Origin of the sequence: Mesoflavibacter sp. CH_XMU1404-2 (assembly GCF_037029465.1) — a bacterium.
In the GTDB taxonomy this organism is placed as follows: Bacteria; Bacteroidota; Bacteroidia; order Flavobacteriales; family Flavobacteriaceae; genus Mesoflavibacter.
Map to the genome: position 1 here is coordinate 1 of NZ_JAYMEM010000018.1, position 57671 is coordinate 57671.

Genomic DNA, 57671 nt, shown 5'->3' on the forward strand with positions numbered 1-57671 from the left:
AATTATTAATTAGCCTTGTGTTGGTACACTCATTCCTTTTTTGTCTGTCATTGAGATTAAATCTACTTGTACTTTCTTTACTTCTTTGTTTGATTCTGATTCTGAAGATTTAGTAGCGGTAGATATTAATCCAGTTAGTAAAACGATTGAAAAAATAGCTAGGAAGGTAATTTTTAGGGATTTCATATTAATTATTATTTTAAAGTTATTATTCTTAAATATTAAACATTAGTGTTCTATTCAACTTTTTAAGTTGAAGTATTAAGAAATTACGTACAACGAGGGAAAGTGTACTTTTTAAAATGGAATAATTAATACTTTAAGTGTAGAATATTGATTTAGGGACACTTATAAGCAAATACGAATGTAAAGTTAGAACATTAAATTAAATAAATAAATCGATAAAGTGTTAAAAATCAAAGACAAAAGGACTCAAAATAAAAAAGCATCCCTAATTTCTGAAACAAAACAGAAAAAAGGAAAGCTTTCCATTGGTTTAACTACTTAAACCATTGACAGACTTTAACATCTGTCAAACAACACAACTAAATTTTATTGCCAAAAAAACTCCAAACTAGTTGGAGTTTTGACATTTAAGTTATCAAAGACCTACGTCTTTGTATATATTTTTTTACTCAAAAAAGAGTAATGTAATTTTAAAACCGCCTGCAAATGTATAAACACTTTTACAATTTAACAAACTTAGACTAAGTTTTATTATAAAAGCTAATTTTAAGACTTTATATCTATCACAAAACGATATCTTACATCACCTTTTTCTAACCTATTAAAAGCAGTATTTATTTGATCTGTTTTGATTAATTCTATATCTGCTGTAATGTTATGTTCTTTACAAAATTCTAACATCTCTTGTGTTTCTGAAATTCCGCCAATATTTGATCCAGAAAAACTTTTACGACCATTAACCACATTAAAAGCACCAACTTCTAAAGGTTGATTTGGCAGACCAACTAACACTAAACTACCATCAACACCTAAAACATTTAAATATGCATTAACATCATGCTTTGCAGAAACAGTATCTAAAACCATATGAAATCCTGACTGCGATTTCATTTGTTCTTCATCCTTAGATAATACTGCATGATCAGCACCTAATCGTTTTGCATCTTCTACTTTAGATGGTGATGTTGTAAAAACAGTCACTTCTGCTCCCATAGCTTTTGCAATTTTTATTGCCATGTGACCTAAACCTCCAATTCCTACAATTCCTACTTTTTTACCTGGTCCAACTTTCCAATGCTTTAAAGGAGAATAAGTTGTTATTCCTGCACATAATAATGGTGCTGCTGCAGCCAAATCGTCAAACTCTGGCATTTTCAATACATAATCTGCATCACAAACAATTTGCTGAGAAAATCCTCCGTAGGTTACTCCGCCAATATGTTTATCTGGCGCATTAAAAACCAAAGTCCATCCTTCTTCACAAAACTGCTCTTCGCCATGATTGCATTGACTACAATGACCACAACTATCAACAATACAGCCAATAGCTGCTAAATCTCCAACTTTAAATTTTGAAACTTTATCGCCAACTTTAGTAACCTTACCTACAATTTCATGACCTGGAACAATGGGAAACGTTGTTGCGCCCCAATCGTTATGTACAGCATGTAAATCTGAATGACAAATTCCGCAATACAAAATATCTATTTCAACATCATTATCTAACAAAACACGACGTTTTATATCCATGTTTTTAATTGGTGCATCTGCAGATTCGGTTCCGTAAGCTTTTGTAATTGTTGTTTCCATGATTTAAATTTTATTTTTATTGAATTTTATTTTTTTGCTCAAAAAAGGAATTCGGTTTGAGCTAACAATATATACTCCTAAAATTACAAAAATTATTGCTAATGGTTTATCCCATGTTAAGATGTCTTGTCCAACAATTAAAGCAACTATAGAAGCTACTACAGGTTGTAAATTCATAAAAACACTAACAGCACTAGCTTCTAGCCTTTTAAGTGCATAAGGCATTAAAAAAAATGCTATTGTCGTTGAAAATATTAATGCAAAAATTAAAAAAGAATATGCAGATATATTTGCACTATCTGAATAAATTTTTTGATTCTGCAACGCTGAAAAACTAAAAGGAACTGCTACCAAAGCCGACACCAAAAACATCCATTTAGCAATTGTAACTGGTTTGTATTTAATCGAAATTTTCTTGTTAACACTAAATAACCAGCATAACTTACAGCACATAATACAGCAAATAAAACACCAAGAGTATTGTTGCTTGCTTGTTCTCCGTTAAAACCACTTAACAAAATAATTAATGAAGCTCCTAAAACACTAATTACAATACCAAAGATTTTTGTTGTGGTTAATGCCTCTTTTAGAAAAAAAGCTGAAAGCAACAATACCAAAACTGGTGTAAGCGCCATTATAAGCGAAAATATTACTGGTGTAGTATACTGTAAGGCTTGAGAGAATAAAAATTGAGTTCCTATAAAACCCATTAAACCTCCTAAAATTATAATGACAAAATCCTTTTTAGCTACCTTAATATCTTTAACAAAATTACCTATAAGCCAAAATATTGCTGCTCCAAAAAACATTCTTGTAACAGTGTAACCCATTGGCGTCATCCACTGTTCCATAAGCGCTTTTGTTACCGGAATATTTAAACCAAAAATTGTATTAGCACCTAAAATTGCTAATAGACCTTGTCGTCTTTCTTCCATCTAAAAAACTTTCACTGTTGCTGCTTTTGCCCTATCGCTTATCATAGATTGTAAATACGGACTACTATTGTATTTCTCTCTGTAAGCTTCGTCAATCCTATCATTTATTTCACCTGAAATAGGTTGAAACTGAACCTTAAACTCAATACCATTAGATTTAATCTTACCTGATTTTTGAGATAAAGCCGACTTGTACCATCTTGAATTTACTCCATTGTAAGCCCTAACGTAAAGACTACTTTCTACCTCAACAACCCAAATCCAAGTTAGCGTTCCAAAAGTTTCGCCATCTTCTCTATAAGGCGCAATATGAAAATCATTCCTTTCGGAAATCATTTCTATTGCTTGACTATCTAATTCTTTCATCATTTATATAATTAATATTTATATCCAGGTTTTTTATACAACTTTTTTTCTTCGGCTAAAATTTGGTTTGGATACACATCATCTTTCCATTCTTCTTTGGTATAGTCTTGTATGGCTACCGAAAAAGCATCGTCACCATAATCCAATACCTTTTTTGCTACTTTGATAATTTCATCTGTTAGTTCTTGTTTTTGAGCTTCTGTTTTTCCTTCTAACAAATTAATTTTTATATGTGGCATGGTTTATTTTTTATATTGATCATCTGTAACATGCTCTAACCAGGTTACTACTTCGCCATTTACTTCTTCTTGAACAGCAATATGACTCATTGCTTTTTCTGCTGATGCACCGTGCCAGTGTTTCTCATTAGGTTCAAAATAAATGATATCTCCTGGTTTGATTTCTTCAATTGGTCCGCCATCTTTTTGCACCCATCCTAAACCTGATTGTACGATTAAAGTTTGTCCTGCTAGATGTGTATGCCATGCGGTTCTTGCTCCTGGTGAAAACGTTACCAAAGATGCTGCGCCTTTTGTTACGTTTTCTACGTTTTGATATAATGGATCTACGATTACATCTCCTGTAAACCAATCTTCTGGTCCTTTCATTGATGGCAATTCGCCGTTTCTTGTAATTTTCATAATGTTTTCTTTTTAACTTTTTTAATACTAAAAAATGCATCTTTAAAAGATGCATTTCAATTTATTTTGCGAATACTGGGAAGTTACTTGCTTCTCCGTAATCTTTGATTTCTTCTAGATTATTTAGTTTTTCCATGTCTTCTGCAGAAATTTCAAAATCTACTTCTGTATTAGATTTCATATGGTCTGGCGTTTGTGTTTTAGGTAATGGTAGTAAGCCTAATTGTAAATCGTATCGAATTGCTAATTGCGGCACAGAAACTCCGTATTTTTCTGCTACTACTTTAACTTCTTCATTTTTGAATAATTCGCCATGTCCTAATGGTGAAAATGCCTCAATTAAAATGTCTTTAGATTTAGCATACTCAATCATATCTGTTGGCACGTTTGTGATGTGAGCCAAAATTTGATTGACTTGGGGCTTTACTTTTGCATTTTCTAAAATGTTATCTAAATCTTCTTTTTTGAAGTTTGAAACTCCAATAGCTTTTAGTTTTCCTGCTTCGTAAGCTTCTTCTAAAGCTTTCCATGCTTCTAAGTTTCCTTCAAAATATCTGTCTTCGTTTTGAAATTCTTGCCAAGGTTTTGGACTATGAATAATCATCATATCTATATAGTCTAAGCCCATGGTTTTTAAGGATTCGTCTATTGATTTTACAGCTTCGTCATAAGATTTTACTTCTGCCGCTAATTTTGTTGTTACAAACAAATCTTCTCTTGCTACATCACTTTCTTTAATAGCTTTACCAACACCTTCTTCGTTTTGATAAGCTTGTGCTGTATCGATATGCGTGTAACCAACGTTAATTGCAGTTTTTACAGCATCAACTACAGCATCATTGTCAATCATCCAAGTTCCGTAACCTATTTTAGGAATTTCTACTCCGTTATTTAATTTATATGTTTCTTTCGTAATCATTTCTTTTTCTTTTTTTAAATTATTTTAATTCTTTTTTAAAATGTTGAAGCGTCAATAACGTATCTGTATCTTGCTTCTTTGTTAACCACTTTATCCCAAGCATTGTTAATCTGGTTGGCATCAATAATTTCGATACTTGGCTTGATACCATTATCGGCACAATAGTGAACGACTTCCTGAGTTTCTGGAATACCACCAATTAATGATGCATTGAAATTAACTCGTGCAAACGCTAACATTAAGTTGTTAATCGTAATTTCTGATCCTTCTGGCATACCAACAAAAGTGAACGTTCCGCCAGGTTTTAAACACATGATATAAGGCGTTACATTAAATTGATATGGAATGGTACAAATCATATAATCTAGAGTTTTAGCATAAGCCTGCATGTTTTTAAATTGCTCATCAACCACAATAACTTCTTTTACGCCCCAAGATTTAATATCTTCTACTTTATCTGCCGTTGTTGTAAATGCATAAACTTCTGCACCTTTAGACACTGCTAATTTCACAGCCATATGTCCTAAACCTCCAATACCAGCAACCCCAACTTTTTCACCAACTTTTAATTGCGCATCCATTAATGGGGAATATGTTGTAATACCAGCACATAAAAGTGGTGCAGCTTCTTGAAAACTAATATGCTCTGGAATATGAACTGCAAAATGATCTCTTACCACTATTTTGTCTGAATAGCCACCTTGCGAAATTCCTGTCGGTTCTGCCTCAGTTTTATTTCCGTAGGTGAATAATGTCTGACCTCTTTCACAAAAATGTTCTTCACCGTGTGTACAGCTATCACACTCCATACAGCTGTCAACCATACAGCCAACACCTGCTCTATCTCCTACTTTAAATTTTGTAACGTTCTTTCCTACTGCAGCAACTACACCAACAATTTCGTGTCCTGGAACTTGCGGATATTGTTGTTTTCCCCAGTGTCCTTTTTCTTGGTGAATATCAGAATGACAAATACTTGCAAATTTGATATCAATTAAAATATCATCATCTCCAACTGGTCTTCTTTCAAATTCCCAAGGACTTAATTTACCTGATTCGTCTTTAGCTGCGTAGCCTTTTGTTTTTATATTTTTACTCATGTCTATAATTTCTTTTTCTTCTGAATTTTTTGAATTTGCAAATAGTGGAACTGATCCCATTAACATCATTCCTGCGCCAACAGTACCTGATTGTTTTATAAAATTTCTTCTAGATTGCCCTTTGTTTTCTTGGTTGTCTTGAGTTTTCATATCTAAACGTTTATAGGTTATTGTATTGCTCATCTGTTACTGGTTCCATCCAATTGACTATACCTTTCTCAATATTTGGCACAATGTACATTTGCTGAAGAGCTTTATCCTTACTTGCTCCATGCCAATGTCTTGTATTTGGTGGACAAGTAACAGCATCTCCTTTTTTAATGACTTGAATTGGTTCTCCTTCGATTTGATGATACCCAACTCCGTCAGTAATTACTAAAATTTGACCAGCTGGATGTGTATGCCAATTACTTCTTGCCCCAGGTTCAAAATACACATTCCCAACAATGGTGGTTAATGTTGAATCCATAACAATTCCGTAATTATACGCATTGCCTGTAAAGTTCTTATCTGGTCCTTTTTGACCTTTTGGGAAAATGAAGTCTAAATCTTCTGAAGAATTTTCGTTTTCAGTTTTTGCTGTGGTTACTTCTTTGGTTTCTTCTGTATTAGAATTGCTTTCTACTTTTTTACAACTTTGAAAGCAAAAAAATACTGAAGCAATTAATACAAGTGTAGTGTTTTTCATAATTTTTAATTTTTAAATCGATTTAATAATTTTTGCAGGAACACCAGCAACTACGGTTCTATCCGGAACATCTTTAGATACTACAGCACCTGCTGCTACAATAGCATGCTCACCAACAGTTACACCTGGCAAAATTGTTGATCCTGCGCCAATCCAAGCTCCTGTTTTGATATGAATTGGTTTTCCTATCAAAGCTTTTCTAGATTCTAGTTCTACAGGATGTGTTTCGGATAAAAGATTAACACGTGGACCTACCATTACATCATCATCAATGGTAACGCCACCTAAATCTAAGATTTGACAGTTTTGGTTTATAAATATGTTTTTTCCGAGTTTTAGATTTTTACCATAGTTGATACTAAAAGGCGTATAAATAGTTGTACTAGAGTCAACTTCATTTTGGATAAGTTTACCTAAATGCTGTCTAATTTCAACAATTGTTTTAGATGCATTTAAATCTGCTAAAATTGCTATAGCACGCTCTGATTGTTCTGGTAACTTATAATATTCTGGATCACCAAAAGGCACGACTTCACCAGATAGTATTCTTTCAAAAATGTTATTGTTGTTTTTTGTACTCATATCTTCAACTTCAAATCTATGGTACAAAGATACTTTCGCTAACCTATTACAGGATAACGAAAATCAAATCAAAAATTATAAAATTCAAACCAAATTAAACTCTAACCGTTTTTGGTGTTAAGCCTGTTTGTTTTTTAAAGAAGTTATTGAAGTACGTAGGATATTCAAACCCTAAAGCATAACCAACCTCACTAACATTCCAATTAGTGTGTTGCAACAACGCTTTAGCTTCGTTAACTATTCGTTCTGTAATATGCGTAGATGTTGATTTACCTGTAACTGATTTTACAGCACGATTTAAATAGTTAACATGAACCGATAATTGATCAGCATAATGTTGCGCTGTTGTAAGTTTTAATGGTGAATCTGAAGTTTCAATAGGAAACTGACGTTCTAAAAGCTCTAAAAATACTGATGTTAAACGCGACGCAGCATTAGCATGTTTTTCAGCTTGTTCTGAAGGCTGCATTTTCATGGCTTCATGTAGAATTAACTGAATATAATTTCTGATTAAATCGTCTTTAAAGGAATAATCTGTCTGTTGTTCTTGCATCATTTTCTCGAAGATACCATTCAGAAACAAACGCTGCTCTTCAGTTATTTTTAAAACAGGTGTACCGCCTAATTTAAACAAAGGTGATTGCAACAAACTATCAGTACGTTCAGACAATTGTAAAAATTCTTCAGAAAACAGACACGTATAACCTACATAAGTTGTAGAAAGTGTTTCCCAAGAATATGGGACATGCAGATTTCCAAAAAAGAGAATAGTTCCTTCTTGCTCGTAACTTCTGTCTGCATAATGGATTATACTCTTACCAGTAGTCAGACAAATTTTATAAAAATCTTTACGACTGTAAATTTTAGTTGCACTACTATCTTCTTCAATTCTAAAGACATTAAAGCCTTTTAACTTTAACTCACTATTAAAAGACGATACCGAACGTTCTGTTTTTGCTTCCATAAAGCAAAATTAAGAAATTCAAACCTAAAATTCAGCATTCCTTTAACGGTCTTTTAACAATACTAGGCTGTAAACTTATTTTAAATCTTTCCACCAAGCTTCAAAAACTTGCGTGCTATCTTTTAATTTTACTACTTCACCAATTTTTGGCGTTACTAAAGAAACGTTTTCCGTTTTATTAGCTAGCGCTTCATCTAATGGCTCATACCAAGGATGATCTGAAAGCGTAAACTTTGAGTTATGAACTGGAAACAGTTTTTGTGTATTCAACTCTTCTGCAACTTGATATAATTGTTTAGGTAATAAGTGTATCTGATTCCAGTTCTCACTATACTGACCTTGCTCAATAATTGACAAATCAAAAGGACCATATTTAGCCGCAATATCTTTGTAGAATGTATCGTAACCGCTATCACCACCAATGTAGATATTATTACTTTTTGTATTTAGCACATAAGACGCCCATAAACTTTTATTTCTTTTGATACCTCTTCCTGAAAAATGACGTGCTGGTGTTGCTGTCAATTTTACGCCTTCAAATTCAATAGCTTCGTACCAATCTAGCTCGTTAATTTTAGATGCTTCATAACCCCAATATTCAAAATGCTGACCTACACCTAATCCACAAACTACTTTATCAACTTTAGACTTTAACTTTAAAATTGTTTCATAATCCAAATGATCCCAATGATCGTGAGAAATAATTAAATAATCAATATCAGGTAAATCTTCTACAACATAATTATTAGTTCCTTTAAATGCATTAGTCATAAAAGAAAATGGTGCTGCATAACCACAAAACACAGGATCTACTAAAAACGTTTTTCCATCTAATCTCATAAAATAAGATGAATGTCCAAACCATATTAACACATCTTCTTTCTCATCTAAAACTTTAATATCTGTTGAAACAGATGGTAAACTATCTTCTGGTTTTACTTTGTACTTTTTAGCAAATATGAAATCCCACATAGCGCCTATTGTGCTTTTATCTGAAGTCATAACAGCAGTCTCACTTAAATTTTTAAATGATCCGTCTTTATAATTTGGGGATTTTTTAATACGTTCTAAACGTTCGCCTTTAGGATGTTGTCCAAATTTTGACTGATTGAGTATCATAACAGTTATTAAAGATATAAGTAATACAATACCCAATAAGATTTTTAAAAAGCGTTTCATATCGTTTGGGTTAATTTATTAGAAATGCAAAGTTAAAGAGACCTAAGAAAATCCAACTATCTTCATTACTGAAAATATTACCTGAATTACTGAAACTGAAACATACGTTTTATAAAAAAGATCAAAATAAAAAAATCGCTTAGAATCTTACGATTACTAAGCGATTTTGCGGTCTGGACGGGATTCGAACCCGCGACCCCCTGCGTGACAGGCAGATATTCTAACCAGCTGAACTACCAGACCGTTGCTTTATTGCGAGGGCAAATATACACTGCAAATTTAATTTCTCAAATATTTTTAGTGTTTTTTTTAAATAAATTTTTGTCGCTCTATCATATACGTTGTCAAAATTTTATTAAAACCTTGATTTATATCGGATTGCACATATTTTATTTGATACTGCAAACATTTTAATTTTAGATTTTTAAAGTATACTTCCACTGCATAACTATAATTTTCCTTTACACTTTGTGCGTATAAGTTGACATGCTCTCCTGTTTCTACGTCAATAAATCGTTTTGGCTTGTTCTCAAAATCAAAAGTTAATTCTTTTTCTTTATCATATACATGAAAAAGAACTACTTCATGTTTATTATGCTTTAAATGTCTTAATGCTTCAAATAATTTATCTTCATTAGTTTCAGTTTGAAACATATCCGTAAAAAGAAATATCAAAGATCTACGATGAATTTTTTCTGCTATTTGATGTAAATAAGTATAAGTTTCGGTTTGTTTACTTTCTTCTTTAGTATGTAGAGTATTTTCAAGTTGATGAATTAACATCTGGTGATGCCTATCACTTCCTTTTTCTGGCGCATAAAAATCATAATTATCACTATAAATACTTAACCCGACCGCATCTCTTTGCTTTTTTAATATATGCATTAAGGATGCACTAGCTAAAGCAGAAAAAGCAATTTTATTTAAATTATCAATAGAAAAATTAGAAACTTTTGGATAATGCATAGAACTGCTATTATCCAATATGATATGGCATCTAAGATTGGTTTCGTCATCATATCGTTTGGTATATAGCTTATCTGTTTTTGCAAATAACTTCCAATCTATATGACGCGTACTTTCTCCTTGATTATAAATTTTGTGTTCTGCAAATTCTGCTGAAAACCCATGAAACGGACTTTTATGCATTCCTGAGATAAAACCTTCTACGACTTGTTTTGCTAAGTGCTCTAGGTTTTTAAATCCGCCTGCTTTATTTAGTTCGTTTTGTAAATTCATGAATTTTAAATTTCATCTAAAATAAAAAAAGGTTTACCATTACAGCAAACCTTTTAGTTTATATTTATTTTTTTCTAATGGATTATAATAAAGAATCTAATGCTTCTGCGTAAGCATTTTTAGGCGCTACACCAACTTGGCGACCTACTACTTCTCCGTTTTGAAATACTAATACTGTTGGGATATTACGCACACCATATTTAGCAGCAAACTCTTGATTTGCATCTACATCTACTTTACCAATCACAGCTTTACCTTCGTACTCTGTGCTTAACTCATCAATAATTGGTCCTACCATACGACATGGTCCACACCAAGCAGCCCAAAAGTCTACCATTACAGGCTTATCACTGTTTAATACTTGCTCTTCAAAAGTTGCATCTGTAATTTCTAATGCCATAATAATATAATTTAATTGTGTTCTTAATTCGTGTTAATATGCAATATTAGTCAAAAATTTTACCAAAACTTACAACCTATCAATTTGTTTTAATTATTGCTGTATTGGTTTGGGTTATGTTATTGATTTAATTCAACTTAAAATAAACCTGCTCGTTTTCTAACTCGTCCAAAAGCTCTTGACTTACCTTTACTTTTTGTTTACGACTAGGCATAGTTAATTTAACCTGATCTCTATTATCATAAACTACAAAATTTAACGCTTGATTACCTGGATGAAGATTCACCAAATCCTTTAAACGTTGAATTTTTTCTACATCTAAATCTTTAATATTTAATTGAATTGAAAGCTTTTTAGCGTAGCTTTCTAAAACATCTTGTAAAAGTTGAAAGTTATTAAATTGAAGTCTTGGGTCACTTTTCTTACCTGTATCTCTATTTACCCAACCTTCTCGTACAAAGACCTTAACGTAAACAAAATTATTTTGCAGTAAAAAATGTCTGAACTTTAAATATTCTTCGCCAAAGATTCTAAACTCATAAGTATCTGTATAATCCTCTACAGTAAATAATGCCCAACCTTTACCTTGTTTACTTACACGGTGTTGCACATCTGTAACAACTCCGCCAAAAGTCATTTCTCTATTGACATATTTTTCAAGATCGTTAAATACCGATAAATTAGCATTGCAGAAGGTTTTCAATTCTATTTTGAAATCATCTAACGGATGCCCAGAAATATATACACCTACAACTTCACGTTCTTTTGCTAGCTTTTCCATGGTTCCCCAAGTTTCACATTCTGGTATTGCAGGTTCTTCAATTTGAACTTCACTTTCACCACCAAAAAGACTTACTTGCGCAGAATTTTCGTTTTCTTGATGTCTTGCTCCGTATTTAATAGCTTTTTCTAAAAAGGTCAAATCACCGCCATCTTTATAAAAATATTGAGCTCTGTGCGTATCTCCTAACTCATCAAAACCACCAGCTAACGCTAAGTTTTCAAATGCTTTTTTATTAGCAGCACGCAAATCTATACGTTTTGCTAAGTCAAATATTGAAGTATATGGTCCGTTTTCCTTTCTGTTTTCTACAATCGTTTTTACTGCTCCGTGACCAACACCTTTAATTGCTCCCATACCAAAGCGTACCGCATTATCTTTGTTTACCGAGAATTTATAAAACGATTCGTTTACATCTGGTCCTAAAACTTGCAATTTCATTCGTTTACATTCTTCCATAAAGAAAGTGACTTGCTTGATATCGCTCATATTATTAGACAGTACCGCCGCCATGTATTCTGCTGGATAATGCGCTTTTAAATAAGCCGTTTGATAAGCAATCCAAGCATAACATGTAGAGTGAGATTTATTGAAGGCATAACTAGCAAATGCTTCCCAGTCTTTCCAGATTTTTTCAAGTTTTTTAGCATCGTGACCGTTAGCACTTGCTTGCTCGATAAATTTAGGTTTCATCTTATCAAGTACCGCAATTTGCTTTTTACCCATTGCCTTACGCAATACATCGGCTTCACCTTTTGTGAAATCGGCTAGCTTTTGTGATAATAACATTACTTGCTCTTGATAAACTGTAATTCCGTAAGTTTCTTTTAAGTATTCTTCCATTGCTGGTAAGTCATACTCGATATCTTCGTCACCGTGTTTTCTTCTTACGAAACTTGGAATATATTCCATTGGTCCTGGACGATATAATGCATTCATCGCAATTAAATCGTCAAAAACTGTTGGTTTAAGATCTTTTAAGTGTTTTTGCATTCCAGGAGATTCATATTGAAATACTCCAACTGTTTCTCCTCTTTGGAATAAAGCAAAGGTTTTTTCATCATCTAAAGGAAAACTTTCTGGATCTAACTGAATATCGTGTTTTGCCTTTACAATTTTTACAGTATCCTTAATTAAGGTTAAGGTTTTTAACCCTAAAAAATCCATTTTTAGAAGTCCTGCACTTTCAACAACCGAGTTATCAAATTGAGTGACGTATAAATCTGAATCTTTTGCGGTAGAAACCGGCACAAACTTAGTAATATCGTCTGGTGTAATAATCACACCACATGCGTGAATACCTGTGTTTCTTACAGAACCTTCTAACGCTCTTGCTGTATTTACCGTTTCGGCTTCAAGACCTACTCCATCAGAAATACTTAAAAGCTCTGTAATCTTTTCTAAATCTTCAGACCTGAATTTTTGACCAAGCTCTTTTTCATCTAAACCAAAAATCTTATTTAGCTTAGACATATTCGGGATTAACTTTGCAATTCTGTCTGCATCAAAAAGTGGCAAATCTAATACACGAGCAGTATCACGAATACTACTTTTTGCCGCCATAGTACCGTAAGTAATGATTTGCGCCACTTGGTTAGCACCATATTTTTCGATGACATAATCCATTACTCGGCTACGACCTTCGTCATCAAAATCGATATCAATATCTGGCATACTGATACGATCTGGATTAAGAAAACGCTCAAAAAGCAGATTGTACTGTATTGGGTCTATATTGGTAATCCACAAACAGTAAGCTACAACAGATCCTGCTGCACTACCACGACCAGGACCAACGGATACATCCATGTTTCTTGCTTCGCGAATAAAATCTTCTACAATTAGGAAATATCCTGGATAACCTGTGTTTTCTATAACTTCAAGCTCAAAATCTAAACGTTCTTTTATATCGTCTGTAATTTCGCCATAACGCTTTTTTGCTCCTTCGTAGGTTAAGTGTTTTAGATAGGCATTTTCTCCTCTTTTTCCACCATCAACCTCATCTTCTGGATGCTTAAATTCTTCTGGAATATTAAATGCTGGTAACAAGACATCTCTTGCTAAATCAAAAGGTTCGATTTTATCTACAACTTCTTGAATATTGCTAATCGCTTCAGGAATATCTTTAAATAACTCCTTCATTTCTTCAGAAGACTTAAAGTAATATTCTTGATTTGGCAACCCGTAACGGTAACCACGACCACGACCTATTGGCGTTGATTGCTTTTCGCCATCTTTTACACACAATAAAATATCATGCGCATTGGCATCGTCTTTTTTACCGTAGTAGGTATTGTTGGTCGCTAGTAATTTTATATTATGCTTTTTTGAAAACTCAACCAATGTTTGATTTACACGATTTTCGTCTTCTTGACCATGTCGCATTAACTCGATATACAAGTCGTCTTGAAAAGTTTCTTTCCACCAAAACAAAGCTTCTTCAGCTTGCGATTCACCTACATTTAAAACTTTACTAGGCACTTCACCGTAAAGGTTTCCTGTCAAACAAATAACGTCTTCTTTATATTGTTCTATTAGTTTTTTATCAATACGCGGCACATAATAAAAGCCATCTACGAACGCGTGAGATGATAATTTTGCAAGATTATGATACCCTTTTTTGCTTTTAGCAAGCAACACTATTTGGTAACCATTATCTTTTCTGGTTTTGTCTGTATGGTCTTCGCAAACAAAAAACTCGCAACCTACAATTGCTTTAATTTCGTTTGCAACTGGTGGATTACCTTGTTCTGCAGCAGCTTCATTTTTGGCTTTTACCGATTTGTTATGCCCATTTATTGCTCTAACAAAATGAAATGCGCCCATCATATTTGCATGATCGGTTAGCGCTACTGCTGGCATATTATGCTCTGCTGCAAGGTTAACCAAATCTGAAATACTTATAGTAGATTGAAGTACCGAAAACTGCGAGTGATTGTGCAAATGCGCAAAATCTACAGATTTAAGGTCTTCTATATTTTCTTTTATTTCTGCTGAAGAAATTCCGCCAGATTCCTGCTTTTTTAATTGCTCTCGGATTTTATCACTTTCTCTTTTTAGATTTAAGTGCTTTAATCCAATAAGCCGAATTGGTTGCGGATTTTCTTTATTAAAACGCTCAAAATAATCTGGTTGAACATCTAATTGTTCTTTGGTATATTCTTTACGTCTAACAAGTTCTAAAAAACAACGTGTTGTTGCCTCAACGTCTGCTGTTGCATTATGCGCTTCGGCAAAAGGTTGATTAAATAAAAATTGGTGTAACTCGGTTAAAGTTGGTAATTTAAACTTACCGCCACGTCCACCTGGTATTTTACAAAGTTCTGCAGTATGCTCTGTACAAGTATCTAAAACTGGTAATTCTTGCAAAGGGTTTTCTACACTTTGGCGAACAAACTCTGCACCCATAATATTTAAATCAAAACCTACATTTTGACCGACAACAAACTTTGTTTTACTTAAAGCTTCGTTGAATTTTTCTAAAACTTCAGCCAAAGGAATTCCCTGCTGTTGAGCCAATTCTGTTGAAATACCATGGATACGCTCTGCATCATAAGGAATATCAAAACCTTCTGGTTTTACTAAATAATCTTGATGATCAATACAGTCACCCATCTCGTCATGTAATTGCCATGCTATTTGGATACATCTAGGCCAATTATCTACATCCGTAATTGGTGCATCCCAACGTTTTGGTAATCCGGTAGTTTCTGTATCAAAAATTAAGTACATTAAGGTATTTTTAGATGTTTTCTAGAAAAAATTAGAGCTTATAAATGTACGTAGAAATTTCTCTTTTTTAAAGCGAAGTTATAAACAGTTATACACAAAAAAATCCAGTAAAGTTTTACTGGATTTTTTAATTATATATTTAGTAATTTAGAATTATGACACTAATTCTTCATGTACTTTTTCTGTGTTAATTGCTGCTTGAATAGCATTACGATGTCTAAAAATTAACTCGTCTATTGTTGGCGGTAAGTTATTTTCTTTCATCATTTGATCATATTCTTTCAAGCTTTTTTCTTCTCCTCTAATTGCTTCTTCAATAATTTTTTCTTCGTTATTAGAAGATAATGCAGATTTTAGACTCATCCAGTTTCTATGAACTGTTCCTTTAAAAGTGCCAGAATCTTCTGGAGTTTCACCATATCTTAAAATTTCTGTTCTCAACTCTTTAGCAAATTGACTGCGCTCTGATGCTCTTCTTTTGAAAAAGATTTTTAAATTTTTGTCGTCTACATTAGACATTGCATTTAAATACCCTTTTTCGGCATCATAATTTTTCACTAATAACTCGTTTAATTTGTTTGAAATTTCTTCACTATAACTCATAATATCTTTTCATTTTAAATTTCAATAAGTTCTTTATAGATGTGTATTGTTTCACATCTGCTTACTTAAAGGTAATATGAATTACGAAGGATCCCAAGCGTTTAACAAGGTTTGTGATTGTCTTAAGACTTATTAACAAAAGGATAAATTATTGATTGACAATATTTTTTCTAATAAAAAAGGAGCTTCAATTGAAGCTCCTTTTTTATTTATTGTTTATTTATGAAATTAGTTTGCATCTAAATAATCTGGCGCAGAATCTGCATCTGAGTTTTGCGCATCATCAGGATTTCCGTCTCCGTTTGGATCTGGATTTTCGTCTATTGTTAACACACCATCATTATCGTCATCATTATCTAAGTAATCATCAATTCCATCAGAATCAAAGTCTTGAGAGTCTATAGGGTTACCATCTCCGTCATCATCTACAAACTCGTAAATGGTTAAAATACTATCTCCATCATCATCAGCATCTAAATAATTAGGTATTCCATCTCCATCTGTATCAATCACACCTTCGTAGATTGTAAATATGCCATCACCGTCATCGTCTTCATCAAGATAGTTAGGGATACCATCGCCATCTGTATCATCATTTAATGGGTTACCATCACCATCAATATCTTCGTCCTCTGTTAAAACACCATCATTGTCTTCATCTAAATCTAAATAATCAGGTACACCATCTGCATCTGTATCTGCTGGATTACCATCTGCATCAAGGTTTAACTCGTCACTTGTTAAAATTCCATCATCATCATCGTCATCATCTAAATAATTTGGATTTAAATCGCTATCAGTATCATCGTCTGTTAAATCGCCATTATTATTTAAATCTTCAATAGAGTTTGGCACACCATCTCCATCATCATCACCACAATCTAAACTATCTATGATAGCTTGTAAGTCTCCGTTTGGATCACCACAAGTATCAATTTCTTCATTTAAATACTGGATGTATCTTGTACACATCTCCATAGTATTACCTAAAGTAGCATTATTGTAATCTGATTGCGCAGTCATTGTATTTGCACTAATCTGCTCACAAGTAACTTGGCAATTATTAACCATTACTTGATCAATAGTTTCTTGAATAGTACCGTTCACATCACCACAATATTCAATTTGCGTATATAATGCATTGACATAGGCATTACACAATTGTTCATATAAAGCGGTTTCCATTAAATCTGCATTATTATATGCCATCATTGCTTGTTGTACTTGCTCTTCTGCATCTACGCAAGTGAAGTAATTAGTTGTTGGTCCTGTAGTAAATGGAATATTATTAAAAACTCCTTCTGTAAATCCAACCGAGTTAAATCCTGTTGGATTAAAGGCGTTAAAGTAAAATCTTCCAGACAACGTACCTTCTTCTAAGCTACCTGCTGTAATACTAACCATTCCGTCTGGACGATATAATTGCACACTTTCATCAGGTATCTTGTTTGTTGACCATAATACATTGTTTTCGTCTACAAAATTTGCAAAAGATGCGTTGTACTGCATATCATAACAAGATCCTTGACCTATACTAATAGCTCCTGTACAATTTGTAGCGTCTTCTGGATAAGCTACTAAAGTAATTGTTTCTAAAGACGTTGAACCTTCTATTGTGATTACTCCATTTTCATCTACTTGAGCCGAGTATATATTTGCATTAAACAAAACACCATCTCCTTCTCTTTGAGCTTGAAACGTAGTTATGTTAAACTCATTTTCTTGACTACAACTAAACATTAATAACACCAAAAAGGCTAATGCAATTACTTTTCTCATTCTTAAACTTTTATAAATTATTGATAATGTATAAACCTAATAATAACTTAGGAATAATAGTCCCCAAAAATAGAATAATTTTTCATTATAAATAATTGAAATTAAAAAGTATCCGTTTAAAAAAATATAGTATCTTTGCGCACTTATTAATAACAGAGGTCGAGAACCTCACAAATTAATTTTTTATGCCAGTAAAAATTAGATTACAAAGACACGGTAAAAAAGGGAAACCTTACTACTGGATCGTAGCAGCAGATGCTAGAGCAAAAAGAGATGGTAAATACTTAGAAAAAATAGGTGCTTACAATCCAAACACTAACCCAGCAACTATCGATTTAGATGTTGATGGAGCAGTAAAATGGTTACAGAATGGTGCACAACCAACTGACACAGCAAGAGCAATTTTATCTTATAAAGGTGCTTTACTTAAAAACCATTTAGCGGGTGGAGTTAGAAAAGGCGCTTTAACTGAAGAGCAAGCAGAAGAGAAATTTAATGCTTGGTTAGAAGAAAAAGCAGGAAAAGTTGATGCTAAGAAAGAAAACTTAGCTAAAGCTGAAGCAGATGCTAAAGCAAAAGCTTTTGAAGCTGAAAAAGCAGCTAACGAAGCTCGTATTGCAGCAGCAGCTCCTGTTGTTGAAGAAGAAGCTGAAGCTTCAAACGAAGAAGAATAAAAAATATTTTTTTATACTTTTAAACTCCGATAGTCGCTATCGGAGTTTTTTATGTTTAAAACTTTCCTTATGGATATAAATGAATGCTTTTACGTTGGTAAAATTGTAAAAAAATACAGTTTTAAAGGAGAATTACTAATAAAATTAGATACTGACGAGCCTGAACAATTTGAAAACCTTGAGTCTATACTTATTAACTTAAGAGGTAATTTAGTACCTTTTTTTATAGAAAGTTCACAACTACACAAATCTGAATTACTACGTGTTAAATTTGAAGAAGTAGACACAGAAGATGATGCAGATAGTTTAATGAAAAGCGAGTTATACTTACCATTAAGCTTTTTACCAGAGTTAGAAGATGATAAGTTTTACTATCATGAAATTATAGGTTTTAAAGTTGAAGATAAAAACTTTGGAAACGTTGGGATAATTTCTGGTGTAAATGATAGCACAGCTCAAGCACTGTTTGAAATTGATAGAAATGGGACAGAGATTTTAATCCCGATGAATGACGAGTTTATCACCAAAGTAGACAAACCCAACAAAACTATTTTTGTAGAAACACCAGAAGGACTAATAGATCTTTACATTAATGAATAACCCTTTTCAATTCAAGCAGTTTACAGTTAAACAAGACCAATGCGCCATGAAAATTGGTACAGATAGCGTCTTACTTGGCGCTTGGACACCATTAAAAGACAATCCTTTTTCTATTTTAGATATTGGTGCTGGTACAGGAATTTTATCTTTAATGTTAGCCCAACGCAGTAACGCACAAGTTATCGACGGTTTAGAAATAGACGAAAAGGCTTATGAACAGTGTGTAGACAACTTTGAAAACTCTCCTTGGTCAGACCGATTATTTTGTTATCACGCAGATTTACAGGAATTTGCCGAAGAAATTGAAGACAAATATGATCTAATAATTAGCAATCCGCCGTTTTACGCAGACCATTTTAAAACCGATAACAAGCAACGTGACATGGCGCGCTTTCAAGATGCGATGCCTTTTGAACATCTTGTGGTTTGTGCTGCTCATCTTTTGGAAGACAACGGAAGATTTTCAGCAATTATACCTTTTAGTGAAGAAGACCGATTTATCAATCTTGCTCAAAAAGTAGGATTATTTCCTAACCAAATCCTTAACGTAAAAGGTAATCCAAACGCTGATATAAAAAGAAGTTTGATTAGCTTTAGTTTCCACGAAAGTGAAATACAAAAAGAAGAATTAACTATAGAAACCCAAAGACATCAATACACAGAAGACTACATAAATCTTACTAAAGATTTCTACTTAAAAATGTAGTTTTAATTGGGCAATGAAAACGATTTCGTTATTTTTGTTAACTATAAAATTGTAAACAATATACTGTTACAGATATCATTAAGCAACAGTTTAAAACTATACTTATCTAATGAAACCAGATTTATTTGAAGCTCCAGATTACTTAAATCTTGACGATTTATTAAACGACGAACATAAATTAGTACGCGATGCTGCTAGAGAATGGGTTAAACGTGATGTTTCTCCTATTATTGAAGAGTATGCACAAAAAGCAGAATTCCCAGAACAAATTATTGGTGGATTAGCCGAGATTGGTGCGTTTGGACCATATATACCTATGGAATATGGTGGCGCAGGATTAGACCAAATTTCTTATGGTTTAATCATGCAAGAGATTGAACGTGGCGATTCTGGTGTACGTAGCACTGCTTCTGTACAATCGTCTTTAGTAATGTATCCTATTTTTAAATATGGTAACGAAGAGCAACGTAAAAAATACTTACCAAAATTAGCTTCTGGAGAATGGATGGGTTGTTTTGGTTTAACCGAGCCTGATCACGGATCTAATCCTGGTGGAATGGTTACTAATTTTAAAGATATGGGTGACCATTATCTTTTAAATGGCGCTAAAATGTGGATTAGCAACGCACCTTTTGCACAAGTTGCTGTTGTTTGGGCAAAAAATGAAGAAGGTCGTATACACGGTTTAATTGTAGAGCGTGGTATGGAAGGATTTTCTACTCCAGAAACTCACAACAAATGGTCGTTACGTGCAAGCGCAACTGGCGAACTTATTTTTGATAACGTAAAAGTGCCAAAAGAAAACCTATTACCTAACAAATCTGGTCTTGGCGCACCATTAGGTTGTTTAGATTCTGCAAGATATGGTATCGCTTGGGGCGCAATTGGTGCTGCAATGGATTGTTACGATACGGCATTAAGATACAGTAAAGAGCGTATGCAGTTTGGTAAGCCAATTGGACAATTTCAATTACAACAAAAAAAGTTAGCCGAAATGATTACAGAAATCACCAAAGCACAATTATTAGCTTGGCGTGTTGGTGTTTTACGTAATGAAGGTAAAGCAACGTCTGCTCAAATCTCTATGGCTAAACGTAATAATGTAGATATGGCTATAAAAATTGCTCGTGAAGCTAGACAAATGTTAGGCGGAATGGGTATTACTGGAGAATACAGCATTATGCGTCATATGATGAATTTAGAAAGTGTAATTACTTACGAAGGTACACATGATATTCATTTATTAATCACAGGTTTAGACGTCACTGGATTAAATGCTTTTAAATAAGCTATAGATTTTACATTTCTATAAATAGTTAATTAATATAAAATGCACCTTAATTTTAGAGGTGCATTTTTTATTTTTGTTAAAAATGAAATGCTATGACTATTAACGATATTGAAAAATCAATTGATCCTCTTAAGAATCAATTGCTTAATCACAGTTTATACAACAAAATAAAATCTATAGAAGATTTAGAAATCTTTTTACAACATCATGTTTATGCTGTTTGGGATTTTATGTCGCTACTTAAAGCACTGCAAAATAAACTAACTTGTACTACAATACCTTGGTTGCCTACAAAACACCCAGAAACAAGATATTTAATTAACGAAATTGTTCTTGCCGAAGAAACCGATGTAGATATTAATGGTAACCATAAAAGCCACTACGAAATGTATCTAGACGCTATGCAAGCCTGTGGCGTTTCAACCAATCAAATAGAACTATTCTTAGAATCTTCTTTAAGCTTAGGAAACATATTTGTTGCTATAAGAAACAGCAAATTACCTCAATCACTACAAGACTTTTTAGAATTTACGTTTAACGTTGCAATAGAAGGTCAACCACATCAAATTGCTGCTGCATTTACCTTTGGTCGCGAAGATTTAATCCCGAATATGTTTACTGAAATCTTAAAGAATTTCCAGCAAAACTTCCCTGAAAAAGACCTTTCTAAGTTAGTGTATTACTTTGAAAGACATATCGAATTAGATGCTGACGAACATGGTCCTATGGCGCTTCAAATGATAGAAGAGCTTTGTGGAAATGATGAGAAAAAATGGAAAGAAGTTGAAGACATCTCAATAGAAGCTTTACAAAAACGAATTGCACTTTGGGACGGTATTGAAAACGCAATTTTAGAAAGCAAAGAAGTTGTATCTTTATAGATATGAAACAATTAACGCTTTTTATTTCTGCAATTTTTATATTGTTTTTGTGCTGCAACGCAACAGATAGCAACCAAACTAACAATATTAAAACGCCACAAACAACCAATTACAAACTATTGTCTTTGGGTGATAGTTACACAATTGGAGAAAGTGTTTGCAAAACGTGTCGCTTTCCAGAACAACTTAAAGACAGCTTAATTAATAATACAGAAAATACTGCTTTCAACTTAAAGGTTGTAGCAACAACAGGCTGGACTACGACCAATTTATTAAACGGAATTATCAACGAAAATCTACCAAATAACTACGATTTAGTCACCTTACTAATTGGTGTAAATAATCAATATCAAGGAAAAGATTTTTCAATTTATGAAACCGAATTTCCAGAACTAGTTGATATTGCAATTACTAAAGCAAAAGGCGATAAAAATAGAGTTATTGTCGTTTCCATTCCTGATTATGCGTTCACACCTTTTGGAAACGGAAACACAACTATTTCTTCAGAAATTGATACATATAACGCTTTCGCGGAAAATTATTGCAACGCTAATAACATTACTTTTGTAAACATTACAGACATAACCAGAAATGGATTAGAAGACACAGATTTAGTTGCTTCAGATGGTTTACATCCTTCCGAAAAAGCCTATAGTTTATTTGTAGAACGTTTATTACCTTACGCTTTAGAAAAACTTTAGCGTAAGATTATGTTTTCAGCAAAGAAAAGATTAGACAGAGCTTATCAAAATGCTCACGTTATTCCTTTTGATGACGACTCCAAATTTATATTATTTAGCGATTGTCATCGTGGTGATAATAGTTTTGCAGACGACTTTGCCAATAATCGAAACATCTATTACCACGCATTAAAGCACTACTACGTTGAAGGTTTTAATTATGCCGAACTTGGCGATGGTGATGAACTTTGGGAAAACATTTCTTTCTCCTCCATTTTAAACGCACATAAAAATGTTTATCATTTGATGCAACTGTTTCATAAAAAGAACCGTTTGCATATGATTTGGGGAAATCATGATATGGTATATCGTAATCCTGATACAGTTAAGAAAAATCTATCTACCTATTTTGACCCAAAAGTAGGCGAAGAAGTAGAACTTTTTGGCGATATCAAATATCATGAAGCTATTGTTTTAAAACACAAAGACACTAATCAAGAGATCTTTTTAACGCACGGTCATCAAGCAGATTGGTGGAATTATCTATTCTGGAAATGGAGTCGGTTTTTAGTTAGAATTTTATGGAAACCTTTAAACGTAATGGGAATTGCAGATCCAACAAGTCCTGCAAAAAACTACAAAGAATTAATTAAAGTAGAACGTCGTACCAAAAAATGGATTACCGACAACGACAACCTAATGACCATTGTTGGTCATACACACAGACCACGTTTTCCAGAACCTGGTGATATTGCTTTTTTTAACGACGGAAGTTGCGTACATCCAAGAAGCATCACAGGTATTGAAATAGAAAATGGTACAATATCTTTAATAAAATGGCAAATTGCTACTAAAGAAGATGGCACACTTCAAATTGTAAGAGTATTATTAGAAGGACCAAGAAGATTGGTAGATTATAGATAAAAAAATTCCTGCATAAAGCAGGAATCTATTTTATAATTTTGAACTTCTGTTGAAAATTTAAGATTCAGGAGCCAATTCTACTTCTAAGCCTTCTAATTCTGGCGTAATTTGTATTTGACAACCTAATCTTGAGTTATCTTTTACGTAAAAAGCTTCGCTTAGCATAGCTTCTTCATCATCTTGCATTTCTGGTAATTCGGTATCACTTAAAACATAGCATTGGCAGCTAGCACACATTGCCATACCGCCACAAATACCAATGGTTCCTTCTGGAGCAAGTTCGTAACTACGTACAACTTCCATTAAATTCATTGCCATATCTGTTGGTGCTACAACGTCATGTGTTACACCATCACGATCGGTAATTTTAATGTTGATATCTTGATTTTCCATTAAAAAAGTAATTAGTAATTAGTGGTAAGTAGTTAGTCCTTAATAGATTTAATCAAACCACGTAACATTTTTGAAATTTCATTAGTGTTTTCAATAAGGCTATTAGCCTTATTTTCATTTATATAATTTAGTCGAACAGAAAGATATAACATAGACCTAACTTCACTATTTGATGACAGTGAAAAATATAGAAATCTTTTAAAATCTGCATTTGAGTTTCTGTCAAAACCTTCAGCTATATTATTTGATATAGAAACAGCAGCTCGTTTAATTTGATCTCTAAACGAGAAGTCTTTATTTTCTTGAAAATGAGCATAAATTTCTACAGCTAAATCTTGAGACTTTTGCCAAACTAACAATTCTTCAAATTTTAAAACAGCCATAAAACTTTATACTTGTTCCTTGAAACTTACTACTCTTACTCTATTGCTTTAACAACTGCTTTTGGTGCTTCTTTACGTGTGCCATCAAAACCATCTACACCAGCAACGGTAGTATATTTTAATACATAACGTTTACCTGGATTAATAATTTGATAAGCAGATTGACACATTAAAGTTGCCTCATGAAATCCGCAAAGTATTAACTTTAACTTACCAGGATACGTATTTACATCTCCAATAGCATATATACCAGGAATATTAGTTTGATAGTCTAACGCATTGTTTACTTTAATGGCGTTTTTTTCTATTTCTAATCCCCAATCTGCAATTGGTCCTAGTTTTGGAGATAAACCAAATAATGGCACAAAATGATCACATTCCTTTTTGTAGGTTTTAGCATCTTGTTTAATGGTTACAGCTTCAATTTTTCCGTCACCTTCAACACCTATTACTTCTGCTGGTGTGATTAAATTAATTTTTCCTGCAGATTTTAATTCTTGTACTTTTTCTACTGAATCTAAATGACCTCTAAACTCATTACGTCTATGTATTAAAGTAACTTCTTCGGCTACATCACTTAAAAAGATACTCCAGTCTAAAGCAGAATCTCCTCCACCAGCAATAACAACCTTTTTACCACGGTACATTTCTGGTTCTTTAATCATGTACTCTACACCTTTATCTTCGTAATCTGCAAGATTATCAATTAAAGGTTTGCGTGGCTCAAAACTACCTAATCCACCAGCAATTGCAACTACTGGCGCATGGTGTTTTGTACCTTTATTTGTGGTAACAATAAATGTTCCGTCGTCTTGTTTTTCTATGGTATCTGCACGCTCTCCTAAAGTAAATCCAGGTTCAAATTGCTTGCATTGTTCCATTAATTTATGTGTTAAATCGCCAGCAAGAATTTCTGGATAGGCTGGGATATCATAAATTGGTTTTTTGGGATATATTTCTGAACATTGTCCACCTGGTTGTGGTAATGCGTCTATTAAGTGACATTTTAATTTTAATAATCCTGCTTCAAAGACTGCAAAAAGACCTGTTGGTCCTGCGCCTATGATTAGTATATCTGTTTTAATCATCTTTTAAAATTGTTTTGTGCAAATGTAAAAGGTTAATTTGTTGCGACTTATGACTTTTGTCAGCTTTACGCCTGCGTTAGCGATAGTAGTGGTTAGCTTTTGCCGAGGCTTGCATCGAGCCAAAACTAGTAACGAATAGCGCGACTCTTGTGGTAACGCCCTAAACACCAATATTTGTGACTTTTTCTATCTGCGGCGCGTACTTTTTTATAGTCATCTCTACACCAGATTTTAAAGTCATTTGGTTAACACTACACGAGGTACACGCGCCTTGAAGTTGCACGGTAACCTCGTTATTTTCTATGGAAATTAGCTCTATATCTCCGCCATCATTTTGTAAAAATGGACGAATTTCTTCTAAAGCTTTTTCTACGTTTATTTTTAGTTCTTGTGCTGTCATTTATTTTTTATTTACCGCAGAACAACCTGCCATAGTTGTAATTTTTATCGCTTCTGTTTCTGGTAGGTTTTCATTACGATTTACTACTTCTTGCACGACGCTTTGCGTTAATTTTTCAAAAGCTTTCTCTGTTGGTGTTGCTACTTGCATTGCTGCTGGACGACCAACATCTCCTGCTTCTCTAATGCTTTGTACCAAAGGAATTTCTCCTAAAAGTGGCACATCTAAATCTTCGGCAAGGTGTTTTGCGCCTTCTTTACCAAAAATATAATATTTATTGTTTGGTAATTCTTCTGGTGTAAAGTAAGCCATATTTTCTATGATTCCTAACACTGGTACGCTTATGCTGTCTTGCTGAAACATTGCAACTCCTTTTTTTGCATCTGCTAATGCTACATTTTGTGGTGTACTAACTACTACTGCTCCTGTAATTGGTAAGGATTGCATGATACTTAAATGGATATCTCCTGTTCCTGGTGGCAAGTCTAATAGTAAGAAGTCAAGCTCGCCCCAAGCGGCGTCAAATATCATTTGGTTTAAGGCTTTTGCAGCCATAGGTCCGCGCCAAATTACAGCTTGGTCTGGCTTTGTAAAGAATCCTATAGATAATATTTTTACACCGTAATTTTCTACAGGTTTCATTTTGGATTTACCGTCAACGGTTACAGATAATGGTTTTTCCATTTCTACATCAAACATGATTGGCATTGATGGCCCGTAAATATCTGCATCTAAAACACCTACTTTAAAGCCCATTTTTGCTAACATAATTGCTAGGTTAGCAGTTACTGTAGATTTTCCTACGCCACCTTTACCTGACGCTACTGCTACAATATTTTGAATACCTGGTATTGGCTTTCCTTTTATTGTATTTGCTTGTGGTTTTTCTGGTGCGTTAACTTTTATGTTGACTTTTATTTTTGCTTTTTCGTACACATTTTTGTGAATGGCTTGCAAAATTTCAACTTCTGTTTTTTTACGTGCTTGTAATGATGGATTTTTAATTGTAATATCAACAATAACTTCATCTCCAAAAGTAACAACGTTAGTTACTGCGCCACTTTCTACCATGTTTTGTCCTTCTCCTGGAACTGTTATCGTTTCTAATGCTTTAAGTATATCTTGTTTGCTTAACTTCATCTTTAAAATTTTATGCTAAACATCAATTTTTAGCGTGTTTTATCAAGAATGATTCTAAAATGCAAATATACTATATATTGAATGAAGTTAGCCTTTTGTAACTGGAAGTTTTTTATGGTGAAATAAGGGAAATTTATGGGAGAAAAAATATCAAATTCCAAAAGCTAAATTCCAAAAAAATGAAATTTGTAATTATTTGTAAATTTTTGAAATAATTACTTTAAGGAAACCCTTGAAATAAATACTACAAACTTTCAACAGGATCCCAAAACACCATTTCAAAATTTTGAATTTGGTTATCTTTCACCTTAATACCTTCGCTTTCTAACAGCTGTTGCATTAGGTTAGTGCCTTCAAAATGATGCTTTCCTGTTAGCAAACCTTTTCTGTTTACCACACGATGTGCTGGCACGTCTTTTCCTGTAGAACCATTCATAGCGTAACCGACTAATCTCGCACTTCTTTTTGCTCCTAAATAACTGGCAATTGCACCATAAGACGTTACTCTTCCGTAAGGAATTTGCCTAGCTACCTCATAAACCTTCTCATAAAAGCTTAAGGTTTCTGGTTTCATAAGTCTTTAATGATATTAATTAGCGTAACTATAGCTATAACAGCGGTGATGATACCGATGCTGTAATTCATATTTTTTTGAGACTTTATACGTTTGCTTTTTATTTTTTCAAATAAAAACACGTACACATAAAGCATCACAAATGTACCTGTTGCCGCACCTGCGACGTAAGATGTAATACCAATATTATCAAAAGTAAGCCAACCAAAACCTGCTAAAGTCAAACTCATATAGGCTTGATACGGAATTGGAAAAACATTTAAAGCAGACAATAACATACCATAAAAAAAGCGACTTTGTTTGCTACGTCTTGTCTGTTCTATTTTTGGTTGTGGTTTCTTTTTAGCTAAAACAAAAAAGTAAATGGCAATTAGTACAAAAAGCACAAAAGCAACACGCTGAAGTACTTTAATAACTTCTGGATGTTTACTTAAATATCTAGCAAAAATGACAGCTATTAACGTTTGAAAAATCACAACTAGACATACACCCATCGAAAAAACCAAACCACGGTTATAGCCTTCTTTTAAGCTAATTTTTGCTGCTGTCATATTAAGCAAACCTGGTGGTATAACACCTACTAATGCAATAATTAGACTTAAGAAAAATGTAATTGTAAGGCCCAAAGGTTATTTTATTTTAAATCTAATATACGTAATTGGTTTGTTTTGTTCTAAATATTGACCTTCGTAAAAGGTTTGTATACTTGTAACTTCTTCTGGACTTCCTTCTTGTCTATACACATCGTTGTTAGAGTACAACACTTCATGCCCTTCTCCATGTAACAGACCTAAGGTGTAACCGTGCATAAACTCTGAGTCGGTTTTAAGATTCATCACTCCTTCTGGTTTTAGTACTTTTTTGTACCGTTTTAAAAACTCAGAATTGGTCATACGGTGTTTTGTACGCTTGTATTTTATTTGAGGATCTGGAAAAGTAATCCAAATTTCGTCTACTTCATTTTCTGCAAAAACGTATTCTATTAATTCTATTTGCGTACGAATAAATGCTGCATTTGGTATATCTTCTTCTACTGCAGTTTTTGCGCCTCTCCAAAAACGCGCACCTTTAATATCTATACCAATAAAATTTTTATTAGGATATTGTTTTGCTAAAGCCACAGTATACTCGCCTTTACCACATCCTAACTCTAAAACAATTGGGTTGTCGTTTTTAAATACTTGATCATTCCATTGTCCTTTGTATTGGTAAACCTCATCTACCAATTGACTTCTTGTTGGTTGAAATACATTATGAAATGTTTCGTTTTCTTTAAATCGTTTTAGTTTGTTTTTACTTCCCACTTGTTTTAACAATTTGTTATTTATGGCGTAAAATTAAGGAAATATACCTTAGCAGTATTATACTTATCTTTGAAATTAGCTTTTTTGCGTTAAGGATGGAAGTGACATCCTTTTTTTGCTGCCATATATGGCAAAAAAAGATATAACGGACAGCCTGACCGCTTGCACTGAGCGGAGTCGAAGTGTGTGGTAACGCCCAAATTTTTATAATGAAAAAACGAATTCTTGTTGCACCACTTAATTGGGGAATTGGTCATGCTACACGCTGCATACCTATTATTAATGCACTTATTGAACAAAATTTTGAACCCATTATTGCTACAGATGGTGCTGCTTTAGCATTGCTAAAAAAAGAATTTAAACAACTAATTTTTATAGAGTTACCCGCGTACAACATTACTTATTCTAAGTCTAAATCTAGTTTTAAATGGCGATTGTTTAGGCAATTACCAAAAATTAAAAAAGCCATCTTAAAAGAACATTTGGCGATTAAAAAAATTGTGCACGAGTATGCTATTGAAGGTATTATCTCGGACAACAGAATGGGTGTGTATTGTTCTAAAATTCCGTCTGTTTTTATAACGCATCAACTTAATGTGTTAAGCGGAATGACTACAAAATTAAGTACATCTTTACATGATTATTATCTAAAAAAGTTTGATGAATGTTGGGTACCAGATTTTGAAAACTCGCCAAATTTAAGTGGAAAATTAGGTCATGATTTTAATACAAAATTGTTACCAATAAAATATATTGGTGCTTTAAGTAGACTGAAAAAAGAAGTTGTAAAATCTGAATTTGACATCATGGTTTTACTCTCTGGTCCTGAGCCACAACGTGGATTATTAGAGAAAAAACTATTTGTTGAATTAAATGATTTTAAAGGTAATATCTTGTTTGTAAAAGGTAAGATTGAAGGTGAACAGCGTATTGAAAAAAAGCAACAGTTTACTATTTACAATTTTATGACATCTGCAGATTTACAACAGGCATTAAATAGTAGTGATTTTGTTATTTCACGCTCTGGATACACCACTGTGATGGATTTAGCCAAATTAGGTAAAAAAGCATTTTTTATACCAACACCAGGACAATTTGAACAAGAATATTTAGCTGAAAATTTACAAACACAAGGTATAATACCTTCTTGTAACCAAAAAGAATTTTCTTTAAAAAAACTTGAGAAGCTTGATAATTTTACTGGGTTTGATGCTCTAGATTGCAATACAGATTTTGAAAGTTTGTTTAAGCTTTTTCAAGCGTAAAAGAAAACTCGCTACCTACGTTTACTTCACTTTCTACATAGATTTTTTCGTCGTGAGCTTCTATAATATGTTTTACTATAGATAGACCTAAACCAGATCCACCTTCTTTACGTGATCCGCTTTTGTCTACACGATAAAAACGCTCAAAAAGTCTTGGTAAATGTTCTTTACCAATACCTTCGCCATTATCGGTTACTCTAACAATAACCTTATTTTTTATTAGTTTTTCTATACTAATTTCTGTGGTTCCGTTTTGATGTCCGTATTTAATAGAGTTTACTACTAAGTTAGTTAATACTTGTTGGATTCTTTCTTCATCGCCTTTTACCATGATTGGCTCTTTGTAATCCATATCAAACATTAAACTAATTTTTTTCTTAGCCGCTTTCATTTCTAATAAATCAAAAACGCTTCTTACTAAATCTACAATATCAAAAGTGGTAATGTTTAGACGTAAATCTCCAACTTCAAGTTTGGTAATCATGTCTAAATCTTTGACAATATATATTAATCGTTCTACACCTTTGTTGGCTCTTTCTAGATATTTTTCGGCTACGTTTTTATCTTTCATTGCGCCATCAAGCAATGTTTCTATATAACCTTGTACTGTAAATAATGGTGTTTTAAGCTCGTGAGATACATTTCCCATAAACTCTTTACGGTATTCTTCTCTTACTTTTAAGGTTTCAATTTCTAACTTTTTGTCTTTGGCATATTTATCTATTTGCCTGGTTAGCGTAGCCATGTCTGTAGTTATGCTATCTTTTCTAAAACTTGCAGACTCTAATAAGGTTAGATCTTTGTAAATCTTATTTATTCTTTTATAAATGAATTTTTCTACTCTAAACTGAATAATTAAAAAGGAAAATGCATAGGTAAAGAAAGTGAAAAATAATACGTGTAGTATGTTTAGAGTATAGAACATATACAAAAAAACACTCATTAAGAGCGTTAAAAATACGGTGATTAAAAACGAAGTTTTTAATGCAAACTTGTATGTTTTTTTTAGTTTCAAATAAAGGTTATTCTACAAATTTATAGCCAACACCTTTTACAGTTTTAAAGCTATCGTCGCCAATTTTTTCTCTTAGTTTTCTTATGTGTACATCTATGGTACGTCCACCAACTACGACTTCGTTACCCCAAACGCGGTCTAAAATATCTTCTCTTTTAAAGACTTTTCCTGGTTTTGATGCCAACAAAGATAAGAGTTCAAATTCTTTTCTTGGTAAAATAATCTCTTCGTTTCCTAAAATAATCTTGTATTCGTCTCTATTAATGGTAAGTTTACCAATTTTTATAACCGATTGGTTAGTATCTTCAGATTTTAATCGTCTTAAAAGTGCTTTTACTTTACTAATTAATACTTTTGGTTTAATTGGTTTAGTAATATAATCGTCTGCACCAGCATCAAAACCTGCTACTTGAGAGTAGTCTTCGCCTCTTGCGGTTAAAAAAGTAATAATTGTGCTGCTTAATTCTGGTACTTTTCTAATAGCTTCGCAAGCTTCAATACCATCCATTTCTGGCATCATCACATCTAATATAATAAGGTGTGGTTTTTCTTTTTTTGCTTTTTTAACAGCTTTAATACCGTTATCTGCAGTAATGACTTGGTAACCTTCTGCACTTAAATTATAGCCTACTATTTCAAGAATATCTGGCTCGTCGTCTACTAAAAGAATTTTAATATCTTTCTTATTCATCAGAATGACTTTGTGTTAAAATAATAACGTAAAGATAAAATTATTAAAATTAAATTATCTATTTAATCCATTGATAACAATTAAATAACATTAATTACAACTTATAACCTAACCTAAGTTTTTAGGTTTATGTAATTTACAATCTTTTGCTTACCAAGTAGTTAAAATATCATGTTATATAATTGTAAAAAATAGTATTAGTGTTTTGTAACTTACTTGTAAGACAAAAATCTGTGTATATTTGTAACTCACAATTTATAACTATTAATTATGAAAAAATTTTACTTTTTACTTTTAACGGTTTTATCACTATCATTTGTTTCTGCACAAGGAACAATTGACTTTGATACCGACGGAAACTGGAGTCCAGCACCTTCTGGGTATGGAGACTACACTTACACTGATACAAACTTCACTGCAACTGGTGTAGATGTGTTAAGAAATACAACTTCTGCACAAGATGGCTTTTCTGGTGCTTTCGGAACATATTCTTTTAGATTAAGAAATAATTCAGGTACATCCCTAACAATGATTGTTGGATCTGGTGGAATTGGAACATTTTCTTTTCAAGCTAGACGTTGGGACGGAAATCCTGCTACAAATTTTACTGTTGAAACAACTACTGATAACGGTGCTTCTTGGAGTACATCTTCTGTAATTGATGCTACTGTTACAGATGATTCTGATTGGAAAACAATTAACGGTACAATAAACAGTGCTAACTCTAATGTTGGAGTAAGAATTATATCTAATGGAACAACAGAAAGAATAATGGTTGACAACTTTACTTGGACAGCTTTTTCTACATCTTGTGGTGTAACTTTTGATAGTGCGTCTTACATCTGTAATACAAATGTTATAGGTGACAATAACGATAGTGTTACTGTACAAATCCCTTACACAGGTCTTGATGCTGCAGTTACGGCTGTAACAACTACTTCTGGTGGTACAGTTGGTGGAGATGATCCTGCTGTAACTACTGACGGAATTATTACAATTACAGGTTTAACTGAAGGTGACGCTTGGGATATTAACCTAGTTGGTGGTGATTGTGGAGCAATAACTGCTTCTGGTACGATAGCTGCCGATTTATGTGACCCAACTCCAAACACTTGTTTTGATTTAAGTAATGGTACAGAATTATTCGAACTTGTTGCTGTAACAACAAACTCTAGTGGTAACAACAACGGTACTTGGTCTGAATCTGGCGGAACATACTCTGCTAACGCTTTTTGTGGTGGTGGATGTGCTGAGCCTGTAGAAAGCTGGTTAGTATTTGGTCCTTTAGATATGACTGGTGTAACAGATTTAACTTTAGCGTTTGATGCTGCTGAAGCTTTTGGTGTAACAGATTTAAATATTGCTTATACAGATGCTTACTCTGGTTGCCCAACTGGATCTTCTTGGACAACTGCTCAAACAATAACAGCTGCTGGTTCTTACGAGGTAGACTTAACTGCTGCTACTGGTACAGATGTGTATATCGGTATTCAATATATTGATGATGGTGCCGATGGTTATTCTGGTTGGGACTTATCAAACGTATCTTTAGATGCTTTTGGAGCTTGCCCAACTTTAGGAACAAGACCAACTTCTAACTGTGCGGTTTGTGATTTAATATTAGGTGAAGAAAATATCGTATGTTTAGGTAACACTACTGGAGCTGGAAACGATATGGTAACTATTGAAATTCCTTATACAGGTGTTGAAGGTACTATTACTTCTTTATCAACTACTTCTGCTGGTACAATTGGTGGTGATGATCCTGCAACTGTAACAGACGGAACAATTACAATTACTGGTTTAGGTGAAGGTGATGCTTGGGATTTAACAATTAACGGTGGTGACTGTGATGGTACAACTATCTCTGGTACTGTTTTTGCAACTAACTGCGATCCTTCGTTCTTAGTAATTAATGAGATTTTATCTGATCCAGATGCAACTACAGGTGATGCTAACGGAGACGGAACTGTTGACACTTCTCAAGATGAGTTTGTAGAATTATACAACACAGGTACTGTAGCAATAGATTTAACAGATTACATTATTGCAGATGGTGTTTCTGATAGACACGTATTCCCTGCAGGAACAATGTTAGCACCTAACACATTTATAACTGTATTTGGTGGCGGTACGCCAACAGGTATTAGCGGTATGTCTCAAGTTGCTTCAACTGGAGGATTAGGATTAAACAATGGTGGTGATACTGTAACTATTAAAAATGCTGGCGGTGTAACTGTTGCAGAATATACTTATGGTAGTGAAGCTGGAAACAATCAGTCTATTGCAAGAGAACCAGACTTTACTGGTGCTTTTGTACAACACTTATCACATACTACTACTCCTGTTCAATTCTCTCCTGGTTCAGAAAATGATAATCCTGCATTATCAAACACAGAGTTTGAACAAGCTAACTTTAGCATTTACCCTAACCCAACAAACAAAGGTTATGTAAACATCAAAACAACGTCTAACAGCGCTGTAAACGTAACTGTGTTTGACTTATTAGGTAAAAAAGTAATCACTAAAACACTAAGTAATGATACATTAAACGTATCTAACTTAAAAGCTGGTGTGTACTTATTAAACATAGAACAAAACGGAGCTTCTACGACTAAGAAGTTAGTTATAGAATAAAAGCTATATTAAGCTATTGTTAAAAGAGAGTTATCTACAATTAGATAACTCTTTTTTTTTGCTAGATTTGAACTGAATTTAAATAAAACACACATGAAAAAATTTTACTTTTTATTTTTAGCTTTTATAGCTACCACTACTTTTTCTTTTGCTCAGAATGAATTATCTAATGGAAGTTTCGAAAACTGGACAGGAACTGGCTCAACTGACATACCTCTTAATTGGCATGGAGATAGATCTAGTATAGCACTATCTGCAGTAACCGAAATAACAACTGATGCCCAAGATGGAAGTTCAGCTGTAGCATTAAGCGAGACTGGTACAAACCATAAACGATTTACAAATGAAGCTATAACAGCTACCAATGAAGAATATAAACTAAGTTATTACTATAAAGGTAATGGACAACTTAGAAATGCATACCATGATGGTAGTTATTCTTCTTATGAACCTTACACTGACGTAAACACTACAACTTGGACTTTAATGGAGTATACTTTTACTCCTAATGCAGGTAATTTAGAAGTTATTTTCTCTGTAAGAAACACATCTGGAGATGGTGTATTAATCGATAATGTAACTTTATTAAAAACAGCAACTCTTTCAAACAAAAACTTTGAAACTGCAGAATTTTCTGTATATCCAAATCCTGTAACAAACGGTTTTGTTAACATTAAAACTACATCTAACGATGCTATTAACGTAACTGTTTTTGATGTTTTAGGTAAACAAGTTGTTAAACAAACATTAACGACTAACCGTTTAAACGTATCTAACTTAAAAGCTGGTATGTACTTATTAAACATCGAACAAAACGGAGCATCTACGACTAAAAAATTAGTGATTGAGTAATCCTTATTTGATATAAATTTTAAAAGCGTTGCTATTGGCAACGCTTTTTTATTTTCTATACTTTTGTAATCCTATGATAAATACAAAAGACATCTTTAACATTACTACAGAAGAGGCGTTTAAAACACAAGCTTTAAACGTGTTTAAATTTCAGTACGAAAACAATAACGTGTATCGTTCTTTTTGTGATTTATTGTACAAAAACCCAAGTGATGTTACAGCACTACATCAAATACCGTTTTTACCTATTCAGTTTTTTAAATCGCACGACGTTTTAAGCGCTAACACACCAACCGAAATTACTTTTTCTAGTAGTGGTACTACAGGACAAATAACAAGCAAACACCATGTTACCAATTTAAAGGTTTACGAAGACAGTTTTAAAAAAGGATTTGCACATTTTTATGGTAATGTAGAAGATTATACCATCTTGGCGTTATTACCTAATTATTTAGAACGCGAAGGATCGTCTTTAGTCTATATGGTAGATCATTTAATTAAAAACTCTAAACAGCCTAAAAGCGGATTTTATTTAAATAATTTAGACGAATTAAAAGACACTTTACTTCAACTTGAAAATGAAGGCAAAAAAACGCTATTAATAGGTGTGTCTTTTGCGCTATTAGATTTGATTGAACGTTATCAATTCAGCTTAAAAAACACCATTATTATGGAAACTGGTGGCATGAAAGGCAAACGTAAAGAATTGATAAGAGAAGAATTGCATCAACTACTAAAATCTGGTTTTGGTGTTGACCAAATACATAGTGAATATGGTATGACCGAACTTTTAAGTCAAGCGTATTCTAAAGGTAATGGTGTATTTACTTGTCCACCTTGGATGAAAATTTTAACTCGTGATACCGAAGATGCCTTAACCGTTTTTGATACCGAAAAAACGGGAGGAATAAACGTTATTGATCTAGCTAATGTTAACTCGTGTTCTTTTATTGCTACTCAAGATTTGGGCAGACAACTACCAAACGGAAAATTTGAAATTATAGGACGTTTTGATAATAGTGATATTAGAGGCTGTAACCTAATGGTTTTGTAAGGGTTACCTAAAATATACGACCAACTAAAGTATGAAGAAGAAAAGTTAGTTTTAGTTGGTTAACTAATTTTTTGAAAAAAGCCTGTCTTCAAACTATTGAAAACAGGCTTTTAATTTTATTTACATTTTTTAAGTATAGTGTCAGGTCTAGCGCAGTTGAGACTTTTTTTAATTTAATCAAGACTTCTCGACTTCGCTCTAAGCAACAATTAAACCACTTTTATAATAAAGGTCTTTTTCTTACCTCTATTAATAACAACATACTTATCGTTAATTAAATCTTCTGTCGTTATGGTATAATCTTCACCAACTTTGTCTTTATTAACAGCTACCGAGTTTTCTTTTAACGCACGACGTGCTTCGCCATTACTTGCTAAAAAGTTAGTCTCGGCAGACAGAGCTGCAATCATATCTAATCCAGCGTCTATTTTATCTTTACTTACCTCAGCTTGTGGCACACCTTCAAAAACATCTAAAAATAAACTTTCGTTTAACTGCTTGATATCGTTTTTAAAGTCTTTACTAAACAAGATTTGAGATGCTTTTACTGCATTTTCGTATTCGTCTTTACTGTGTACAAATGTTGTTACCTCTTCAGCTAACTTTTTCTGTAAAGCTCTAAAACCAGGGTTTTCTTTATGTTCTGAAATTAAAGCATCAATTGTGTCTTTATCTAAAAACGTAAAGATTTTAATATACTTTTCTGCATCTTCATCTGTAGTGTTTAACCAAAACTGGTAGAATTTGTAAACGCTAGTTTTATCGGCATCTAACCATACGTTACCACCTTCACTTTTACCAAATTTAGATCCGTCTGCTTTTGTAATTAACGGGCAAGTCATAGCGTAAGCTTTTGCGGTATCGTCACCAACATTCATACGTCTAACAAGCTCGGTTCCTGTGGTGATATTTCCCCATTGGTCGCTACCTCCCATTTGTAATTTACACCCCATGGTTTTGTGCAAATGGTAAAAATCATACCCTTGGATTAATTGGTAAGTAAACTCGGTAAAGCTCATACCAACACTACCTTCGTCGCCACTCAAACGCTTTTTTACAGAGTCTTTTGCCATCATGTAATTTACGGTAATACGTTTACCTACATCGCGTGCAAAGTCTATAAAGCTAAAGTCTTTCATCCAATCATAGTTATTGACTAAAACTGGCGCATTTTTTTCATTTGAATTAAAATCTAAAAAGCGAGACAGCACATTTTTAATACCTGCAACATTGTGATTTAGCGTTGCTTCGTCTAATAAATTACGCTCGTCACTCTTTCCTGAAGGATCACCAATCATACCTGTTGCACCACCAACTAAAGCAATTGGTTTATGTCCTGCTTTTTCTAAATGCACTAATAAAATAATAGGCACCAAACTACCAATATGTAAAGAATCTGATGTTGGATCAAACCCTATATAAGCAGTAGTCATTTCTTTATCAAGTTGCTCTTCTGTTCCAGGCATGATGTCGTGCACCATACCTCTCCATCGTAATTCTTCTACAAATGCGTTAGCCATTTTAAATTATTTTATTAATGAAGTCGCAAAGATAAAAATAGTGTCATAAAAAGTGTACAATATCTTATATTTATTACTTTAGTAGCATGATTTTAGTCACTGGAGGAACGGGATTAGTTGGCGCACATTTGTTGTTTCATTTATTAAATGAAAACAAACAAATACGTGCTATTTATAGAAATGAAAAGAAGTTTGAAAATGTCAAACGTATTTTTAGCTATTATAGTAAAGATGCAGACACTTTATTTAATAAAATTGAATGGGTTGAAGCCGATCTAAATAACATTCCGCAACTTACTGAAGCTTTTAAAGACATCACACATGTCTATCACTGCGCTGCTTTTGTAAGTTTTGAACCTGATAAATTTGATGTACTAAAAAAAACAAATATAAAAGGTACTGCTAATGTTGTAAACTTTTGCATTAGCAACAAAGTGGAGAAATTATGTTATGTAAGCTCTATTGCTGCTCTTGGATCTTCTCTAAAAAATGAGGTTATTACTGAAGAAACAGAATGGAATAAAGAAATAGACAACAGCGTATACGCCATCACTAAATATGGTGCAGAACTTGAAGTTTGGCGTGGTACTCAAGAAGGTTTAGATGCAGTAATTGTTAATCCTGGAGTAATTATTGGACCTGGTATTTGGCGTTACGGTAGCGGTAGTTTGATAAAAATGATTTACAACGGATTAAAATATTACACTACAGGATCTACTGGATATGTAGATGTAAATGACGTTGTAAAAGCTATGATTCAACTTGTAAAAAGTAATCACAAAAACGAACGTTATATACTAGTGTCTGAAAATTTAAGTTTTAAAGCATTTTTTACTAAAACAGCTAATTATTTAGGAGTAAAACCACCACAAAAAGAAGCAAAACCTTGGTTGTTAAATATTGCTTGGCGTCTGGATTGGTTAAAACATAAGTTGACAGGAAAGCGCAGAGTACTTTCTAAGCAAACTGCAAAAAGTGCTTTAACTGAAACAAATTATAGTAATAAGAAAATTAAGGAAGCTATTGGTTTTGAATTTTTACCAATGGATAAAAGTATTGAAATTACTTCTTCTTACTTTTTAGATTCCTTAAAATAGAATCTCTCTTGAAATTAGGTTTTTCTTCTTTTAGGAGTTCTTGATTAGATTTCAATTCTTTTTTCTTGTCTTCTATCTTTTTTGCTTCTTCTTTTTGTAGCTCTTTATACTTGTCTCTTAATATTGTTAAGCTGTCTTTTACCTTGTCGTAAATCTTATCGTAGACTTTAATGTCATGTGCATAGTAGTTATTACTATTAGCAAATTGCGTACTATCTATACCATGTTTTTTGTAAATGTACGCAACTGGTGTAATACCATTATTTTCTAGCATACGCTTGTTGATACCTTTTGCCGAAGACATAATAGAGATTTCAACCAACACATCAACCATTTGATCTTCAGAGATTAAATCTTTTGGTTTTTCAGGTTTTTCTATGTCATAGCAAGACACAAAAAGTATCAAGACTAAAAGGTATATTAAGCTGCTTTTTTTCACTTTAATTATCTATCGAAAGTTAATCGTTTAGCATATTTTGTATCGTAAAACTTGAAATTTTTATAAGCTAATCCTCCATTAACAAATGTATGTGTTATTCTTGATTTAAAGGTTGTTCCTTCAAACGGCGACCAACCACATTTGTATAAAATATTGTCTTTATTAACGGTCCAAGGGTTATTTAGGTTTACAATTACTAAATCTGCGTAGTAACCTTCTTTTATAAATCCGCGTTTTTCTACATCAAATAAAATGGCTGGATTATGACAAAACTTTTCTACAATTTTTTCTATTGAAATATCACCTTCATGATGCATTTCTAATAAAGCTGGTAATGCGTGTTGCACTAATGGTCCACCAGAAGGTGCTTGCGTATATACATTAGATTTTTCTTCAAACGTATGTGGCGCGTGGTCTGTAGCAATCACATCAATTTTATCGTCTAAAAGTGCTTTTAGCAATTGATCACGATCTTTTTCGGTTTTTACAGCAGGATTCCATTTTATTAGTGTTCCTTTTTCGTCATAATCTTTATCGCAAAACCATAGGTGATGTATACAAACTTCGGCTGTAATCTTTTTATCCTTTAACGGAATACTGTTATCAAACAACTCGGTTTCTTTTCCTGTTGAAAGGTGAAACACGTGTAATCTTGCACCTGTTTTTTTAGCTAATTCTATTGCTTTTGATGACGATAAATAACACGCTTCTTCACTTCTAATAATTGGGTGAAAATGTACTGGAATATCATCTCCGTAACGTTCTTTATAAACTTCTAAATTGGCTTTAATAGTCGCTTCATCTTCACAATGCACAGAAATTAATAGGTCTGTACTTTTAAAGATTTTTTCTAAAACTTCAGGATTATCTACAAGCATATTTCCTGTAGAAGATCCCAAGAATAATTTTAATCCTGCTACTTCTTTTTTATTGACTTTAAGAATTTCTTCTAAATTATCATTTGTACCACCAAACATAAATGAGTAATTAGCCCAAGATGTTTTAGCAGCACGATCAAATTTATCGTTTAAAGCCTCTATTGTTGTGGTTTGCGGATTGGTATTTGGCATTTCTATAAACGACGTAATGCCGCCAGCAATAGCTGCTCTAGATTCGCTTTCTATATTTGCTTTGTGCGTTAAACCTGGTTCTCTAAAATGAACCTGATCGTCTATTGCACCTGGTAAAACGTATTGTCCTTCTGCATCAAACACGTTAACATCTGCAGATTTTGGACTAATAGATGGTGCGATTTTGGTAATAATTTCGCCTTCTATTAAAATGTCTCCGTTAACGATTTCTCCTTCGTTAACAATTTTTGCATTTTTTATTAAAGTGATTTTTTGGTGCATAATGCCTTATTTCTTGTTAAATATACTTTTTATTTTCATTGTAATCACTCCAAAAATAGCTTCGGATATGATACTTGAACTTAGTTTAGATTCGCCTTTTGTTCTGTCTACAAAAATAACAGGTATTTCTACAATTTTAAAACGTTTTAAATAGGCTTTAAATTTCATCTCTATTTGAAATGCGTAACCTACAAATTTTATATCTTCTAAATCTAATGTTTCTAAAACTCTTCTTTTATAGCAGACAAAACCTGCTGTGGCGTCTTTAATACGCATACCAGTTATAAATCTAACGTAAAAGGATGCTCCATAAGATAAAATGATACGTCCTAATGGCCAATTTACCACATTAACACCTTTTACATAACGTGATCCTATTGCTATATCTGCGCCGTCTACATGACAAGCATTGTAAAGTTTTTCTAAATCATTTGGGTTATGAGAAAAATCGGCATCCATTTCAAAAATGTAGTTATATTCTTTTTCTAAAGCCCAATAAAAACCATGTATATACGCTGTTCCTAATCCAGATTTTTCTTGTCTAACTGTTAAAAACAGTCGATCTTGATAGCTGTTTTGAAGACGCTTTACTTCATCTGCAGTTCCATCTGGCGAGTTATCGTCTACCACTAAAATATGGAACTCTTTTTTTAAATTGAAAACCGCTTTTATAATTGCTTCTATGTTTTCAATTTCGTTATACGTAGGAATAATGACAATAGCGTCTTGCATTAATTGCTTTTATAATTTAGGCAAATGTACATTTTATAGGGTGAAATGTTTATAAAAAAACCTTAATAATTGCCATTTTTTTGCTTTAAAAAGTAATAATTTTATTGCGTGATTAGAGAAATTATAAATACAGATATTATTACACTTATTTTTATAGTGTGTTTAATTTGCATCGCTTTAAGCAAATTAATCTATACTAAGCGTTTTGAAATTTTCTCATATCTAATTATCAACAACCGCTACACAAAAGTCTTTGTTAAAGACCAACATTTTTTTGAGCTTTTTGAAGGCTTACTATTTGTTAACCTATGCTTTAATACTGGTATCTTTTTTTATTTGCTAATAAATGCTTTTGTTGGTGAAACTATTTCGCAATTATTAATATTAAAATATGCGCTTTTAATAGCTTGCTTCTTTATTGTAAAAGTACTTTTAGAACGCTTATTATCTAGTATTTTTGAAATAGAATGGCTTATTAAAGATTATTTACTTACTAAAATTAGCTACCGAAACTATCTAGGTTTAATCCTACTTCCTATAAATGCTATATTAATTTATTCTGTTGATGCCAAACTTAACACTTTGATTATTATAGGCTTATTATCTCTAATAATTTTTAGTATTGGTTTATTAACCTTTTTAAAAGCTAATCTTAATGTGTTTAAAAGAAGTATGTTTTATTTTATTTTGTATCTTTGCGCTCTCGAAATCGCGCCTTACCTTATTGTTTATCAATTTATAGCAATAAGATAGGTCTAAAAATAAAGATACGAATATATGAAAGTGAAAACCATTTTAGTCTCGCAACCAGAACCTAAAATTGAAAATTCTCCATACTTTGATCTTTCAGAAAAGCAGAAAGTAAAAATTGATTTTAGACCTTTTATACATGTAGAAGGTGTATCTACTAAAGAAATTAGACAACAAAAAGTAGATTTGACTAAATACACTGCAATCATACTAACAAGTAGAAATGCAGTAGATCACTTTTTTAGAGTAGCTGAAGAAATGCGCTTTAAAGTACCAGATACTATGAAGTACTTTTGCCAGTCCGAAGCTGTTGCATTTTACTTACAAAAATACGTAGTATACAGAAAACGTAAAATCTATGTAGGTAAACGTACGTTTTCTGAGCTTTCGCCATTAATTAAAAAGTATAAAGACGAAAAATTCTTATTACCAACAACCGATAAATTAAAACCAGAAGTACCAGACACCTTAAACGGACTTGGTGTGAACTGGAAAGAAGCTATCTTTTACAGAACTGTAATTAGCGATTTATCAGATCTTGCAGATGTATATTATGACATCTTAGTATTTTTTAGTCCATCTGGTATTGAGTCTTTATTTCATAACTTCCCAGACTTTAAGCAAAACAATACCCGTATTGCTGTGTTTGGAAACACCACTATTAAAGCTGTTGAAGAAAAAGGGTTACGTGTAGACATATCTGCTCCAACACCAGAAACACCTTCTATGACTATGGCTTTAGAAAAATACATTAAAGAAGTAAATAAAGGAAAGTAAAAACAACCTTTTAACAACATAAAAAAAGCGCTACCTAAATACTTAGATAGCGCTTTTTTACTCTAACACTTGTTTATATTACTCAGCATAACGTTGCGGTCCGCCACGTCTAATTTCTTCACTTGCAAAAGATTCAAATTTTTCAAAATTAGCTCTAAATGCATTAGCTAATTTAAATGCTGTTTTGTAATATTCTTTATCATTATTCCATGTTGTTCTTGGGCTTAATACCTCTTTTGGTACTCCAGGACAACTTCTTGGTTGTGCCACACCAAACACAGAATGAATATGGTAATCGTTATAATTGTATAATCCTAAATCGCCATTTAAAACAGCGTTAATCATAGCTCTTGTGTATTTTAGTTTAATTCTGCTTCCAACACCGTAAGAACCGCCAGTCCAACCAGTATTAACTAACCAAACATTTACACCAGCTTCTTTCATCTTTTTACTTAACATCTCTGCATATTTTGTAGGATGTAATGGCATAAAAGGAGCTCCAAAACACGCTGAAAAACTTGGTACTGGCTCAGTAATACCAGCTTCTGTACCTGCTACTTTAGCAGTGTAACCTGATATAAAATGGTAAGCAGCTTGTGCTGGTGTTAATTTTGAAATTGGAGGCAGTACACCAAAAGCATCTGCTGTTAAGAAAAATATATTTTTTGGGTTTTTACCAATTGATGGTTTTTGAATGTTATCAATATGATAAATAGGATAACTAACACGTGTGTTTTGTGTGATTGAAGTATCTGCAAAATCTACAACGCCATTATCATCCATAATAACATTTTCTAAAATTGCACCTCTTTTAATTGCTCTAAAAATATCTGGTTCTTTTTCTTCAGAAAGATCTATCACTTTAGCATAACATCCACCTTCAAAATTAAACACAGAGTTTTCTGATGTCCAACCGTGCTCATCATCTCCAATTAATTTTCTATTTGGATCTGCAGACAATGTTGTTTTTCCTGTTCCTGATAAACCAAAAAAGATAGCTGTTTCATCATTTTCTCCTACGTTAGCACTACAGTGCATTGGCAACGTATTTTTAAACACAGGTAAAATAAAGTTTAAAGCAGAAAAAATACCTTTCTTGATTTCTCCAGTATAACCTGTTCCACCAATTAAGGCTATTTTACGGGTAAAATCTAAAATAGCAAAGTTATGTTGACGTGTTCCATCTACTTCTGGATCTGCCATAAAACCTGGTGCATTTACAATAGTCCATTCTGGCGAAAAGTCATTTAATTCATCTTCTGTTGGACGTAAAAACATATTGTAAGCAAACATATTGCTCCAAGGATACTCGTTTATCACACGGATGTTTAATCTATAATTATCATCTGCGCAAGCGTAAGCATCTCTTACAAAAACTTCTTTGTTAGAAAGATAATCTGTTACCTTATCATATAGTTTTTGAAATTTATCCGAATCAAAAGGAATGTTAATATCTCCCCACCAAATTCTATCTTCGGTAATACTATCTTTTACAATAAAACGATCTTGCGGAGAACGACCTGTAAACTCGCCAGTATTAATTGCTAAAGCTCCAGAAGATGCTTCTACTCCTAACCCTTTTTCTATAGTTACATCATGTAATTGATCCGGAGTTAGTTGATATTGTACTTGTGCATTTTTGATTCCGTACTGTTCTAACGAAATCGTTTTCGTGGATTGTGTATGGTTTACCATAATTTGTTTGTGTTGTTTAAAGTGCAAAGGTAAAATTTAATATAAATTAACGCTAAGTAAAAGTTGTTAATTCTTTTTCAGTTTTAAAAAGTTTATTAACAATATAGCCCAAGATGCGATTAATAAAGCGCCTCCAATAGGAGTTATTAAAGCTATTTTTTTGAAATCGAAGCCTGTTAAATCATTTGTAGCAAGACCATAGATTGAAGCTGAGAAAAAGATAACACCAACAAGAACTAAATAAAATATTGTTGATTTTGTTTTTACTGAAATCTTCTGGGTTAACCCTATAAATAATAAGAATAATGCGTGGTACATTTGGTAACGTACACCAACTTCAAAAGTTTGTAATTGCTCTGCGTCTAAAACTTCCTTTAATCCATGAGCACCAAAAGCACCAATTATAACGCTTGTTAAACCTAAAATTGAAGCTAAAATCAGAATTCTTTTATTCATAATAATTTAATCTTAACACAAAAATACAGTAAGTATTTATTAAATTCGTATAAAAATATAAGATACTTTAAAAATATTACATAAAAATTAAAATTCTTTTATAGCCTTTATGCGACATATATTAGTTATAGGTTCCGGAAAATCAACCTCTTACTTATTCAAATATTTATTAGAACAATCTGAAACTGAAAATCTGCACATTACCGTTGGTGATTTAGACATTGAAAATGCTAAAAAAATGATTGGTAATCACAAAAACGCTACAGCAATAGCTTTAAATGTTTTTGACAAAAACTCAAGAGAAGACGCTGTTAAAAAAGCAGATATTGTTATCTCTATGCTACCTGCTAGATTTCATATTGAAGTTGCTAAAGATTGTGTGACCTACGGTAAAAATATGGTTACAGCATCTTACATAAGTGACGAGATGCAAGCTTTAGACCAACAAGTTAAGGATAAAGGTTTAGTTTTTATGAACGAAATTGGTGTAGATCCTGGTATTGACCACATGAGTGCTATGCAAGTGATAGACCGTATTCGTGGTAATGGCGGAAAAATGATACTATTTGAATCGTTTTGTGGTGGACTTGTAGCTCCTGAAAGTGATAACAACCTTTGGAACTATAAATTTACTTGGAACCCAAGAAATGTTGTTGTTGCAGGACAAGGTGGCGCAGCAAAATTTCTTCAAGAAAACACTTATAAATATATTCCTTACCACAGACTATTTAGACGTACCGAATTTTTAGAAGTTGAAGGTTTTGGACGCTTTGAAGCTTATGCTAACCGCGATTCTTTAAAATATCAAAACGTTTACGGATTAGATAATATTAGGACATTATACAGAGGTACAATGCGTCGTGTAGGATTTTCTCGTGCTTGGCAAGCTTTTGTTTTATTAGGTATGACAGACGATAGTTACACCATAGATGATAGTGAAAACATGAGTTATCGCGACTTTGTAAATTCATTTTTACCTTACAGTCCAACAGACTCTGTGGAGCTTAAATTTAGACATGCATTAAAAATTGATCAAGACGATATGGTTTGGGATAAGTTTGTAGAGCTTGATATTTTCAACCCAAATAAAATGGTAGAACTTAAAAAAGGAACTCCAGCTCAAATCCTTCAAAAAATATTAATGGATAGCTGGACACTAGCACAAGAAGACAAAGATATGCTAGTGATGTATCACAAATTTGGATACGAGTTAGATGGTAAAAAACACCAAATAGACTCGACTATGGTTTGTTTAGGTGAAGACCAAACCTATACAGCTATGGCAAAAACTGTAGGACTACCTGTCGCTATAGCTACAATAGCTATATTAAATAAAAAAATTACTACACCTGGAGTACAACTACCTATAAACAAAGAAGTGTACACACCTATTCTTAACGAGTTAGAAAACTACGGTATTATTTTTAAAGAAACCGAAGTACCTTATTTAGGGTATAACCCGTTAAATATTTAATATTATATAGCGTTTCCGTACCGACATGTTCGGTACGGTCGGGCTAGGAATTTATACTGAGCGGAGTCGAAGTATTGCAATTCCTCGCTCGTACCTCGCTGCGGGATTTTCATTACTATCCCTAACGCACTTACCAAAGGTAAATACACAAAATAAAGTTTTAGTTTAAAACAAAATACTTACTTTTATCTTTTAAACTATAAGCTTAAATCTTTTGAAAACTTCAAATAACAACCTTATCATAGACGGTATTGATAAAAAAATACTTCGTGCACTTATGGAAGACGCACGTACACCAGTATTAGAAATTGCTAGACAAGTTGGTATTTCTGGTGCAGCAATACACCAACGTTTGCGTAAGCTAGAAAAATCTAAACTTATTGCAGGCTCTAAGTTTGTAATCAATCCGCAAGTCTTAGGCTATACTACTATGGCGTTTGTTGGTATTTATTTGGACAAAGCTATTAGTAATCCACAAGCTGTAAAACAATTACAAAAAATACCTGAAGTATTAGAATGTCATTACACAACCGGTAACTGGAGTATTTTAATTAAGATTCTTTGTAAAGACAACTCGCATTTAATGCACTTACTAAATAGTCAAATTCAATCTATAGAAGGTGTTTCTAGAACAGAAACATTTATTTCTTTAGATCAACAGATTGAAAGACAAATTAAAATATAAAACAATACAATTTTAGAGTAAAGAGAATAAAAAAACACCTTAAAAAATTAAATTTTTAAGGTGTTTTTTTGCGTTAAGGATTAAGCAACTGTCGGAGCACATCTATGATTGCGACTTGCGAAAGCCTGACGCACTTTTGCCATTAAAAGCAAAAGTGGGTAACGCCCAAATAATAATTTAGTCTCTTGACATAAATATTTGAAGTATATACCAAAATAATAACATTACTGAAGCAAATATACCTAAGGCTGCTCCTACGTACTGATCTCCAGTATATTCATATTTTACTTTAGATGTTTGATACAAAATTGCTGCTCCAGCAAACACAACCATTCCTACAGAAAACCATAACCCTAAATCAAAACCAAAAATAGTTCCTGCAACGATTAATCCAATTGCAATAAAGCTTCCTATAACCAAACCTGTTTTAAGGAAAGAAAAATTCTTATTTGTCATAAATACAGTAGCTGTCAAACCTGCAAAAAGACAAAGTGTAATTATTGCAGCTTGGGTTAACATTTCTGTCCCTGTAGAATGATATGCTGCAAAATATATCATCGGTAAAAAGATGATTGCTTCTAAAAGTACATATAGTCCTAATCCTAAGTATTGGGTTTGTTTTGAAGGATCATGAGCAAGTTTATCTGCCATACTACTTCCAAACCAAAAAAGACCTAAAACTATTAACCAAGAAAAGCCACTTCCTAGCATAAGGTTTATTAATGAGACAACTACATCTTCAAACATACCTATAAAGATATACTCGAGTAATACAAAACCTAAAATTGCAAATGCAACGTGAGTATAGGTCTTGCGATAAAAAACAGCTTTTTCACTATCTTCTAAATTGCCAACTAATATTGGACCTTGAATTTGATTTTCCATATAAAAATTATTGTTTAATTAGGTTTTAAATATAAACATAAAAGCCGAAGAAAAAACTATTTCTTCGGCTTGATTTATATTAAAAATAGATATTTAATCTCTGCTTAAAAAGACTTGCATTCCCCAATAAATTAAAGAGGCTAACGCACCAATTGCTGCTACTAAATAGGTTCTTGCAGCCCATTTTAAAGCGTCTTCACTACCCTTATATTCTTCTGGTGTTACCATATTTTTAGCTTTTAACCAAGCTAATGCACGGTTACTTGCATCATACTCTACTGGTAAAGTGATAAAACTGAAAAGTGTTGCAAATCCCATCATTATTAATCCAGCTAACGCAATATAAAAACCGCTACCTCCTAAGATATTTCCTGCCATTAATACAATACCGCCAATAATAACCCATTGTGACATACTTGAAGTTACTTGAACAATTGGCACTAATTTAGAACGCATAGTTAAATATTGATACGCTGTTGCGTGTTGTACTGCATGTCCAACTTCGTGAGCAGCAACTGCTGCAGCTGCTGCGTTGGCTTGATTGTAAACGACTTCACTTAAATTAACAGTTTTATTTACCGGATTGTAATGATCGGTTAATTGACCTCTTGTAGAAATAACTTTTACATCTTGTATGCCATGATCGGCTAGCATTTTTTCTGCTATTTGAGCGCCTGTCATTCCGTTGCGCAAATGCACTTTAGAGTAATGTGCAAATTTTCTTTTTAGTTGACTACTTACTAATGTACTTATTAAAGCAATCGCACCAATTAATATGTAATATCCTATATATCCTGTAAACATGTTTTTCTCTTTTAATGTTAATGACTTAAATATAACAAAAAGTAAGCCATTTTGATGTTAAGAAATTTTGTCAGAAAAACAATGTCAGTTATTTTCAAACTGCATCAACAGACCAATTAAAAGCTTCTGCAATTTCTTGATAAACAATTTTTCCGTTAACAACATTTAATCCTTTTGCTAACATTTTATCGTTTTCGCAAGCTTTTTTCCAACCTTGATTGGCTAATCTTAACACGTAAGGTAGAGTAACGTTTGTTAAAGCTAAAGTTGATGTATATGGCACTGCACCTGGCATGTTTGCGACGCAGTAATGCACAACATCATCAATTATGTAAGTTGGATCTTCATGTGTTGTTGGTTTAGTCGTCTCTACACAACCTCCTTGGTCTACTGCAACATCTACAATAACTGTACCTGGACGCATTTCTTTTAGCATATCTCTAGTAATTAAGTTTGGTGCTTTTGCGCCTTTTAGCAAAACACCACCAACAATTAAATCGTGGTCTTTTATACGTTTTCTTATATTAAATTCGCTAGAAAACTCTGTAACCACATGATTTGGCATTACATCGTTCACATAACGTAATTGCTTCATGTTTATATCCATAATGGTTACGTGCGCACCTAATCCTGCAGCCATTTTTGCGGCTTGTATCCCAACAGTACCTGCGCCAAGAACTAAGACTCTTCCTGGTGGCACGCCTGGTACGCCACCTAAAAGTACACCACGACCTTTAATTGGTTTTTCTAAATATTTAGCACCTTGTTGTATTGCCATACGTCCTGCCACTTCAGACATTGGCGTTAATAAAGGTAATGTTCCGTCGGTATCTTCTACGGTTTCGTAAGCAATACAAACCGCTTCGCTTTTTAACATAGCTTTAGTCAGTGCTTCACTTGACGCAAAATGAAAATAAGTAAATACCACATGATGCGATTTTATAAGCGGATACTCTTCTGCAATTGGCTCTTTAACCTTAACAATCATATCACTTGAAGCATAAACTTCTTCAATACTATCTAAAATTGTTGCACCAACATCTTTGTAATCTTGATCAAAAAAACCGCTACCAAAACCAGCATCTTTTTGCACATAAACAGTGTGATTGTTCTTAGTTAATTCGAAAACTCCAGCTGGTGTCATACCTACTCTATTTTCGTTGTTTTTGATTTCCTTTGGAATACCGATTTTCATTTTCTATTGAATTTGTAGATTATAGCTTTTGAAAATTACAATGAAATTTTTAGCTATCCCAAAGAGAATGATGTATTTATAGGGTTTTTATGGAATTGATATTTTGAAGGATTTATTTTGAAAAATTAGCATTTTTTGTTCTCGATACAACGCTCCTTTCATCGCGTCACTCGAACTGACATATTGTAAATATAGTTCTCGTCACTTCGAGTGATTTGTGAGGCACGAGCAAATTGTATCGAGAAGTTTTATATCTTTTAATCATGAAAATCTCATATGTATATATTTTGAAATGTTCTGATAACACCTACTATACAGGTATTACTTCTAATTTAGAACGACGGATTATTGAGCATAAGCTTGGAAAACATATTGAAAGTTACACCTATAAACGAAGACCTATCGAACTTATGTTTTATGCTGAATTCACTGATATAAGTATAGCAATTCAAACTGAAAAGCAAATTAAAAAATGGTCTAAAGCAAAAAAAGAAGCATTGATTAATGATGAATTTGATAAGCTTCCTAATTTGGCTAAAAAGAAATTTTAAATAATTAGTTCTCGATACAACGCTCCTTTCGTCGCGTCACTCGAACTGACGTGTTAGAATTAAAAGTATCTTCACTTCGAGTGATTTGTGAAGTATGAGCAAATTGTATTGGGAAGCATAAAAAAAGCCTTCAAAAATTATTGAAGGCTATTGTTTATAAAATGTTATTTTATTTAGGTTTTTACCCTACAATATTCACAATTTTACCTGGTACAATAATTACTTTTTTAGGTGTACGACCTTGTAATTGTTCTTGTGTTTTTTCGTGAGCCATAACGGTTTTTTCTATTTCGTCTTTGCTCATATCTAATGGTAATTCTAATGTAAAACGCATTTTACCATTAAACGAAATTGGATAATTCTTACTGCTTTCTACTAAATGCTTTTCTTCAAAAACTGGAAAAGGCGCTGTAGAAATTGACATGTCGTTACCTAATTGATGCCATAACTCTTCTGCGATATGTGGCGCGTATGGCGATACTAAAATTAGTAATGGTTGTAAAATATCGCGACTTGTACATTTTTGCGCAGTCAACTCGTTAACCGCAATCATAAAAGTAGATACCGATGTATTGAAAGAAAAATTCTCAATATCTTCTTCTACCTTTTTAATGGTTTTATGTAAGGTTTTTAAGTTGTCTTTTGTAGGTTCTGCATCGGTTATTTTTAAACCATTATCGTCTACGTATAACTTCCATAATTTTTTAAGGAAACCATGTACACCTGTAATACCAGCAGTATTCCAAGGTTTTGCTTGCTCTAACGGACCTAAAAACATCTCATACAAACGTAAGCTATCTGCACCGTAATCTTCACAGATTTGATCTGGATTAACCACGTTGTATTTTGATTTTGACATTTTTTCGACTTCGCGACCGACTTTGTAAACATCATTATCTCCTTCAATTATTTCTCCATTTTCACCAATAAAAATAGCACCTTTAAAGTCGTCACCAAATTCGCTATCTTCTTTTAAGCCTTCAACATCTAATTTGTCTGAAGCATTTACATATTGAACTTTAACATGTAAAGCAGAAACTTTAAGCATATTAGTTTGCCCATATTTCGTTTCACCTTCAGGTAAAGTCTCATTAACTTCATTTATTTCTTTATTAATTTTTCCAACAATTTTAGCCCATAAATCTGATGAAATTGTATCATCTTCAATTGATTTTGCTAATATATCTGAAACATAAATAGAAGACGAAAAAATTGATCTAACCGCATTATCTTGAATATTACCTGTTGATTTCTTCCCAATCATAGGTAAAGATTCAACTCTATAAACAAAAGCACTCGTTCCCAAGATCATTCCTTGGTTTATTAACTTTTTAAAAGGCTCATCTACGTTTACAAAATGTCTATCTTTTAAAAACTTAGTCCAAAAACGTGCATATAATAAATGTCCTGTAGCGTGCTCGCTTCCGCCAATGTATAAATCTACATTTTCCCAGTAGTTAAGCGCATCTTCGGTTGCAAATGCATTACCACGATTGGCTTGTTCTTCCATATATCTAAAGAAATACCAAGAACTTCCTGCCCAACCTGGCATAGTATTTAGCTCTAAAGGAAATACCGTTTTATCGTCTATTTTGTCGTTGCTAACCACTTGGTTTAATTGCGTATCCCAAGCCCAAACATCTGCACGACCTAATGGTGGCTCGCCAGTTTCGGTTGGTAAATATTTTTCTACTTCTGGTAAGGTAATTGGCAAATGTTTTTGGTCTATCATTTGTGGCATACCATTAACATAATATACCGGGAAAGGTTCTCCCCAATAACGCTGACGACTAAATACTGCGTCACGTAAACGGTAGTTGGTTTTTCCTTGTCCTTGTCCAATTTGTTCTAGCTCAAAAATAGCGCGTTTGGTTGCTTTTTTGTAGTTCATTCCGTTAAGGAAATCGCTATTAGCTATCACGGTTTTTTCTTTATCTGCAAATGCTTCTTCGCTTATGTCTACACCTTCAAAAATATTAGGGATTTCGATATTAAAATGTTTCGCAAAATCGTAATCACGTTGGTCGCCACAAGGCACAGCCATTACTGCTCCTGTACCATAGCTAGCCAATACGTAATCGCCAATCCAAATTGGGATTGGTTCTTTAGTAAACGGATGCTCTGCATACGCACCTGTAAATGCACCAGAAATGGTTTTTACATCTGCCATACGGTCGCGTTCGCTACGTTTCGCAGTTGCTTTGATGTAGGCATTTACCTCATCTTTTTGTTCTGATGTTGTTATTTTTGAAACCAAATCGTGCTCTGGCGCTAAAGTCATAAAACTAACACCAAAAATAGTATCTGGTCTTGTGGTAAACACTTCGATTGTTTCGTTATGATCTTTTACGTTGAAAGTTACCGATGCTCCAACCGATTTACCTATCCAGTTACGCTGACTTTCTTTTAACGCATCTGTCCAATCGATGCTATCTAAACCTTGTAATAATCGTTCTGCATACGCCGAAATACGCATAGACCATTGTGTCATTTTTTTACGCACTACAGGATGACCACCACGTTCTGACACGCCATTTACAATCTCGTCGTTAGCTAAAACAGTTCCTAAAGCCGGACACCAATTTACTTCAGTTTCGGCTAAATACGTTAATCTATATTTTAATAATATGTCTTGTTGTTTTTCAGATGAAAAGGCTTGCCATTCTTCAGCAGAAAATGTTTCAACTGTTTCGTCACAAACAGCGTTAACTGTTGCATTTCCTTCCGAAGAAAAAAGTGTTTCTAATGTTGAAATGTCTTCAGCTTGATCTGAATCTACATTATACCAAGAGTTGAACAGTTGGATGAAAATCCACTGCGTCCATTTGTAATATTCTGGATTACTGGTACGTACTTCTCTGCTCCAATCAAAAGAAAAACCAATTTTATCTAACTGTTTTCTGTACGTAGCAATGTTAGTTTTTGTTGTAATTGCAGGATGTTGTCCTGTTTGGATAGCATACTGTTCTGCCGGTAAACCAAAGCTATCATAACCTTGTGGATGCAATACATTAAAACCTTTATGGCGTTTGTAGCGCGCATAAATATCACTAGCAATATACCCTAACGGATGTCCAACGTGTAATCCTGCTCCAGATGGATAAGGAAACATGTCTAGCACGTAATATTTAGGTTTTTCGCTGTTGTTTTCGGCTTTAAAAGTTTCGTTTTTGGCCCAATACTGTTGCCAATGGTCTTCTATCTTTTTAAAATCGTATTGCATCTTGTTGTTTTTCGGCTTATAAAAGCGCAAATTTAAACTTATTATAACAATGTTGAAAGTTTAAACGTTGTAAACATTAAGCAATCCAAAATATTTATATTTTTACGGTATAATCTAACATCGTTTTATGAGTTCATCTTTTGACAGATATCAAAAAAGACGTTTAATTTCGTCTTACTTTTCAGTTGTAATTAGCATCGCTTTAGTACTTTTTCTATTAGGAATTGTTGGCTTTTTATTGCTTAACGCGAAAAAAGTAACCGATTTTATGAAAGAAAACGTAAACGTAACAGTGTATTTAAAAGACACTGCTAAGGATGTTGAAATAAAACAACTTGAAAAAAGTCTAGCGCTTGCAGACTATGTAAAAACAACCGATTTTGTATCTAAAGACGACGCTGCAGAAGCAATGAAATCTGAATTTGGTGACGATTTTATGGATCTAGTTGGTTATAATCCTTTACAAAATAGTATTGATGTAAAGTTGAAAGCCGATTTTTTAACTAACGAAAAGTTAGAAGAATTAACTGCTTTAGCACAAGAAAAAAGCTTTGTAGACGAAGTTAAATACGACGAAAGTCTTGTTGAGCTTATTAATAGCAACGTTAAAAAAATAAGCTTTTGGGTATTATTACTTAGTGCTATCTTCACTTTAATTGCTGTACTTTTAATTAACAGTTCTATTAGATTATCTGTTTACTCTAAACGATTTACCATTAAAACTATGCAAATGGTTGGCGCTACAAAAAGCTTTATACGCAGACCTTTTGTTTGGAAAAGCATAAAACTAGGTATTCTTGGTGCTGTTGTAGCATTAATAGGACTTGGTTTTGTAGTGTATTACGTAGATAAAATGTTTCCAGAATTAGCACTTAGACAAAGTTTAATATTAATTGGCGGTTTATTTTTAGCCGTTTTCTTATTAGGGATTATTATCACTTGGATAAGTACACATTTTGCTACACAGCGTTTTTTAAACTTAAAAACAGACCAGTTGTATTAAATAACTTTAACACCTTTTAACGTTAGCGTTAACAATACTTCACACTTTAGCACGTTATATTTACTTAACCAAAAAAATTAAGTGCGACTGACCAAACCATTACTTTAAAAAGTTTAATTAATCCCTAAAATTAACGGTTATGAAAAGAGTAACGTTTGTATTGATAGGTCTTATAGCAATTGTAATTTACATTGCCAAAGCAAAACCAGAAGCTAATAATAAAGTAGCACAAGTAGAAAAGGTAAGTCCAAAAAAACATACCATTAAACATATATATGATTAATTTAAAAAGTTTAAATTTGTCTTATAAATAATAAATCATCGTGGGCGAAAGTAAAAACAAGAACAAAAACAATCTTAAAACCGAATTGGTTTTTAAAAAGCACAATTATAAGTTTATGTTCATAGGTCTTGCTCTTATGGCGCTTGGATTTATACTTATGTCTGGCGGTGGAAGTGATGACCCTAATGTGTTTAACCCAGAAATTTTTAGTTGGAGACGCATTAGACTAGCACCAACATTGGTTATTATTGGTCTTGGCGTACAGGTTTATGCAATACTATCTAAGCCTAAAAATTAATCTACCCTTTATAATTTTGATTTAAGTATAAAATCTTTAGTGATTTGATTTAAATAAGTCTCTGTATTTGCTAAAGCATCTTCAAAGTTTTTTGCTTTATCCATAATGGATGCGCTGTATTGTATGCCTATTTTTTGAAGTGCCTCTTGACTTAAATCTACACTACCACAAAATGTTGCAACTTTAATCCCTTGTGGTTTTGCAGATTTTAAGATACCATCTATTGCTTTACCTGAAAGTGTTTGACTATCTAGCTTGCCTTCACCTGTGATAATCCAATCTGCGTTATCTATTTTTGCATCAAAATTAGCTATCCGTTTTACTAATTCTATTCCTGGTGATAGTGTTCCGCTTAAAAAAGTAATACAACCTGCACCCATTCCGCCAGCTGCTCCTGCTCCAGCAATGTCTTGAATATTTGTATTGAAATGACCATCTAAAACTTTTGAAAAACTTTGAAGACCTTGATCTAAATATTCAATATCACTTTTTGAAGCACCTTTTTGTTTTGCGTAGACATGTGCTGCACCATTTGTACCAAAAAGTGGATTAGTGACATCACAAGCAATTTGAATGTTAACCGTTTTTAATTGTGCATCAACATGCGTATCATCAATAGATTTAATATTAATTAGCTCGCTACCAATTGGCTTCACTTGGTTATTAGTTTTATCTAAAAAACGATATCCTAAAGCGGTTGCCATACCAATACCGCAATCGTTTGTAGCACTTCCACCAATTCCTAAAATGATGTGTTTTGCACCTTTATTAATCGCATCGAGAATTAATTGTCCTGTACCAAAAGTTGTGGTATTCATACAATTTTGCTCTTTCGGTTTTAAAAGCTTTAAACCTGATGCTTCAGCCATTTCTATAAAAGCTGTTTTAGACTCTTCGGCGTATAGATAGTTTGCCTTTATCTTATTAAATAACGGATTATTAACTTCAACTTCTATGTTGTTTCCATTAAGGTAATAATTAACAACTTCGATAGTACCATCTCCTCCATCTGCTAACGGTACATTAATGACCTCTGCATTGTCGGTTTTCTTTAAAATTGGCGCTACGATGTTACAAAACTCTAAGCCTGATAATGAGCCTTTATACTTGTCTGGTGCTAATACAATTTTCATTTTTTAGCTTAATATATTAGGTAAAAATGAACTTATTATAAGTATAAAAATAAAGAATGAAATTAGTATAATACTTTCCTTTTTAAATAGATCTTTAAAGCTAACTTTATAGTCTATATCTATTTGTTTTGCAGGTACTTTATGGGTTAATTTACTTACTAAAATTGCAACTAAAATTGCAATTATAAATCCTGTAAGATTATACCAAATCCAAAAAATATCTGGCACATTCTTATATCCTAAATCTGCTAATGCTAAATGAATAGAATCTTGACCCGAATAAAACTGACCTTGTGTAAAAAAGTAGACTAACTCTGGTAAGTATTTAAAAATAAGATTTACTGCTACCGATGTTATAATGGCAGCATTCATACCAATATGATTAACTTTTTTTAAGAATATTGCAATAACAAAAGCAGCTAATATTGGTCCATAAAACAAGGATGTAATAGCATTAATAAGCTCTATAACTGTGCTTTGGCTATTACCAAAAAGATATGCTGCAAGTATACAAACTACACCCCAAAAAACAACAAGTCCTTTAGATAACACCATATAGCGTTTTTCGGACAGCTTGTTTTTTCCGCTATTAAAAAAATCTTCGATAGTTACAGCACTTAACGAATTAATTGTAGAACTTAACGAAGACATTGCTGCAGATAAGATACCAACCATTAAAATACCGATTAGTCCGTTTGGCAAATATTTGGTAATAAATACAGGCATCATTAAATCTGGTTTTATACCAGAAGCTGCGTATTCTGCAGGATAATGTACACGCGTTGTTTCTTGTATGCTTTGGTAAAACTCTGGGATATTACTTACTAAATAACCAATAATTAATCCCATAATACAGTATACTAATACTACGGGAAATCTTAGCAGTCCATTAGCCATTAAAAGTTTTCTAATTGTACCTTCATCTTTTGCAGATAATAAGCGTTGTGCTTGGGTTTGATCTGTACCGTAGTACGATAAATACAAAAACAAACCACCTAAAAGCATTGGCCAAAAGCCATATTCTTCACCTTGGAAAATTCCTAAATTAGACAGGTCTATCACCTGTAATCTTTCGGAATTAAA

General features: G+C 33.0%; 59 protein-coding genes, 1 tRNA gene and 1 pseudogene (1 of these 61 running past the window's edge). 20 read left to right on the forward strand and 41 right to left on the reverse strand.

Annotated elements, in window-relative coordinates:
• Nucleotides 1-9 precede the first annotated feature (9 nt).
• The 19 genes and pseudogenes from WA327_RS07860 to WA327_RS07950 all read right to left on the reverse strand — a co-directional run bounded on the left by WA327_RS07860 (nt 10) and on the right by WA327_RS07950 (nt 17684).
• Complete coding sequence (locus tag WA327_RS07860; protein WP_336068343.1) at nt 10-186, reverse strand: hypothetical protein; 177 nt, start codon at nt 184-186, stop codon at nt 10-12.
• A 546-nt stretch (nt 187-732) separates the two neighbouring features.
• Nucleotides 733-1776: an NAD(P)-dependent alcohol dehydrogenase gene (locus WA327_RS07865; protein WP_336068346.1), complete on the reverse strand. Its 1044-nt coding sequence runs from the start codon at nt 1774-1776 to the stop codon at nt 733-735.
• Between the two features lie 3 nt (nt 1777-1779).
• Nucleotides 1780-2229, reverse strand: coding sequence for a DMT family transporter (locus tag WA327_RS07870; RefSeq protein WP_336068348.1), 450 nt, complete (start codon nt 2227-2229; stop codon nt 1780-1782).
• Nucleotides 2124-2711, reverse strand: a complete 588-nt coding sequence (locus WA327_RS07875; protein ID WP_336068350.1) for a DMT family transporter — start codon at nt 2709-2711, stop codon at nt 2124-2126. Before WA327_RS07875 ends, WA327_RS07870 begins: the two co-directional genes overlap by 106 nt.
• Nucleotides 2712-3080 carry a DUF2255 family protein gene (locus WA327_RS07880; RefSeq protein ID WP_336068352.1) on the reverse strand — a complete coding sequence of 123 codons (369 nt, stop codon included), beginning with the start codon at nt 3078-3080 and terminating at the stop codon, nt 2712-2714.
• Nucleotides 3081-3088: 8 nt separating this feature from the next.
• Nucleotides 3089-3316 carry a tautomerase family protein gene (locus WA327_RS07885; RefSeq protein ID WP_336068354.1) on the reverse strand — a complete coding sequence of 76 codons (228 nt, stop codon included), beginning with the start codon at nt 3314-3316 and terminating at the stop codon, nt 3089-3091.
• Nucleotides 3317-3319: 3 nt separating this feature from the next.
• Nucleotides 3320-3718, reverse strand: a complete 399-nt coding sequence (locus WA327_RS07890; RefSeq protein WP_336068355.1) for a cupin domain-containing protein — start codon at nt 3716-3718, stop codon at nt 3320-3322.
• A gap of 61 nt (nt 3719-3779) precedes the next feature.
• Nucleotides 3780-4637, reverse strand: a complete 858-nt coding sequence (locus tag WA327_RS07895; RefSeq protein ID WP_336068357.1) for an aldo/keto reductase — start codon at nt 4635-4637, stop codon at nt 3780-3782.
• 35 nt (nt 4638-4672) lie between these two features.
• Nucleotides 4673-5920 carry an NAD(P)-dependent alcohol dehydrogenase gene (locus tag WA327_RS07900; RefSeq protein ID WP_336068359.1) on the reverse strand — a complete coding sequence of 416 codons (1248 nt, stop codon included), beginning with the start codon at nt 5918-5920 and terminating at the stop codon, nt 4673-4675.
• Nucleotides 5898-6425 carry a cupin domain-containing protein gene (locus WA327_RS07905; RefSeq protein ID WP_331810183.1) on the reverse strand — a complete coding sequence of 176 codons (528 nt, stop codon included), beginning with the start codon at nt 6423-6425 and terminating at the stop codon, nt 5898-5900. The genes WA327_RS07900 and WA327_RS07905 overlap by 23 nt, the downstream gene beginning before the upstream one ends.
• A gap of 12 nt (nt 6426-6437) precedes the next feature.
• Nucleotides 6438-7007: a sugar O-acetyltransferase gene (locus WA327_RS07910; RefSeq protein WP_336068364.1), complete on the reverse strand. Its 570-nt coding sequence runs from the start codon at nt 7005-7007 to the stop codon at nt 6438-6440.
• A 94-nt stretch (nt 7008-7101) separates the two neighbouring features.
• Entirely contained in the window at nt 7102-7971 is an 870-nt protein-coding gene (locus WA327_RS07915) for a helix-turn-helix domain-containing protein (RefSeq protein WP_336068367.1), read from the reverse strand.
• 75 nt (nt 7972-8046) lie between these two features.
• On the reverse strand, nt 8047-9150 hold the full coding sequence (locus WA327_RS07920; RefSeq protein WP_336068370.1) for an MBL fold metallo-hydrolase: 1104 nt from the start codon (nt 9148-9150) through the stop codon (nt 8047-8049).
• Nucleotides 9151-9319: 169 nt separating this feature from the next.
• A tRNA-Asp gene (locus WA327_RS07925) sits at nt 9320-9393 on the reverse strand.
• Nucleotides 9394-9459: 66 nt separating this feature from the next.
• A complete protein-coding gene (locus WA327_RS07930; protein WP_336068372.1) occupies nt 9460-10389 on the reverse strand; it encodes a DUF58 domain-containing protein in 930 nt (309 codons plus the stop codon).
• Nucleotides 10390-10471: 82 nt separating this feature from the next.
• Nucleotides 10472-10798: pseudogene (gene trxA / locus WA327_RS07935) on the reverse strand (thioredoxin); the annotation flags it as partial.
• Between the two features lie 118 nt (nt 10799-10916).
• Nucleotides 10917-15302, reverse strand: a complete 4386-nt coding sequence (dnaE, locus tag WA327_RS07940; protein WP_336068376.1) for a DNA polymerase III subunit alpha — start codon at nt 15300-15302, stop codon at nt 10917-10919.
• Between the two features lie 153 nt (nt 15303-15455).
• Nucleotides 15456-15905, reverse strand: a complete 450-nt coding sequence (locus WA327_RS07945) for a PA2169 family four-helix-bundle protein (protein WP_336068378.1) — start codon at nt 15903-15905, stop codon at nt 15456-15458.
• A gap of 228 nt (nt 15906-16133) precedes the next feature.
• The gene (locus WA327_RS07950; RefSeq protein ID WP_336068380.1) at nt 16134-17684 is read right to left on the reverse strand and encodes a DUF6252 family protein; all 1551 of its coding nucleotides are present in this window, start codon (nt 17682-17684) and stop codon (nt 16134-16136) included.
• A gap of 185 nt (nt 17685-17869) precedes the next feature.
• Between WA327_RS07950 and WA327_RS07955 the strand changes: the two genes are divergently transcribed.
• The 7 genes from WA327_RS07955 (at nt 17870) to WA327_RS07985 (ending at nt 23440) form a co-directional block, all read left to right on the forward strand.
• Nucleotides 17870-18358: a 30S ribosomal protein S16 gene (locus tag WA327_RS07955; protein WP_027880902.1), complete on the forward strand. Its 489-nt coding sequence runs from the start codon at nt 17870-17872 to the stop codon at nt 18356-18358.
• Between the two features lie 69 nt (nt 18359-18427).
• Entirely contained in the window at nt 18428-18958 is a 531-nt protein-coding gene (rimM, locus tag WA327_RS07960; protein ID WP_336068383.1) for a ribosome maturation factor RimM, read from the forward strand.
• Entirely contained in the window at nt 18951-19664 is a 714-nt protein-coding gene (locus tag WA327_RS07965) for a methyltransferase (protein WP_336068386.1), read from the forward strand. Before rimM ends, WA327_RS07965 begins: the two co-directional genes overlap by 8 nt.
• A 109-nt stretch (nt 19665-19773) precedes the next feature.
• Nucleotides 19774-20952 (forward strand): acyl-CoA dehydrogenase family protein, encoded by a 1179-nt coding sequence (locus WA327_RS07970; protein ID WP_336068388.1) that lies wholly within the window; start codon nt 19774-19776, stop codon nt 20950-20952.
• 95 nt (nt 20953-21047) lie between these two features.
• Nucleotides 21048-21836, forward strand: coding sequence for a DUF3050 domain-containing protein (locus tag WA327_RS07975; protein WP_336068389.1), 789 nt, complete (start codon nt 21048-21050; stop codon nt 21834-21836).
• A 2-nt stretch (nt 21837-21838) separates the two neighbouring features.
• Nucleotides 21839-22537: an SGNH/GDSL hydrolase family protein gene (locus WA327_RS07980; protein WP_336068392.1), complete on the forward strand. Its 699-nt coding sequence runs from the start codon at nt 21839-21841 to the stop codon at nt 22535-22537.
• Between the two features lie 9 nt (nt 22538-22546).
• A complete protein-coding gene (locus tag WA327_RS07985; protein ID WP_336068395.1) occupies nt 22547-23440 on the forward strand; it encodes a metallophosphoesterase in 894 nt (297 codons plus the stop codon).
• Between the two features lie 57 nt (nt 23441-23497).
• Here the strand turns inward: WA327_RS07985 and WA327_RS07990 are convergent, their stop codons facing one another.
• The 8 genes from WA327_RS07990 to trmB form a co-directional block, all read right to left on the reverse strand.
• Nucleotides 23498-23833 (reverse strand): ferredoxin, encoded by a 336-nt coding sequence (locus WA327_RS07990; protein ID WP_336068398.1) that lies wholly within the window; start codon nt 23831-23833, stop codon nt 23498-23500.
• A gap of 32 nt (nt 23834-23865) precedes the next feature.
• The gene (locus tag WA327_RS07995; RefSeq protein WP_336068400.1) at nt 23866-24216 is read right to left on the reverse strand and encodes a four helix bundle protein; all 351 of its coding nucleotides are present in this window, start codon (nt 24214-24216) and stop codon (nt 23866-23868) included.
• Nucleotides 24217-24251: 35 nt separating this feature from the next.
• Nucleotides 24252-25304 (reverse strand): NAD(P)/FAD-dependent oxidoreductase, encoded by a 1053-nt coding sequence (locus tag WA327_RS08000; RefSeq protein WP_336068403.1) that lies wholly within the window; start codon nt 25302-25304, stop codon nt 24252-24254.
• Nucleotides 25305-25464: 160 nt separating this feature from the next.
• On the reverse strand, nt 25465-25704 hold the full coding sequence (locus WA327_RS08005; RefSeq protein WP_336068405.1) for a NifU family protein: 240 nt from the start codon (nt 25702-25704) through the stop codon (nt 25465-25467).
• Nucleotides 25705-26844 (reverse strand): Mrp/NBP35 family ATP-binding protein, encoded by a 1140-nt coding sequence (locus WA327_RS08010; RefSeq protein WP_336068407.1) that lies wholly within the window; start codon nt 26842-26844, stop codon nt 25705-25707. It lies immediately after the preceding gene.
• 244 nt (nt 26845-27088) lie between these two features.
• Nucleotides 27089-27418 carry an MGMT family protein gene (locus WA327_RS08015; RefSeq protein ID WP_336068410.1) on the reverse strand — a complete coding sequence of 110 codons (330 nt, stop codon included), beginning with the start codon at nt 27416-27418 and terminating at the stop codon, nt 27089-27091.
• Nucleotides 27415-28044 (reverse strand): LysE family transporter, encoded by a 630-nt coding sequence (locus tag WA327_RS08020; RefSeq protein ID WP_336068412.1) that lies wholly within the window; start codon nt 28042-28044, stop codon nt 27415-27417. The genes WA327_RS08015 and WA327_RS08020 overlap by 4 nt, the downstream gene beginning before the upstream one ends.
• Before the next feature lie 3 nt (nt 28045-28047).
• Entirely contained in the window at nt 28048-28722 is a 675-nt protein-coding gene (gene trmB, locus WA327_RS08025; RefSeq protein WP_336068566.1) for a tRNA (guanosine(46)-N7)-methyltransferase TrmB, read from the reverse strand.
• Nucleotides 28723-28931: 209 nt separating this feature from the next.
• On the opposite strand from trmB, the gene WA327_RS08030 reads away from it, so the two are divergent.
• A complete protein-coding gene (locus WA327_RS08030; RefSeq protein ID WP_336068414.1) occupies nt 28932-29987 on the forward strand; it encodes a glycosyltransferase in 1056 nt (351 codons plus the stop codon).
• Here the strand turns inward: WA327_RS08030 and WA327_RS08035 are convergent.
• The gene (locus WA327_RS08035; RefSeq protein WP_336068415.1) at nt 29968-30930 is read right to left on the reverse strand and encodes an ATP-binding protein; all 963 of its coding nucleotides are present in this window, start codon (nt 30928-30930) and stop codon (nt 29968-29970) included. The genes WA327_RS08030 and WA327_RS08035 overlap by 20 nt on opposite strands.
• A 79-nt stretch (nt 30931-31009) precedes the next feature.
• Entirely contained in the window at nt 31010-31693 is a 684-nt protein-coding gene (locus WA327_RS08040) for a response regulator transcription factor (RefSeq protein ID WP_027880886.1), read from the reverse strand.
• A 270-nt stretch (nt 31694-31963) separates the two neighbouring features.
• Between WA327_RS08040 and WA327_RS08045 the strand changes: the two genes are divergently transcribed.
• The 3 genes from WA327_RS08045 (at nt 31964) to WA327_RS08055 (ending at nt 36236) form a co-directional block, all read left to right on the forward strand.
• Nucleotides 31964-34330 carry a lamin tail domain-containing protein gene (locus WA327_RS08045; RefSeq protein ID WP_336068418.1) on the forward strand — a complete coding sequence of 789 codons (2367 nt, stop codon included), beginning with the start codon at nt 31964-31966 and terminating at the stop codon, nt 34328-34330.
• A gap of 93 nt (nt 34331-34423) precedes the next feature.
• The gene (locus WA327_RS08050; protein ID WP_336068420.1) at nt 34424-35182 is read left to right on the forward strand and encodes a T9SS type A sorting domain-containing protein; all 759 of its coding nucleotides are present in this window, start codon (nt 34424-34426) and stop codon (nt 35180-35182) included.
• 73 nt (nt 35183-35255) lie between these two features.
• A complete protein-coding gene (locus WA327_RS08055) occupies nt 35256-36236 on the forward strand; it encodes an acyl transferase (protein ID WP_336068422.1) in 981 nt (326 codons plus the stop codon).
• A 209-nt stretch (nt 36237-36445) separates the two neighbouring features.
• Here WA327_RS08055 and tyrS read toward each other — a convergent pair whose 3' ends face one another.
• On the reverse strand, nt 36446-37756 hold the full coding sequence (gene tyrS / locus WA327_RS08060; protein WP_336068423.1) for a tyrosine--tRNA ligase: 1311 nt from the start codon (nt 37754-37756) through the stop codon (nt 36446-36448).
• An 86-nt stretch (nt 37757-37842) separates the two neighbouring features.
• On the opposite strand from tyrS, the gene WA327_RS08065 reads away from it, so the two are divergent.
• Nucleotides 37843-38853: an NAD-dependent epimerase/dehydratase family protein gene (locus WA327_RS08065; protein ID WP_336068426.1), complete on the forward strand. Its 1011-nt coding sequence runs from the start codon at nt 37843-37845 to the stop codon at nt 38851-38853.
• Here WA327_RS08065 and WA327_RS08070 read toward each other — a convergent pair.
• From WA327_RS08070 to WA327_RS08080, 3 genes are read right to left on the reverse strand one after another with little or no spacing between them, the layout of a single operon-like run.
• On the reverse strand, nt 38819-39292 hold the full coding sequence (locus tag WA327_RS08070; RefSeq protein ID WP_336068428.1) for a DUF4296 domain-containing protein: 474 nt from the start codon (nt 39290-39292) through the stop codon (nt 38819-38821). The two genes, WA327_RS08065 and WA327_RS08070, sit on opposite strands and share 35 nt — an antisense overlap.
• Before the next feature lie 5 nt (nt 39293-39297).
• A complete protein-coding gene (locus WA327_RS08075) occupies nt 39298-40644 on the reverse strand; it encodes a dihydroorotase (RefSeq protein ID WP_336068430.1) in 1347 nt (448 codons plus the stop codon).
• Between the two features lie 6 nt (nt 40645-40650).
• Entirely contained in the window at nt 40651-41376 is a 726-nt protein-coding gene (locus WA327_RS08080; protein ID WP_336068433.1) for a polyprenol monophosphomannose synthase, read from the reverse strand.
• A gap of 108 nt (nt 41377-41484) precedes the next feature.
• Between WA327_RS08080 and WA327_RS08085 the strand changes: the two genes are divergently transcribed.
• Both WA327_RS08085 and WA327_RS08090 read left to right on the forward strand, forming a co-directional pair.
• On the forward strand, nt 41485-42129 hold the full coding sequence (locus WA327_RS08085) for a DUF4271 domain-containing protein (protein ID WP_336068436.1): 645 nt from the start codon (nt 41485-41487) through the stop codon (nt 42127-42129).
• A 24-nt stretch (nt 42130-42153) separates the two neighbouring features.
• Nucleotides 42154-42903: a uroporphyrinogen-III synthase gene (locus WA327_RS08090; protein ID WP_336068438.1), complete on the forward strand. Its 750-nt coding sequence runs from the start codon at nt 42154-42156 to the stop codon at nt 42901-42903.
• Nucleotides 42904-42981: 78 nt separating this feature from the next.
• Here WA327_RS08090 and pckA read toward each other — a convergent pair whose 3' ends face one another.
• Both pckA and WA327_RS08100 read right to left on the reverse strand, forming a co-directional pair.
• Nucleotides 42982-44598 carry a phosphoenolpyruvate carboxykinase (ATP) gene (gene pckA, locus WA327_RS08095; RefSeq protein ID WP_336068441.1) on the reverse strand — a complete coding sequence of 539 codons (1617 nt, stop codon included), beginning with the start codon at nt 44596-44598 and terminating at the stop codon, nt 42982-42984.
• Between the two features lie 66 nt (nt 44599-44664).
• Nucleotides 44665-45054: a DUF423 domain-containing protein gene (locus tag WA327_RS08100; protein WP_336068444.1), complete on the reverse strand. Its 390-nt coding sequence runs from the start codon at nt 45052-45054 to the stop codon at nt 44665-44667.
• A 109-nt stretch (nt 45055-45163) separates the two neighbouring features.
• Here WA327_RS08100 and WA327_RS08105 point away from each other — a divergent pair, with 109 nt between their 5' ends.
• Nucleotides 45164-46528, forward strand: coding sequence for a saccharopine dehydrogenase family protein (locus tag WA327_RS08105; protein ID WP_336068447.1), 1365 nt, complete (start codon nt 45164-45166; stop codon nt 46526-46528).
• A 214-nt stretch (nt 46529-46742) separates the two neighbouring features.
• Nucleotides 46743-47213, forward strand: a complete 471-nt coding sequence (locus WA327_RS08110; protein WP_336068450.1) for an Lrp/AsnC ligand binding domain-containing protein — start codon at nt 46743-46745, stop codon at nt 47211-47213.
• Nucleotides 47214-47390: 177 nt separating this feature from the next.
• On the opposite strand, the gene WA327_RS08115 is transcribed toward WA327_RS08110, so the two are convergent.
• From WA327_RS08115 to ald, 3 genes are all read right to left on the reverse strand, one after another.
• Nucleotides 47391-48098 (reverse strand): Bax inhibitor-1 family protein, encoded by a 708-nt coding sequence (locus tag WA327_RS08115; RefSeq protein ID WP_336068453.1) that lies wholly within the window; start codon nt 48096-48098, stop codon nt 47391-47393.
• A 93-nt stretch (nt 48099-48191) separates the two neighbouring features.
• Nucleotides 48192-48902, reverse strand: coding sequence for a zinc metallopeptidase (locus tag WA327_RS08120; protein ID WP_336068455.1), 711 nt, complete (start codon nt 48900-48902; stop codon nt 48192-48194).
• 94 nt (nt 48903-48996) lie between these two features.
• Entirely contained in the window at nt 48997-50097 is a 1101-nt protein-coding gene (gene ald / locus WA327_RS08125) for an alanine dehydrogenase (protein ID WP_336068458.1), read from the reverse strand.
• Nucleotides 50098-50360: 263 nt separating this feature from the next.
• Between ald and WA327_RS08130 the strand changes: the two genes are divergently transcribed.
• On the forward strand, nt 50361-50648 hold the full coding sequence (locus WA327_RS08130; RefSeq protein WP_336068460.1) for a GIY-YIG nuclease family protein: 288 nt from the start codon (nt 50361-50363) through the stop codon (nt 50646-50648).
• Nucleotides 50649-50829: 181 nt separating this feature from the next.
• On the opposite strand, the gene WA327_RS08135 is transcribed toward WA327_RS08130, so the two are convergent.
• Entirely contained in the window at nt 50830-53871 is a 3042-nt protein-coding gene (locus WA327_RS08135; RefSeq protein WP_336068461.1) for a class I tRNA ligase family protein, read from the reverse strand.
• Nucleotides 53872-53998: 127 nt separating this feature from the next.
• Here WA327_RS08135 and WA327_RS08140 point away from each other — a divergent pair, with 127 nt between their 5' ends.
• The 3 genes from WA327_RS08140 (at nt 53999) to WA327_RS08150 (ending at nt 55455) form a co-directional block, all read left to right on the forward strand.
• On the forward strand, nt 53999-54874 hold the full coding sequence (locus tag WA327_RS08140; protein ID WP_336068462.1) for a permease-like cell division protein FtsX: 876 nt from the start codon (nt 53999-54001) through the stop codon (nt 54872-54874).
• Nucleotides 54875-55013: 139 nt separating this feature from the next.
• The gene (locus tag WA327_RS08145) at nt 55014-55157 is read left to right on the forward strand and encodes a hypothetical protein (protein ID WP_155912670.1); all 144 of its coding nucleotides are present in this window, start codon (nt 55014-55016) and stop codon (nt 55155-55157) included.
• A 40-nt stretch (nt 55158-55197) separates the two neighbouring features.
• Entirely contained in the window at nt 55198-55455 is a 258-nt protein-coding gene (locus tag WA327_RS08150) for a DUF3098 domain-containing protein (protein ID WP_027880868.1), read from the forward strand.
• A gap of 8 nt (nt 55456-55463) precedes the next feature.
• Here WA327_RS08150 and WA327_RS08155 read toward each other — a convergent pair whose 3' ends face one another.
• Entirely contained in the window at nt 55464-56588 is a 1125-nt protein-coding gene (locus WA327_RS08155) for a glycerate kinase (protein WP_336068465.1), read from the reverse strand.
• 3 nt (nt 56589-56591) lie between these two features.
• A protein-coding gene (locus WA327_RS08160; RefSeq protein ID WP_336068467.1) for a sodium:solute symporter family transporter crosses the window boundary here: on the reverse strand, nt 56592-57671 show its 3' portion. It continues 627 nt past the right edge of the window; 1080 of the gene's 1707 nt are visible here — the last part of the coding sequence; its start codon lies off the right edge, out of view; the stop codon is at nt 56592-56594.

Excerpts from the sequence above, each read along its gene's own strand:
- WA327_RS07860 (WP_336068343.1), bottom strand. The coding sequence starts at position 186 with ATGAAATCCCTAAAAATTACCTTCCTAGCTATTTTTTCAATCGTTTTA.
- WA327_RS07865 (WP_336068346.1), bottom strand. The coding sequence starts at position 1,776 with ATGGAAACAACAATTACAAAAGCTTACGGAACCGAATCTGCAGATGCA.
- WA327_RS07870 (WP_336068348.1), bottom strand. The coding sequence starts at position 2,229 with ATGTGCTGTAAGTTATGCTGGTTATTTAGTGTTAACAAGAAAATTTCG.
- WA327_RS07875 (WP_336068350.1), bottom strand. The coding sequence starts at position 2,711 with ATGGAAGAAAGACGACAAGGTCTATTAGCAATTTTAGGTGCTAATACA.
- WA327_RS07880 (WP_336068352.1), bottom strand. The coding sequence starts at position 3,080 with ATGATGAAAGAATTAGATAGTCAAGCAATAGAAATGATTTCCGAAAGG.
- WA327_RS07885 (WP_336068354.1), bottom strand. The coding sequence starts at position 3,316 with ATGCCACATATAAAAATTAATTTGTTAGAAGGAAAAACAGAAGCTCAA.
- WA327_RS07890 (WP_336068355.1), bottom strand. The coding sequence starts at position 3,718 with ATGAAAATTACAAGAAACGGCGAATTGCCATCAATGAAAGGACCAGAA.
- WA327_RS07895 (WP_336068357.1), bottom strand. The coding sequence starts at position 4,637 with ATGATTACGAAAGAAACATATAAATTAAATAACGGAGTAGAAATTCCT.
- WA327_RS07900 (WP_336068359.1), bottom strand. The coding sequence starts at position 5,920 with ATGAGCAATACAATAACCTATAAACGTTTAGATATGAAAACTCAAGAC.
- WA327_RS07905 (WP_331810183.1), bottom strand. The coding sequence starts at position 6,425 with ATGAAAAACACTACACTTGTATTAATTGCTTCAGTATTTTTTTGCTTT.
- WA327_RS07910 (WP_336068364.1), bottom strand. The coding sequence starts at position 7,007 with ATGAGTACAAAAAACAACAATAACATTTTTGAAAGAATACTATCTGGT.
- WA327_RS07915 (WP_336068367.1), bottom strand. The coding sequence starts at position 7,971 with ATGGAAGCAAAAACAGAACGTTCGGTATCGTCTTTTAATAGTGAGTTA.
- WA327_RS07920 (WP_336068370.1), bottom strand. The coding sequence starts at position 9,150 with ATGAAACGCTTTTTAAAAATCTTATTGGGTATTGTATTACTTATATCT.
- WA327_RS07930 (WP_336068372.1), bottom strand. The coding sequence starts at position 10,389 with ATGAATTTACAAAACGAACTAAATAAAGCAGGCGGATTTAAAAACCTA.
- dnaE (WP_336068376.1), bottom strand. The coding sequence starts at position 15,302 with ATGTACTTAATTTTTGATACAGAAACTACCGGATTACCAAAACGTTGG.
- WA327_RS07945 (WP_336068378.1), bottom strand. The coding sequence starts at position 15,905 with ATGAGTTATAGTGAAGAAATTTCAAACAAATTAAACGAGTTATTAGTG.
- WA327_RS07950 (WP_336068380.1), bottom strand. The coding sequence starts at position 17,684 with ATGAGAAAAGTAATTGCATTAGCCTTTTTGGTGTTATTAATGTTTAGT.
- WA327_RS07955 (WP_027880902.1), top strand. The coding sequence starts at position 17,870 with ATGCCAGTAAAAATTAGATTACAAAGACACGGTAAAAAAGGGAAACCT.
- rimM (WP_336068383.1), top strand. The coding sequence starts at position 18,428 with ATGGATATAAATGAATGCTTTTACGTTGGTAAAATTGTAAAAAAATAC.
- WA327_RS07965 (WP_336068386.1), top strand. The coding sequence starts at position 18,951 with ATGAATAACCCTTTTCAATTCAAGCAGTTTACAGTTAAACAAGACCAA.
- WA327_RS07970 (WP_336068388.1), top strand. The coding sequence starts at position 19,774 with ATGAAACCAGATTTATTTGAAGCTCCAGATTACTTAAATCTTGACGAT.
- WA327_RS07975 (WP_336068389.1), top strand. The coding sequence starts at position 21,048 with ATGACTATTAACGATATTGAAAAATCAATTGATCCTCTTAAGAATCAA.
- WA327_RS07980 (WP_336068392.1), top strand. The coding sequence starts at position 21,839 with ATGAAACAATTAACGCTTTTTATTTCTGCAATTTTTATATTGTTTTTG.
- WA327_RS07985 (WP_336068395.1), top strand. The coding sequence starts at position 22,547 with ATGTTTTCAGCAAAGAAAAGATTAGACAGAGCTTATCAAAATGCTCAC.
- WA327_RS07990 (WP_336068398.1), bottom strand. The coding sequence starts at position 23,833 with ATGGAAAATCAAGATATCAACATTAAAATTACCGATCGTGATGGTGTA.
- WA327_RS07995 (WP_336068400.1), bottom strand. The coding sequence starts at position 24,216 with ATGGCTGTTTTAAAATTTGAAGAATTGTTAGTTTGGCAAAAGTCTCAA.
- WA327_RS08000 (WP_336068403.1), bottom strand. The coding sequence starts at position 25,304 with ATGATTAAAACAGATATACTAATCATAGGCGCAGGACCAACAGGTCTT.
- WA327_RS08005 (WP_336068405.1), bottom strand. The coding sequence starts at position 25,704 with ATGACAGCACAAGAACTAAAAATAAACGTAGAAAAAGCTTTAGAAGAA.
- WA327_RS08010 (WP_336068407.1), bottom strand. The coding sequence starts at position 26,844 with ATGAAGTTAAGCAAACAAGATATACTTAAAGCATTAGAAACGATAACA.
- WA327_RS08015 (WP_336068410.1), bottom strand. The coding sequence starts at position 27,418 with ATGAAACCAGAAACCTTAAGCTTTTATGAGAAGGTTTATGAGGTAGCT.
- WA327_RS08030 (WP_336068414.1), top strand. The coding sequence starts at position 28,932 with ATGAAAAAACGAATTCTTGTTGCACCACTTAATTGGGGAATTGGTCAT.
- WA327_RS08035 (WP_336068415.1), bottom strand. The coding sequence starts at position 30,930 with ATGAGTGTTTTTTTGTATATGTTCTATACTCTAAACATACTACACGTA.
- WA327_RS08040 (WP_027880886.1), bottom strand. The coding sequence starts at position 31,693 with ATGAATAAGAAAGATATTAAAATTCTTTTAGTAGACGACGAGCCAGAT.
- WA327_RS08045 (WP_336068418.1), top strand. The coding sequence starts at position 31,964 with ATGAAAAAATTTTACTTTTTACTTTTAACGGTTTTATCACTATCATTT.
- WA327_RS08050 (WP_336068420.1), top strand. The coding sequence starts at position 34,424 with ATGAAAAAATTTTACTTTTTATTTTTAGCTTTTATAGCTACCACTACT.
- WA327_RS08055 (WP_336068422.1), top strand. The coding sequence starts at position 35,256 with ATGATAAATACAAAAGACATCTTTAACATTACTACAGAAGAGGCGTTT.
- tyrS (WP_336068423.1), bottom strand. The coding sequence starts at position 37,756 with ATGGCTAACGCATTTGTAGAAGAATTACGATGGAGAGGTATGGTGCAC.
- WA327_RS08065 (WP_336068426.1), top strand. The coding sequence starts at position 37,843 with ATGATTTTAGTCACTGGAGGAACGGGATTAGTTGGCGCACATTTGTTG.
- WA327_RS08075 (WP_336068430.1), bottom strand. The coding sequence starts at position 40,644 with ATGCACCAAAAAATCACTTTAATAAAAAATGCAAAAATTGTTAACGAA.
- WA327_RS08080 (WP_336068433.1), bottom strand. The coding sequence starts at position 41,376 with ATGCAAGACGCTATTGTCATTATTCCTACGTATAACGAAATTGAAAAC.
- WA327_RS08090 (WP_336068438.1), top strand. The coding sequence starts at position 42,154 with ATGAAAGTGAAAACCATTTTAGTCTCGCAACCAGAACCTAAAATTGAA.
- pckA (WP_336068441.1), bottom strand. The coding sequence starts at position 44,598 with ATGGTAAACCATACACAATCCACGAAAACGATTTCGTTAGAACAGTAC.
- WA327_RS08100 (WP_336068444.1), bottom strand. The coding sequence starts at position 45,054 with ATGAATAAAAGAATTCTGATTTTAGCTTCAATTTTAGGTTTAACAAGC.
- WA327_RS08105 (WP_336068447.1), top strand. The coding sequence starts at position 45,164 with ATGCGACATATATTAGTTATAGGTTCCGGAAAATCAACCTCTTACTTA.
- WA327_RS08115 (WP_336068453.1), bottom strand. The coding sequence starts at position 48,098 with ATGGAAAATCAAATTCAAGGTCCAATATTAGTTGGCAATTTAGAAGAT.
- WA327_RS08120 (WP_336068455.1), bottom strand. The coding sequence starts at position 48,902 with ATGTTTACAGGATATATAGGATATTACATATTAATTGGTGCGATTGCT.
- ald (WP_336068458.1), bottom strand. The coding sequence starts at position 50,097 with ATGAAAATCGGTATTCCAAAGGAAATCAAAAACAACGAAAATAGAGTA.
- WA327_RS08130 (WP_336068460.1), top strand. The coding sequence starts at position 50,361 with ATGAAAATCTCATATGTATATATTTTGAAATGTTCTGATAACACCTAC.
- WA327_RS08135 (WP_336068461.1), bottom strand. The coding sequence starts at position 53,871 with ATGCAATACGATTTTAAAAAGATAGAAGACCATTGGCAACAGTATTGG.
- WA327_RS08140 (WP_336068462.1), top strand. The coding sequence starts at position 53,999 with ATGAGTTCATCTTTTGACAGATATCAAAAAAGACGTTTAATTTCGTCT.
- WA327_RS08145 (WP_155912670.1), top strand. The coding sequence starts at position 55,014 with ATGAAAAGAGTAACGTTTGTATTGATAGGTCTTATAGCAATTGTAATT.
- WA327_RS08155 (WP_336068465.1), bottom strand. The coding sequence starts at position 56,588 with ATGAAAATTGTATTAGCACCAGACAAGTATAAAGGCTCATTATCAGGC.